44 protein-coding genes and 3 pseudogenes (2 of these 47 running past the window's edge) are annotated in these 57,671 nt (G+C 56.2%); 19 read left to right on the top strand and 28 right to left on the bottom strand.

All coding sequences use genetic code 11. The features are described from left to right. The 6 genes from G6L01_RS18965 to G6L01_RS18940 form a co-directional block, all read right to left on the bottom strand. Nucleotides 1-799, bottom strand: the 5' portion of a protein-coding gene (locus tag G6L01_RS18965) for a metallophosphoesterase family protein (protein ID WP_081344295.1). The gene continues 758 nt to the left of window position 1, outside the view; the window shows 799 of its 1,557 coding nt (coding positions 1-799); it begins with the start codon at nt 797-799; its stop codon lies beyond the left edge, outside the window. After that, complete coding sequence (gene ugpQ / locus G6L01_RS18960; RefSeq protein WP_070167959.1) at nt 799-1,521, bottom strand: glycerophosphodiester phosphodiesterase; 723 nt, start codon at nt 1,519-1,521, stop codon at nt 799-801. The genes G6L01_RS18965 and ugpQ overlap by 1 nt, the downstream gene beginning before the upstream one ends. 12 nt (nt 1,522-1,533) lie before the next feature. Continuing rightward, entirely contained in the window at nt 1,534-2,646 is a 1,113-nt protein-coding gene (locus tag G6L01_RS18955; RefSeq protein ID WP_070167957.1) for an ABC transporter ATP-binding protein, read from the bottom strand. A 5-nt stretch (nt 2,647-2,651) separates the two neighbouring features. After that, nucleotides 2,652-3,716: a carbohydrate ABC transporter permease gene (locus tag G6L01_RS18950; RefSeq protein WP_070167956.1), complete on the bottom strand. Its 1,065-nt coding sequence runs from the start codon at nt 3,714-3,716 to the stop codon at nt 2,652-2,654. Then, nucleotides 3,716-4,627 carry a carbohydrate ABC transporter permease gene (locus tag G6L01_RS18945; protein WP_070167954.1) on the bottom strand — a complete coding sequence of 304 codons (912 nt, stop codon included), beginning with the start codon at nt 4,625-4,627 and terminating at the stop codon, nt 3,716-3,718. Before G6L01_RS18945 ends, G6L01_RS18950 begins: the two co-directional genes overlap by 1 nt. 69 nt (nt 4,628-4,696) lie before the next feature. Beyond that, nucleotides 4,697-6,070 carry an ABC transporter substrate-binding protein gene (locus tag G6L01_RS18940; RefSeq protein WP_070167953.1) on the bottom strand — a complete coding sequence of 458 codons (1,374 nt, stop codon included), beginning with the start codon at nt 6,068-6,070 and terminating at the stop codon, nt 4,697-4,699. Between the two features lie 96 nt (nt 6,071-6,166). Here G6L01_RS18940 and G6L01_RS18935 point away from each other — a divergent pair, with 96 nt between their 5' ends. Next, entirely contained in the window at nt 6,167-7,309 is a 1,143-nt protein-coding gene (locus G6L01_RS18935) for an ROK family transcriptional regulator (RefSeq protein ID WP_070167952.1), read from the top strand. Nucleotides 7,310-7,417: 108 nt separating this feature from the next. Here the strand turns inward: G6L01_RS18935 and G6L01_RS18930 are convergent, their stop codons facing one another. Beyond that, a complete protein-coding gene (locus G6L01_RS18930) occupies nt 7,418-9,847 on the bottom strand; it encodes a glucose/quinate/shikimate family membrane-bound PQQ-dependent dehydrogenase (protein ID WP_070167951.1) in 2,430 nt (809 codons plus the stop codon). Between the two features lie 335 nt (nt 9,848-10,182). Between G6L01_RS18930 and G6L01_RS18925 the strand changes: the two genes are divergently transcribed. Beyond that, on the top strand, nt 10,183-10,485 hold the full coding sequence (locus G6L01_RS18925) for an alkylphosphonate utilization protein (protein WP_070167949.1): 303 nt from the start codon (nt 10,183-10,185) through the stop codon (nt 10,483-10,485). On the opposite strand, the gene G6L01_RS18920 is transcribed toward G6L01_RS18925, so the two are convergent. Next, nucleotides 10,472-10,699 carry a hypothetical protein gene (locus tag G6L01_RS18920; RefSeq protein WP_139190102.1) on the bottom strand — a complete coding sequence of 76 codons (228 nt, stop codon included), beginning with the start codon at nt 10,697-10,699 and terminating at the stop codon, nt 10,472-10,474. The two genes, G6L01_RS18925 and G6L01_RS18920, sit on opposite strands and share 14 nt — an antisense overlap. Nucleotides 10,700-10,782: 83 nt before the next feature. Here G6L01_RS18920 and G6L01_RS18915 point away from each other — a divergent pair, with 83 nt between their 5' ends. From G6L01_RS18915 to G6L01_RS18895, 5 genes are all read left to right on the top strand, one after another. Then, the gene (locus G6L01_RS18915; RefSeq protein ID WP_070167946.1) at nt 10,783-11,346 is read left to right on the top strand and encodes an RNA polymerase sigma factor; all 564 of its coding nucleotides are present in this window, start codon (nt 10,783-10,785) and stop codon (nt 11,344-11,346) included. Further along, entirely contained in the window at nt 11,339-11,776 is a 438-nt protein-coding gene (locus tag G6L01_RS18910; protein WP_070167944.1) for a hypothetical protein, read from the top strand. The genes G6L01_RS18915 and G6L01_RS18910 overlap by 8 nt, the downstream gene beginning before the upstream one ends. Continuing rightward, the gene (locus tag G6L01_RS18905; RefSeq protein ID WP_070167943.1) at nt 11,773-12,222 is read left to right on the top strand and encodes a periplasmic heavy metal sensor; all 450 of its coding nucleotides are present in this window, start codon (nt 11,773-11,775) and stop codon (nt 12,220-12,222) included. The genes G6L01_RS18910 and G6L01_RS18905 overlap by 4 nt, the downstream gene beginning before the upstream one ends. A 76-nt stretch (nt 12,223-12,298) precedes the next feature. Further along, nucleotides 12,299-13,810 (top strand): DUF1800 domain-containing protein, encoded by a 1,512-nt coding sequence (locus G6L01_RS18900; RefSeq protein ID WP_071205676.1) that lies wholly within the window; start codon nt 12,299-12,301, stop codon nt 13,808-13,810. 3 nt (nt 13,811-13,813) lie between these two features. Then, complete coding sequence (locus tag G6L01_RS18895; protein ID WP_071205674.1) at nt 13,814-15,037, top strand: DUF1501 domain-containing protein; 1,224 nt, start codon at nt 13,814-13,816, stop codon at nt 15,035-15,037. Nucleotides 15,038-15,147: 110 nt separating this feature from the next. On the opposite strand, the gene G6L01_RS18890 is transcribed toward G6L01_RS18895, so the two are convergent. From G6L01_RS18890 to G6L01_RS18850, 9 genes are all read right to left on the bottom strand, one after another. Then, a complete protein-coding gene (locus tag G6L01_RS18890) occupies nt 15,148-15,810 on the bottom strand; it encodes an HAD family hydrolase (protein ID WP_070167938.1) in 663 nt (220 codons plus the stop codon). Between the two features lie 86 nt (nt 15,811-15,896). Then, nucleotides 15,897-16,697 (bottom strand): SDR family NAD(P)-dependent oxidoreductase, encoded by an 801-nt coding sequence (locus tag G6L01_RS18885; protein WP_234891885.1) that lies wholly within the window; start codon nt 16,695-16,697, stop codon nt 15,897-15,899. 57 nt (nt 16,698-16,754) lie between these two features. Next, entirely contained in the window at nt 16,755-17,804 is a 1,050-nt protein-coding gene (locus G6L01_RS18880) for an NAD-dependent epimerase/dehydratase family protein (RefSeq protein WP_070167937.1), read from the bottom strand. A 184-nt stretch (nt 17,805-17,988) separates the two neighbouring features. Next, nucleotides 17,989-19,155 carry an alpha-hydroxy-acid oxidizing protein gene (locus tag G6L01_RS18875; RefSeq protein ID WP_337692729.1) on the bottom strand — a complete coding sequence of 389 codons (1,167 nt, stop codon included), beginning with the start codon at nt 19,153-19,155 and terminating at the stop codon, nt 17,989-17,991. A 102-nt stretch (nt 19,156-19,257) separates the two neighbouring features. Continuing rightward, complete coding sequence (locus G6L01_RS18870; protein WP_070168046.1) at nt 19,258-19,923, bottom strand: hypothetical protein; 666 nt, start codon at nt 19,921-19,923, stop codon at nt 19,258-19,260. Nucleotides 19,924-19,930: 7 nt separating this feature from the next. Further along, nucleotides 19,931-21,391 (bottom strand): aspartate aminotransferase family protein, encoded by a 1,461-nt coding sequence (locus G6L01_RS18865; RefSeq protein ID WP_070167936.1) that lies wholly within the window; start codon nt 21,389-21,391, stop codon nt 19,931-19,933. A 1-nt stretch (nt 21,392) separates the two neighbouring features. Further along, nucleotides 21,393-22,046 carry a class II aldolase/adducin family protein gene (locus G6L01_RS18860; protein WP_070167934.1) on the bottom strand — a complete coding sequence of 218 codons (654 nt, stop codon included), beginning with the start codon at nt 22,044-22,046 and terminating at the stop codon, nt 21,393-21,395. After that, on the bottom strand, nt 22,039-23,637 hold the full coding sequence (locus G6L01_RS18855) for a xylulokinase (RefSeq protein WP_070167933.1): 1,599 nt from the start codon (nt 23,635-23,637) through the stop codon (nt 22,039-22,041). Before G6L01_RS18855 ends, G6L01_RS18860 begins: the two co-directional genes overlap by 8 nt. Nucleotides 23,638-23,767: 130 nt before the next feature. Then, a complete protein-coding gene (locus tag G6L01_RS18850; RefSeq protein WP_070167932.1) occupies nt 23,768-24,799 on the bottom strand; it encodes an AraC family transcriptional regulator in 1,032 nt (343 codons plus the stop codon). 436 nt (nt 24,800-25,235) lie between these two features. Here G6L01_RS18850 and G6L01_RS18845 point away from each other — a divergent pair, with 436 nt between their 5' ends. The 3 genes from G6L01_RS18845 (at nt 25,236) to G6L01_RS18835 (ending at nt 29,546) form a co-directional block, all read left to right on the top strand. Next, nucleotides 25,236-26,378, top strand: a complete 1,143-nt coding sequence (locus G6L01_RS18845) for an MFS transporter (protein ID WP_070167931.1) — start codon at nt 25,236-25,238, stop codon at nt 26,376-26,378. A 20-nt stretch (nt 26,379-26,398) separates the two neighbouring features. Then, nucleotides 26,399-27,829, top strand: coding sequence for a coniferyl aldehyde dehydrogenase (locus G6L01_RS18840; RefSeq protein ID WP_070167930.1), 1,431 nt, complete (start codon nt 26,399-26,401; stop codon nt 27,827-27,829). A 535-nt stretch (nt 27,830-28,364) separates the two neighbouring features. Next, on the top strand, nt 28,365-29,546 hold the full coding sequence (locus G6L01_RS18835; RefSeq protein ID WP_070167929.1) for an OmpP1/FadL family transporter: 1,182 nt from the start codon (nt 28,365-28,367) through the stop codon (nt 29,544-29,546). A gap of 119 nt (nt 29,547-29,665) precedes the next feature. Here G6L01_RS18835 and G6L01_RS18830 read toward each other — a convergent pair whose 3' ends face one another. Further along, entirely contained in the window at nt 29,666-30,832 is a 1,167-nt protein-coding gene (locus G6L01_RS18830; RefSeq protein ID WP_070167928.1) for an alanine racemase, read from the bottom strand. Next, the gene (locus tag G6L01_RS18825; RefSeq protein ID WP_070167927.1) at nt 30,832-32,121 is read right to left on the bottom strand and encodes a D-arabinono-1,4-lactone oxidase; all 1,290 of its coding nucleotides are present in this window, start codon (nt 32,119-32,121) and stop codon (nt 30,832-30,834) included. The genes G6L01_RS18830 and G6L01_RS18825 overlap by 1 nt, the downstream gene beginning before the upstream one ends. Nucleotides 32,122-32,326: 205 nt before the next feature. On the opposite strand from G6L01_RS18825, the gene G6L01_RS18820 reads away from it, so the two are divergent. The 4 genes from G6L01_RS18820 (at nt 32,327) to G6L01_RS18805 (ending at nt 37,289) form a co-directional block, all read left to right on the top strand. Then, the gene (locus tag G6L01_RS18820; protein ID WP_070167926.1) at nt 32,327-32,950 is read left to right on the top strand and encodes a TetR/AcrR family transcriptional regulator; all 624 of its coding nucleotides are present in this window, start codon (nt 32,327-32,329) and stop codon (nt 32,948-32,950) included. 589 nt (nt 32,951-33,539) lie between these two features. Continuing rightward, complete coding sequence (locus G6L01_RS18815) at nt 33,540-34,061, top strand: hypothetical protein (RefSeq protein ID WP_070168045.1); 522 nt, start codon at nt 33,540-33,542, stop codon at nt 34,059-34,061. Nucleotides 34,062-34,249: 188 nt separating this feature from the next. Beyond that, entirely contained in the window at nt 34,250-35,713 is a 1,464-nt protein-coding gene (locus G6L01_RS18810; protein ID WP_234891886.1) for an acyl-CoA dehydrogenase family protein, read from the top strand. Between the two features lie 85 nt (nt 35,714-35,798). Further along, nucleotides 35,799-37,289 carry an MFS transporter gene (locus G6L01_RS18805; protein WP_070167924.1) on the top strand — a complete coding sequence of 497 codons (1,491 nt, stop codon included), beginning with the start codon at nt 35,799-35,801 and terminating at the stop codon, nt 37,287-37,289. Nucleotides 37,290-37,515: 226 nt separating this feature from the next. Here G6L01_RS18805 and G6L01_RS18800 read toward each other — a convergent pair whose 3' ends face one another. Continuing rightward, complete coding sequence (locus G6L01_RS18800; RefSeq protein WP_234891887.1) at nt 37,516-38,025, bottom strand: flavin reductase family protein; 510 nt, start codon at nt 38,023-38,025, stop codon at nt 37,516-37,518. 58 nt (nt 38,026-38,083) lie between these two features. Further along, nucleotides 38,084-39,469: an NtaA/DmoA family FMN-dependent monooxygenase gene (locus tag G6L01_RS18795; protein WP_070167923.1), complete on the bottom strand. Its 1,386-nt coding sequence runs from the start codon at nt 39,467-39,469 to the stop codon at nt 38,084-38,086. Nucleotides 39,470-39,687: 218 nt separating this feature from the next. Here G6L01_RS18795 and G6L01_RS18790 point away from each other — a divergent pair, with 218 nt between their 5' ends. After that, entirely contained in the window at nt 39,688-40,623 is a 936-nt protein-coding gene (locus G6L01_RS18790) for a helix-turn-helix domain-containing protein (RefSeq protein ID WP_070167922.1), read from the top strand. Nucleotides 40,624-40,721: 98 nt separating this feature from the next. On the opposite strand, the gene G6L01_RS18785 is transcribed toward G6L01_RS18790, so the two are convergent. From G6L01_RS18785 to G6L01_RS18775, 3 genes are all read right to left on the bottom strand, one after another. Then, nucleotides 40,722-41,498, bottom strand: coding sequence for a DUF3313 domain-containing protein (locus G6L01_RS18785; RefSeq protein ID WP_174089306.1), 777 nt, complete (start codon nt 41,496-41,498; stop codon nt 40,722-40,724). Between the two features lie 176 nt (nt 41,499-41,674). Next, nucleotides 41,675-44,779, bottom strand: coding sequence for an efflux RND transporter permease subunit (locus G6L01_RS18780; protein WP_070167921.1), 3,105 nt, complete (start codon nt 44,777-44,779; stop codon nt 41,675-41,677). Beyond that, entirely contained in the window at nt 44,776-45,852 is a 1,077-nt protein-coding gene (locus G6L01_RS18775) for an efflux RND transporter periplasmic adaptor subunit (protein ID WP_070167920.1), read from the bottom strand. The genes G6L01_RS18780 and G6L01_RS18775 overlap by 4 nt, the downstream gene beginning before the upstream one ends. Nucleotides 45,853-46,094: 242 nt before the next feature. Between G6L01_RS18775 and G6L01_RS18770 the strand changes: the two genes are divergently transcribed. From G6L01_RS18770 to G6L01_RS18760, 3 genes and pseudogenes are all read left to right on the top strand, one after another. After that, nucleotides 46,095-46,820 (top strand): response regulator transcription factor, encoded by a 726-nt coding sequence (locus G6L01_RS18770; protein WP_070167919.1) that lies wholly within the window; start codon nt 46,095-46,097, stop codon nt 46,818-46,820. After that, entirely contained in the window at nt 46,813-48,135 is a 1,323-nt protein-coding gene (locus G6L01_RS18765) for an ATP-binding protein (protein ID WP_070167918.1), read from the top strand. The genes G6L01_RS18770 and G6L01_RS18765 overlap by 8 nt, the downstream gene beginning before the upstream one ends. A 143-nt stretch (nt 48,136-48,278) precedes the next feature. Continuing rightward, nucleotides 48,279-49,215, top strand: a pseudogene (locus tag G6L01_RS18760) (IS3 family transposase); the annotation flags it as partial. Nucleotides 49,216-49,317: 102 nt separating this feature from the next. Here the strand turns inward: G6L01_RS18760 and G6L01_RS18755 are convergent. The 4 genes and pseudogenes from G6L01_RS18755 to G6L01_RS18740 all read right to left on the bottom strand — a co-directional run bounded on the left by G6L01_RS18755 (nt 49,318) and on the right by G6L01_RS18740 (nt 57,166). Continuing rightward, a pseudogene (locus G6L01_RS18755) lies at nt 49,318-50,445 on the bottom strand (IS3 family transposase). A gap of 136 nt (nt 50,446-50,581) precedes the next feature. Further along, nucleotides 50,582-51,253: an Imm26 family immunity protein gene (locus G6L01_RS18750; protein ID WP_197432609.1), complete on the bottom strand. Its 672-nt coding sequence runs from the start codon at nt 51,251-51,253 to the stop codon at nt 50,582-50,584. A 587-nt stretch (nt 51,254-51,840) separates the two neighbouring features. Next, entirely contained in the window at nt 51,841-51,987 is a 147-nt protein-coding gene (locus tag G6L01_RS18745; protein WP_156584138.1) for a hypothetical protein, read from the bottom strand. Further along, on the bottom strand, nt 51,977-57,166 hold the full coding sequence (locus G6L01_RS18740; RefSeq protein WP_345799432.1) for a toxin TcdB middle/N-terminal domain-containing protein: 5,190 nt from the start codon (nt 57,164-57,166) through the stop codon (nt 51,977-51,979). The genes G6L01_RS18745 and G6L01_RS18740 overlap by 11 nt, the downstream gene beginning before the upstream one ends. Before the next feature lie 336 nt (nt 57,167-57,502). On the opposite strand from G6L01_RS18740, the pseudogene G6L01_RS18735 reads away from it, so the two are divergent. Continuing rightward, nucleotides 57,503-57,671, top strand: a pseudogene (locus G6L01_RS18735) (IS6 family transposase); it runs 584 nt beyond the window's last position.

The following is a 57,671-nucleotide window of genomic DNA, read 5'->3' as shown; positions in this document are numbered from 1 at the left end:
GGTAATGGGAAAAAGCCAGCAAGGTCTTAGCCAAACGGCTGGCACGTTCAGCTACATCCTCTATCCATGTCAGGAGAGAGGGCCGTTCCGCCAGAACATGATCCCATGCGGCATCCGCCCTCACCTGCCAGGTATCGCCAATTTTGTGAAAAACATTGGCGTCCAGCATCAAAAGCCAGAGCCCTTCCTGCGGCTCGACAAGATAAGATGCGTCAAGATGCAAGCGTTCGTCGGTTGGTAAGTGTCGGGGCGCACCGCCCTCCAGGGTTTCATGAGGAGACTCCCAATGAAGGATGCTGGCGGGACGCGCGACACCGTAGGGTGCCATGGCCTCCACGGCCTCAGCTGTCGACATGCCACGCATTCCCGGGCAGACGATTGCGGGTGCAGGCGCACGATCATCACTCGTCACCAACAGTGGTTCCAGCCCATCGGCCTGCGTCAGCACCTTGGCCAGATGATGCGGCGCCGGTCCGTAACAATCATGATTGCCGAAGGTTGCAAAAAACCGCAGGCCGTATCTGTCTTCGTAGTCGGAAAGAAGGCGTTTGACGGCTGCAACCGCGTCGACCTGGCCGTCATCGGAATAATCGCCGAGAAGCACGACATCGCGGATACCGCGCCGAACGATATCGTCAAGCACGGCACGGAAGGCAGCATGGCTCTCGTTGAACACGCGGGTTGACGCCATGGTGTCCGCCAGCGTGCGAAGGGCAAGTCCACCACTCCCCTCCTCCACCATGCCATACCCGCCGTACAAATCATGCAGATGGACATCGGCGACAACTGCGATCTGCATCAGGCGGCAGCTTCCTGACGTTCGCAACGGGCCGCCTCAAACAGGTCCGGACGGTCGAGATTGATGTAATCGACACCGGCTTTGGCGATTTCGCGGTGAATGGCCATGTCGTCCCCTCCGTAATAGATCATCACTTCAAGCCCAGCTTTGCGGCACGCTTCGAGTAAACCTGGCCGACGCATTTGTTCAACAGTCATCTCGATGATCGCAGCATGATGCACGGCACCGACCAGAGACGGCGACTTGGCAATATTGAGCGTCATCATCTTACGGAATTCAGGCGCGATCAATTGCAGATCGCGGCGCATGTCTTCGGAAAACGAAAAATAGAATGTATCGCCCACCATGCCCAAGCTTCGCACCAGTGCAACAACCTTGGCCGGATCGCAATATTTCAGCTCGACATAGACCCCAGCACGGCCACGCAGGTGCTGGAGATAGGCATCAAGCCGGGGTACAGCCGCACCTTTAAACGCAGGGGAGAACCAGCTTCCGGCATCCAGAGCATCAATTTCGTCCGACGTCGCATGGCCGATGGGGCCAGTGCCATTGGTGGTTCGGTCCAGCGTTTCGTCATGGAAAACATAGAGCACGCCGTCAGCGCTCTCGCGCACATCAAGCTCGATGTAGTCTGCCCCCTGCTGAAGGGCGAGGTCGGCGGCCGCAAAGGTATTTTCCGGCGCAAATTGATTGGCCCCACGATGGGATACGATCTTGGTCATTGAAAAATCCTGTCAGTTTGCCGGCTCTAACGCTTTCGCGTGCCTATCGGAATGTTGCAAAAGCTTGGCGTGGAGATCAACGATGCGATTGCCGGAGGCATCGAACAACAGCGTGTGTTCCGGCTTGCAGGCAATGCCAACCCTGGCACCGGGTGCATGGCGCACGGCTTCACCATATTCCAGCGCATGGATGACGCCTGCGGGCGTGTCGATCATATAGAACACTTCACGGCCCATCGGCTCCACGCTGATAATCTCTCCACTGAGCGGTGCATCCGCATGCGAAACAAGTGTGATGTCTTCGGGTCGCAGGCCGAGCGTCGCTTCTCCTTCGCACGCGTCCGTAAGGGCGACGGATGCCGCGCCGATCCGCACTTGACATCCATTGGCATGTCCCTTGAGAAGGTTCATCGGCGGCGTGCCGATAAAGCCTGCCACGAACAGATTGCTGGGACGGCGATAGAGATCGTCAGGCGTGCCAACCTGGGCGATCTCGCCATTGTTCATGCAGATGATCCGATCCGCCATGGTGATCGCCTCGATCTGGTCATGGGTGACGATCAGCGTGGTAAAGCCAAGCCGCTTCTGTATGCTTTTCAACTCAGCCCGCATGGTGATGCGCAGGGTGGCGTCAAGATTGGAAAGCGGCTCATCGAGCAAAAGGATATTCGGCTCCTTCACCAACGCCCGCGCCAAGGCGACACGCTGCTGCTGACCGCCGGAAAGCTGCGAGGGACGGCGGTCAAGCAGCGCGCTGATCTGCACCAGGTTTGCTGCCTCTTCGACACGTCTGGCGACCTCGTCCTTGCGCATGGTTTTGAAGCGAAGCGGAAAGGCGATGTTGTCGCGCACCGTCAGGTTCGGGTAAAGCGCATAGGACTGAAAGACAATACCGACATTGCGGTCGCGCGCGTCGACGCGGTTGACATTATGTCCGTCGAAAGCGATCTGCCCAGACGTCGGCGCATAGAGACCGGCGAGCAGAAACAGCGTTGTCGATTTTCCGCAGCCAGACGGGCCGAGAATGGCGACGAGTTCGCCATCCTCAATCGTCAAGCTCATCGGTTTCAGGACCTGGGTTTCGCCCCAGCTTTTGGTGATATTGTCGAGAGTGATCTTGGCCATTTCGGTTATCCTTTGATCCCGCCGAAGCTCATTTGCGTGATGTACTTCTGCGTGAAAATGTAGAGGACCAGGACAGGCAGAAGATAGACGATGCCGACGGCGGCGATCATGCCGTAATCCGCCCCCATATGGTCCTGGGCGACGAAGAACAGGTAGAGGCTCATCGTCATCTGGCTCTTCTCGATCAGCAGGGTCTGGACGAAGACATATTCCTCCCAGCCTCTGAGAAATGTGAAGGTGGCAACAGCAATCAGGCCGCCGCGGATCTGTGGCAGGATCACCATGCGAAAGGCCTGGAAGCGCGTTGCACCATCCGTCACCGCGCTCATCTCGATGTCCCATGGCACGCCGTCGAAAAACCCTTTGAGGACGAAAATCGCAAAGGGCAGTTCCAGCGCACTCAACACCAGCACGACGCCCACCAAATTGTTGAGCAGGCCCATATAGTAAAGCTGGATGAAGATCGCGACAGTGAGCGCCAGCGCCGGAAAGGCATGCAGCAGAAGCAGGCCACGCAGAATATTTTCACGGCCTGCAAAAGCAAACCGCGACAGCGCATAGGCAGCGGGCGTGGCGACCAGTGTGACGATTGCCGTCTGGGAAATCGCAAATACCAGCGACGTACCGAGCGCCGACCAGATCGATGGCATCAGGTCCATGCGATTGGTGCCGATTTTGGCAATGTCAGGGTTCCACAGAAAGCGGTAGTTGTCGAAACTCAGATGCGGGACGAGGAAAATAGCCGACAGAATGACGATCACCATGGCAAGCACGGCCCAGCTGACGGCAGGCTTGCGCAACCGATCCGCCAGCAGCGCCAGCGCAATCGCGCCGAGATAACCGACGCCAGCAATGGCCGTACTGTGCCACAGAACAAGCCGGCTGACAGCGCCGTCGGATGAGGTGAGCGATTTCACCAAAAGCCAGAGATAGGGCAGCAAAATCGGGATGGAGACAATCGTCAGGAAGAGGATGAGCGCCGACAGGAAACCAGCGCGATGAGCGACTCCCCGACGTTCGAGGCGGGCCCAATCGGTGGACGGCATGGTATCGGCCTGGATCAGCGACATCACAAGACCTCGATCTTTGGAGCGGCAAAGGTGGAACGCATATTGGAGACACGCCATTGCACCAGGGTCACGGCAATGCCGATGACCATCAGGCCCAGCGCCAGCGCCGCACCATAGGCATAGGCGCCGCTTTCGAACGCGCGCCGGTAGATATAAAGCGCGTAGGGGGTGGAATCGTAGAGCGGGCCGCCGCCGGTGATCAGGAGGATATATTCATAGGTCGTCATCAGGGAGAGTGCCTGGTAGATGGTGATGAAACGGATCGGCTGCGACAGCGCTGGCACCACGACATGACGCAGAACGCCCCATTCGCTGGCGCCATCGACACGTGCCGCATGGGCGAGATGCGAGGGGATCGAGCGGATCGACGAGGTCAGGATGACCATCGCAAAAGAAGCCCCGACAACGCCGTTCGCCAGAATGACCAGTAGCAGCGGAAAATCATTGCGCAGGTTGACCGGGGGCAGGCCAAATGCGCCCGTCACCTGGTTGAGCAATCCCAAGGGCGTAGGATCGGCGATCCAGATCCACAAGATCCCATAGAGCACAGCCGGGCTCATGCGCGGCAAAAGCCATAGCCCGCGAAAGAAATTACCCAGCCGATCGGGGATCGCGGTCGAGGTCATCGCCAAAAGTGCGCCAAGGCCGACATTGAAGATGAAAAGGGTCGCGGTAACGTAGATCAGCGTCGTCAACAACACCATCGGGATCCGCGCGTCACGCTGCACGATCCGCTCGAAGTTCTGCAGCGTGAAATGGCCAACCCGAAGGTTCGACCCCATGTCGGTAAAGGCGATCACCGCATTGACCACGATCGGCGCCAGAAAGAACACGGTAAGCAGCGCGATTGCTGGCGCAAGGTAAAGAATTGGCCGGGCCGGTCGATGAACGCGAAGCTGGAATTGGGACATTCTGGACTACCAATGAGAACAAAAGGTGCCGCCCGACCAAGAGGCGGGCGGCACGCAGCAGGGCTGAGCTTAGTTGCTGGCGGTATCGCGGATTTCGACGTCAGAACCGAATTGCGTCTCAAGTTCGTCGGCGATGAATTCAACGGCATCAGCCGCCTTCATCTTTCCGGTTTCCACGGCCTGCAAGCCGCTGAACAGGATCTTGTTGTAGCTGCCGAATTGGGTGTGGTTCGGCACGAACCCGGCATGAGCCATCATCGGCGATGCCGCCGACAGAACCCAATTGTCCTTGTATTTCGGCATCGCTGTTTGGGCATTGCTGATGGCCGTATGATAAGACGTAACCGCATGCTGGTTGTTGAAATACGGCAATGTCGCAAGTGCTACGAGATCAGCGGCAATGTCGGCATTCTTGCTTTTGGCATTGACGGTATAAAGCAGCGGATGGGACAGGTTGGCGGGTTTGCCGCCTTTTTCGGCGGCTGGCGCCGGAATCCAGCCGATCTTGTGGAAATAGCCGTCACGATCCGTCGGCCAGGTGGCACCGTTCATCTCGCCGAGCTGCCAGGCAACAGCCCAGACGCCCTGATGGAAGATGAATGCCTTTTCCTGCTTGAAGGCGCCCTGGATTGCATCCCAGCTCATGGCCGTGTTGTCGACAGGGGTGACGCCTTGCTTGGCGTTACGCTCGTACCAGCCGAGTGCCTTGGTCATTTCCGCTTTCGGAAACACCAGCTTGCCGGTTTTCTCATCCAGGAATTTGACACCATAGGACTGGAAGACCATCAGATAATCGATGCCGACATTGGGGCGATGCAACATGCCGTATTGGGCTGCCTTGGCATCGACCACTTCCTTGGAGAGCGCCGTCAGATCATCGAGCGTGAATTCGCCTGCTTCGACTTTGGCGGGCAAGCCTTCGATAAAGGCTTCATCCTTGCCGATCTTGCGCAGCATGTCCTTGTTATAGAAGAACATACGGATCTCGGCATCCTGCGGTATGCCATAGATCTTGCCATCATTGCCCTTGGCGGCCTTCCACAGCACCGGCAGGATGTCGCCATAGACCCAAGGGGCAGCGGCAATCCGCTCGTCCATCGGCAGCGCGTCGCCATCCTCGGCGAATTTGCTGATCCATTCATGCGGCACGACATAGATATCAGGCCCCTGACCGACTGCAAATGCCTTCAGCGTATCGAGCGCCAGATCGTCCCAGCCTTTGACCGTGCTGTTATTGGCTTCGATGACAATATGCTTATCGACGCCAGCCGCCTTGAACTGCCGGTTCATAATGTCGGCTGCGGCTTCGATATTGGTGATGCGCGCCGGAGCCGTCTTATCGGCCAGCGTCGAAAGCTTGATCTTGATGTCTTCTGCATGCGCCCATCCGGTGGCAAGCGCAGAAATCGCCACGGTGGCGAGAAGGGCGAGGCATTTGGTCATGACGGTCGATCCAGTTGATGATGATTATTTAATTAACTTGCTTAAGTAACTGATTTATGACATCGCCGGATCAGTGAGGTGGAGAAACGAAAGCCTGTGCTGAACAAACGAGGGCCTTTGGACGGCATCGGCCATACGCAAGCGGCGGTGCTGAAGCACTTGCGGCGAAAAGGCATCGCATCCCGTGCAGAGCTCGCGGATTTATGCGGCGTCACCCAGGCCGCCGTCAGCATGATGACCCGTGACCTGATAGAGCGCGGTATCATCATGCAGGGAGCCAGACGGCAAAGTCAGCGCGGCGCACCGCACATCGATCTCATGCTCTGCGAAACCATCGGATATGCGCTTGGTGTGCATGCCAACAGCTACTCCCTGACACTGACGCTGCTCGATTTTTGCGGCAATCGAATTGGCGAACAGCAGGTTGAAGGGCCTTACGCCACATTTTCCGACGTTCAAACGACCATCAAAACGCTCAAGGCCGAGTTGCTGGCATCGAACGGTATTGATGACCACCTGCTGATCGGCGCCGGTGTGGCCATGCCGACCCGTTTTCGCCACGGCACAGCCTTCCTCGATCTCGCAGAGGAAGTCGTCGCCTGGGCAGGCTCTGATCTTGCCTCGACCCTGCGCGAGACACTTGACTGCCCTGTAATGATTGAAAACGACGCCAATGCTGCGGCTATGGGCGAACTTGCCTTGGGCAATACCACCGAACACGACAATTTTGCGTATCTGTACCTGTCCGAGGGCATTGGCAGCGGCATCATTATTGGCAAGGAACTTTATCGCGGCAATCTTGGAAATGCTGGCGAAATCGGCGCGCTTCGCGCGCGCGGATTATCGCGCCCCTCTTTTGACGATCTTGCGGCCTGGTGCAAAGAACATCACGGAAACATCCCGAAAGGCCGGTCTTCCGACCAATGGACGGCATATCTGCAAGCAAACCCGACAGTTCTTGATGCATGGCTGAGGAAAGCCGGGCCGGAATTAGCCACGCTCGCCTTTGTGGTGACAGCTGTTCTTGCACCATCCGCGATCTATATCGGCGGAACACTGCCTAGACTGGTAAGGGAAAAGCTTGCACCCTGGCTTGATTTCTCGACATCGAATCCGTTCGATGGAGCACGGGTCATTCAACCGGATATCCGTCTGCCACAAATCTCAGCTGTCGATGCCGTCGCTTTTGGCGCTGCGGCGATGATCCTTCACAGCGTGCCGGGCAATTCGGGTCTCTGATCTCTCTCCAGATTTGGGCAGGGGCCAGAAGGCATCAAGACGCAAGGCGATGGGACGATAAAAACGCCCGGAGTTGCCTCCGGGCGTTTTGCTGTTATCGCGTTATTTTCAGTTCGGCAAAGCGTAGGCGATGACGTAGTCACCACGATCCGTTGACTGGCGTGCACCGCCTGCTGAAATCACCACATATTGCTTGCCGGTCTTGGGCGACTTGAAGGTCATCGGACCACCTTGGCTACCGACCGGCAACCGGGCTTTCCAGACTTCCTCGCCTGTCGCTGCACTATAGGCACGCAGATAATAGTCCTGAGTGCCAGCAATGAACACCAGACCACCCTGCGTGGCAAGCGTGCCACCAAGTGTCGGCATGCCGATCGGAATGGGCAGGCCCATCTTGATGCCAAGCGGTCCTTGATCCATCACAGTGCCAACCGGCACCTGCCAGACGATCTTCTGAGTTTTCATATCCACCGCTGTCAGCGTACCGAACGGCGGCTTCTGGCAGGGGATGCCTGCGGCGGACAGGAAGCGATCCTTGAGAACCGCATAGGGTGTTCCCTTCATCGGCACGAGGCCCATGCCGGTATTGACGCTTTCGCCGCCATTTGACGTCTTGGTCGTGGGTGCCGCTTCCTGCATCTTCACCCAAAGACCAACACGCATGTCGTTGACGAAAATCAGGTTATGGACCGGATCGGTGGAAAGACCGCCCCAGTTCATGCCACCGAGCGAGCCAGGGAAGGCCAGCGAGGTATCGGTGCCGGGCGCGGTATAGAGGCCTTCATAGCGCATGGATTTGAAGGCGATACGGCACATCAGCTGGTCAAATGGCGTGGCACCCCACATGTCAGACTCGGTAAAGGGACCGGTACCGATTTGCGGCATGCCGACCGAAAGCGGCTGGGTGAGAGAGTAAGGCTCGTTCGGAATATTGGCCGGCTTGACCGGGATATCCTTGACTTCCGTCAACGGCTGGCCGGTTTGCCGGTCGAGAACGTAAAGCTGACCGGCCTTGGTGCCGAAAACCAGGGCCGGGACCTTGGAGCCATCCGCCTTCGGGAAATCGATGAAGGACGGCTGCATCGGCACGTCGAAATCCCAGAGATCGTTATGAACCGTCTGGTAGACCCATTTTTCACGACCCGTGGTGGCATCAAGCGCCAGCATGGATGCGCCGTATTTATGATCGAGTGCTGTGCGTGTCTTGCCGTAAAGGTCAACCGAGGGGCTACCAACTGGCATGAACACCGTGTTGGAGGCCGGATCGTAGGACATCGCAGCCCAGACATTCGGCGTCGAGCGCGTATAGGTCTGGCCCGGAGGCGGCAGCTTGGTGATGTCAGGATTGCCGGGATCAAATGCCCAGCGCAATTCACCGGTCACCGCATCGAAACCACGCATGACACCACCAGGCATATCGACCTGGACGTTATCGGCAATACGGCCACCGACCACGACAGTGGTACCGGCAAGCGTGGGTGCCGATGTCAGCACATATTGCGGATCGGGCGCATCGCCCATGCCGATCTTCAGATCGACGCGGCCATTGGTGCCGAAATCCGGGCAAAACGCACCGGTATCCGCATCGAGTGCAATCAATTGAGCCTGAATCGTGTTCATCAGGATACGGCGTTCGCAAAGCGCACCCGGTGCAACAGTCACCGCGGAGACCGGCGTCGAGCCGGGAACCGTTGGCTGATCCAGCGGACGGGTCGCGTCGAAATAGGCAAGACCGCGGCACCGCATCCACACCGACGACTTGGCGTTGATTTCAGCCTTCCAAAGCTGCTTGCCGCTGTCGATATCGACGGCGATGACGTTGTTATGGGGCGTGCAGAGGAACAGCTTTTCGCCGACCTGCAACGGAGTTTCCTGATCTTCCGCGCCGTTATTGCCGGGGCTGATCGGGGTGTCGCCGGTATGATAGGTCCAGGCGACCGTCAGAGCTTTGACATTATCGACATTGATCTGGTCGAGCGCCGCAAAGCGGCTACCGCCTGATGTATTGCCGTAATGTTCCCAGTTCTTCTGTTCGCTTGTCGGATCGACCGGCACACGGGCAATCGGAGTGCCGGTAAACGGCACGGAAGGATGGGGCATGAACATGCCGGCCACACCGCCTGCGGAGGCCAAGGCCAGAACTGCCGCAAATGTGAAAGAACCGGCGTAGCCGGGTGCCAGGCCCCGCGCCTTGCGCAGAAGCGGCAGCGACAGCAGCACAACGGTGGAGCCTATGCCGAAGGCCAATAGGCGCGAGATCAGCGGCCAGAAATCAAGACCGGCATCCCAGATAGCCCAGACGGCGGTCAACAGCGTGATGATGACAAACAGCACCGCGCCGAGCGGGCGCCGCATCAAAACAAGCAGGCCGGACAGGACCACGGCAATACCGGTGATGATGAAATACCAGCTACCGCCGAGCGTGATCAGTCGGTAGCCGCCGATGGCAAGAAATAAACCGGCGAGAACGAGCACCGTACCCAGCAGGATCAGCCAGAGTTTGGCAACCGCCGAGAGGGCGCCTTTTTGTTGGACCATCGTATTTTAGCTCCTTGAAAGGTTGATCGGATCGACAGTCAACGGATCGCATGAGGTTTCGCCAGATCGACACGAGCCCGAACGCCTTCTATGGTTGGATTTCCGGGGACACTGCCCTCCCGTCACAGGGTTCGCCGGAGGCATGTCTGCCTGCCTCGCTTATCCTTCGTCCGCGCCTTTTTGACAAGAGACAACAAACTCGCATGGAAAAGTCATCGCTGTAGCGGACGAAACCGCTCGTCATGTTCGAATTAACGGATGTTCTCGTTGCAACACCGGGCCTTGCTCCTGTAAGCGACGGAGATCAGATAACATTCACTTCAGGAGCAGGGTCCGTGGCTGGCGATAACGACGATTACATTTATGATGAAGCGACCGGCGAATGGCGCCCCGCCTCCGAAGTGGCAGCTGCTGCCGCTCAGGCATCGGAGGTCCGTGATGCTTCGGGCAATATTTTGCAGGATGGCGATTCCGTCACCCTCATCAAGGATCTGAAGGTCAAGGGCGCTGGCCAGACGCTGAAACAGGGCACCATCATCAAGTCGATCCGCCTCACGGATAACCCGGAAGAGATCGATTGCCGTCACGACGCGATCAAGGGACTGGTGCTGCGGACGGAATTCGTCAAGAAGCGTTGATGATCGGCGGGCCGGGCGAAAACCCGGCCTGCATTCCCGGGGCGGCAGCCCTGGACGCCGGGCCAAGCACCGGATATTCACCAAAAAAATCTCTGAATGAGCGACGGAATTGCGTTTCTCCCGCGTTGAAGATCCATCGACTGAGCTGTCCTATCTCATCTTCGGGAGAAAATTTGATCCGCCTCACCTTGATGCTTCCCAGGTCCTTGCGCATTTTGACCTCCAATGAGGCAAAACAGAGCAGCCGTGTCCGCGAAGCTGCCCGGGTTGCGGTGGATGGGTTGCGGTGAAGAGGATATGACCGACGATCCCGATGAAGAGTTGGTCAGACAAGTTGCGGCGGGCGATCAGGCTGCGATGCGGACCATGGTGGCGCGCAAGCTGCCGCGCTTTCTGGCGCTTGCCAATCGCATGCTCGCTGACCCGGCGGAGGCAGAGGATGTGGCGCAGGAAACCTTTCTGCGCATCTGGAAACATGCCGGAGGCTGGCGGCAGGGCCGTGCCCGCTTCGATACCTGGGCGCACCGCGTGGCAATCAACCTTTGCTACGACCGGCTGCGCAAGCGGCGTGACGTGCTGATGGCCGACCCCCCGGACCGGATGGACGAAGCGCCTCTGCCCGATGCCGGGCTGACGGGACATGAAGCAGACAGCCAGCGGGTCAATGCGGCCTTGCAGGCGCTCGCCCCCCGGCAACGGGAAGCAATCGTCCTGGTTTACTACCAGGACATGTCGAACCTGGAGGCAGCCAGCGTGATGCAGATCAGCGTCGATGCACTGGAAAGCCTTTTGGCGCGTGGGCGGCGTTCGTTGCAGAAGACTCTGACCGGAGATGGCCTGAACGGAGATGGGAATGAGTGACGACAGCAAGCAAGGCATGGATGCAGAGCGGTTTCGCGTGCTCGTTGAAGCCTATGGCGGCGACCGCAAACGCTGGCCCGAAGACCGGCGCGATGCGGCTGACATCTTTGCCGCAACCGAAGCCGGTCGCGCCATGTTGGAGGAGGCGTCCCGCCTGGATGCGTTTCTCGCCCTGTCAGCCCCATCCTCTGCGTCCGCTGCCCTGACAGGCCGCATCCTGCAATCGGCAGACAAGCGCGTCACACTGCGCCGTAGGCTGCATCGCTGGCTGGTCGGCGCGGGGCTTCTCGGCGTCGGCCTTGCGGGTGGCCTTACCGGTGCGCTGGCGGTTGCAATAGTTGCGCCGCCCACCCAAATCCCGATGACCGATACCGCGACGGCGTTTGGCAATATCATGACCGAAGGCGAGATTGCCCAGGAGATACGATGACGGAACACGGTTTCAAGCGGCTGGCCATCGGCCTTCTGGTGCTCAACACCTTCCTGATCTGCGCCCTTGCCGGGGCCGGTTTTTTCTATCTCTATGACAATGCAGCGGTGCCGCCCTCGCGTCTGCCGCTGGCTGGCGAACAACTGCCTTCAAAATTGCGCGGTGAGTTTCAGAAGGCCCTGAACGATGCGCGCCGTGACGTGCGCTCCACCGGGCTTGAAGCGCGCCAAGCGCGCGTCGAAGCCGCAGCCCTGATGGGCAAGCCGGATCTGGACGGTGAGGCGCTGGCCGATGCCCTGAAACGCGCCCGCGAGGCTGAATATGCGGTACGGGCCGCCACCGAGCAGAAGGCAATCGATTTCGTAGCCACCCTGTCAGTCGATGAACGCCGCCGTCTGGCGGACGGATTGATCCAGCGAGAGGCACCACGGCCTGCCACGAAATGATCATATTTCAAAAGCGACGGATTTGAACCTATAGCGACGTTGAAAGGCCGATGATGAAACGGAGTTCATATCGGCCATGTCCAATTCCAACGATGTCGATGCCGCATTGGCGCTCTGGCGCTTCGGCCTTGGCGCTGCGGATGGCGGGATCACCGCCATCAAGGATGCCCCCCGCGATCTCTTAAAGGAAGAGATCACGGAGCGTGCTGTGCCAACACCAGTCGGGGCGCAATTGCGCTCCAGTTCCGATCTGCTGGTAGCGCTTTACGACTACCAAAAGCAGGTCAAAGCCGAGCGCGACAAACAACCCGCAGCCGGTGCCATGGCGGGTGCTGCCATGGCTGGCGCGAATGCGATGCAGGGCGCGGGCGGCACGTCCCAAGCTGCTGGCATGCAAGGCAATGCTATGCAGGCGGGGGCCATGCCACCCCAGTCCATGGACAAAAAGCCGGATATGCCGGTTTCCAAGCGTCCCTATTTTCCGCAGCAGATCCTGCTTGCGGAAGCTGATGCCCGTTTCAATGGAACGATCCACCAACCGTTGATCGGCTTTGGAGAACGGCTGGCGATGTTCTGGGCCAACCATTTTTCGGTGGCGATCAGCAAGGGTGGCGAAGTGCATATTCTGGCTGGCGCGTTCGAGCGGGAAGCCATCCGTCCCCATGTCTTTGGGAGGTTCGAAGACATGCTGCTGGCGGTCGAAACCCACCCGGCCATGCTGGTTTTCCTCGATAACCAGCAATCCATCGGCCCGACCTCGCCCGCCAACAAGAACGGCAAGCGGGGCCTCAATGAAAATCTGGCCCGTGAGATCATGGAACTGCACACGCTCGGCGTCGATGGTGGCTATAGCCAGGCAGATGTGACGTCGCTGGCGCGGATTATTACCGGCTGGACCTTCTACCGCGATGAAAAGCGCCCAGGCCCACAAGGCAAATTCATCTTCAACGCCAATGCCCATGAACCGGGCGACCACACGGTGATGGGCATGACCTATGCCGAGGGCAATGTGGAACAGGGCCGCACCGCCTTGCGCGACCTCGCCCGCCACCCGGCAACGGCCAGACATATCGCAATGAAACTTGTCCGCTATTTCGTCGCCGACCAGCCGCCACCGGCCCTGGTGACGAAACTGGCCGCCGCCTATACCAAGTCGCAGGGCGATCTTTCGGCTGTCTACACAGCCCTTGTCGAGGCCGACGAAGCCTGGAACCCGACATTGACGAAAATGCGCATGCCACAGGATTATGTGGCGGCGATGCTGCGCACCAGCGGGATCAGGCCGAAGCCGGAGCAGATCATTTCCATGCTGAATGCGCTTGGTCAGCCGCTGTGGAACCCCGCCGGTCCGAACGGTTTTTCCGACGTCACCGATGCCTGGGCCTCGTCGGAATCTCTGGCGACCCGTATCGATGCGGCCAACCTGTTTGCCCATCAGATCCAGGGTCAGATCGACCCCCGTGCCTTTGCCGGTGACCGGCTGGGGCCGCTTCTCACCGCCGATACCTTGCAGGCGATTTCCCGGGCGGAAACCCGACCGCAGGGCCTGTCGATTGCTTTCCTTTCCCCCGAATTTCAGAGGCGCTGAACCATGCTGTGCGAAAACCTCTCCCCCACCCGCCGCGCCGTTCTCGGCACATCCGGCGCCTTGTTTGCCTGGGCCTTCATGCCGCGCTTTGCCCATGCGGCTGGCGGGCGCGATCCCCGCTTCGTCACCATCATCCTGCGCGGCGCGCTGGATGGGCTGACCGCCGTACCGCCCATCGGCGATCCCGATTATGAAGGCCTGCGCCAGTCGATTGCGCTGCGGCTCGATGGAGACAAGCCAGTGCTGCCGCTTGATGGCTTTTTCGGATTGCATCCCTCGATGCCGAATTTCCAACGCCTGTTCCGCGCCAATCATGCCGCCGTGGTGCATGCCAGTGCCACCGCCTATCGTGAGCGCTCGCATTTCGACGGACAGGATGTGCTTGAGTCCGGTTTTCCGACGCCCGGACATGTCGAAACCGGCTGGATGAACCGCCTGCTTGAAGGACTGCCAGCCGGCGACAAGATCGCTCCCGGTGCGGCAGAACGCGTGCAGGGGCTTTCCGTTGGGGCAACCGCACCGCTTGTCATTCGCGGCAAGGCACCCGTACTCGGCTGGGCACCATCAGTGCTCAGACCCGCCGACGGCGACCTTGCGCCGCGCCTGATGGATCTTTATGGCCGCACGGACCCGATGCTCTCGAAACTTTTGATCGAAGGCATCCAGACCGGCAAGATCGCATCCGGCCTCGACATGAAATCAAAGGGCGGCCCCGGCGATCCGAACGGCATGGAGCAGATGGCCCGCGGCGCTGCCCGGTTGCTGGCTCAACAGGATGGCCCGCGTGTCGCAGCACTCGCCTTCGAGGGGTGGGATACCCACGCACAGGAAATCGACCGGCTGGCAAAGCTTCTGGCTGGCCTCGACAAGTCTATTGCCGCCTTCGAACAGGAACTTGGACCCGCATGGAAGGATACGGCGATCATCGTTGCAACGGAGTTCGGTCGCACGGCACGGATCAACGGCACTGATGGAACCGATCACGGCACCGGCACGACTGCCTTCCTCGCTGGCGGTGCCGTGCGGGGTGGCCGCGTCATCACCGACTGGCCGGGGCTGAAGCAGAACCAACTGTTCGAAGGCCGGGATCTGGCCGCCACCACCGACATCCGCGCCGTCATCAAAGGCATGGCGGTCGATCTGCTCGGCGCCAGTGCCGGTCATCTGGCCAGTGTTGTGTTTCCAGGCTCGGACAGTGTTCAGCCGATGAAGGGCTTAATCGTCTAACGCCAGAGATGTCAGGCACGAGAGTGTGGCAGGAACCCCTTGACGTTTTGATAGGAGGATTCATTTTCAATGAATCCTCCTATCCCTCATTCCGTCATCAACACAACGGCTCACCAGTTCAAATACTGAATATTCAATCCGTTGGCGTCGAATTTCTTTCTTTTCCTGGAGGAACTATTAATGGCAAACGCCCGTGTCGCCCGTATTAAAATCGGTAGATCATCTAAGCTGTCCGTGTAGGCCACAGTCCATCTCCCCTGAAATCCAATACCGCCAAGCGCTATGCATTTTCTTTCATGGCGACAATGATCGCTGAGAACCCAGCCACCGAGAACGTGGTGTAATCCCGATCCAACCACCTGAATACGACTGTCGATGCACGCTGCAAGCGGCGCAGCTATCCACAGCGGCGCTCCGGTTGCGACGGCCACCCGACTGCCTTGGTTCAAATAATGCCGAAGCTCGGCCAGGCCTTTATCATGCCAGGCTAGCCTTGGCTGTTTGCCTGCGTTAACCCTGTCGGCAAAACGGGCGAAAGAGGCCTTCAAGGCATGTTCGGAAAGTCCGAACGTGGTGATCCAGAGAAAGACCGAGGTTCCCCAACGCCGCAGCGGCGGAAACACAATCAATGGACCGGCGAAAGGCAATGCCAATGCCGCCAGCACAAAGCGCCAGCCAGATCCCCGCACCCGCTCCAAAATCCAGGCGGCGGTTGAATCCCAGTTGAGCAATGTTTCATCAAGATCGAAAACCGCGGACTCGATGTCTTGCATCAGGATGCATTACCTCATTGTTGATGTGTCGGCCTTGATGGCCGATGCAGTATTCGTCCCGTGGTAAGGCTCTCGAAAACCACCGGTCAGGTCGATATCGGTTGTGTATGTCCGATCTCGGGTAGCGCTGGCATCGACTTGCCCAAAATCCACAGCGTTAGTGGCTTGGGCAGAATATGGGCCAGCCGGATTAACCAGCGCATCGTGAAAGGGAACAGATAATCCGCCTTCTCATTCCTTAGCGCATACAGGATGTGGTCAACGGCCTTGTCCGCCGAAATCTCAAGGGGCGCTGGCATCCCATCAGCAGCTGTTGCCTCAGTGGCGACAAACCCCGGATAAACGGTGGTGAACTTAATGCCATAGCGGGCAAATTCGATGCGGCAGGTGTCAATGAGCAGCATCGCCGCTCCCTTGGCTGCTGAATAAGGGCCTTGAAGCGGCACGCCGAGAAACCCGGCTAACGAATTGGTATGGGCGACATAGCCGCCGCCCTGTTTCATCATCTGCTTCAAAACCGGGAAGAGGTAGTTGACCACGACATCGTAATTCAAACGCATGCAGGCATTGACGTCACTGGCGCTCATCAGCCGCATATCCAGGGCCGGAGCACCACCAGCATTCAGATAGATCATGTCGATCCGGCCATAGTGATCGATCACGGTTTTCACCACATCGGCGGCGGCCGCCGCATCGGTTGCATCAGCCGCGATGGCGAGGCAATCGCCACCGGCGCTACGGATATCCTCGGCCAGTTCGATGAGCATCGGCTCGCGCCGCGCCGTAACGATCACCTTGGCACCCTCGCCTGCAAGCCGCAGGGCAAGCAGCCGCCCCATGCCGGAGGAAGCGCCGACGATCAAAATAATTTTTCCTGAAAAATGCATGATTAATCTCCTGCCTGATGACTGCATCATTCCTTAAATCGGCTTCAGCTTGGGAAATTACGCCATCGCGCGACGCTGTTGCGCCCAACCGCGATAGTGATCCGCCATCGTCTGCTCGAATGGCCGGTAGGCGATGCCCAACTCAGACTGGCTGCGCCTGTTATCGAGAGCAAAGCGAATGCCGAGATGGTTCGTCATATATGCCTGCGTCAGGCCAAACAGCGGTCCGATCAACCGAACCACCAGATTGGGGATCTGCCAGGAGGGCAAAAGATAGGGCTTCGGATGAACCCGGCGTGCGTATCCGGCGATTTCCAGGAAGGTCCGGGTATGGTTTTCCGCGAGAATATAACGCCCCTTTGCGTCAGGGTTCAGCGCCGCCCGGATGTGCGCCTGCGCCACGTCGCGAACATCCACACATGCGAGACTGAGGTCCGGCATGCCGTAGAAAAAATATCCCTTGAACATCTCGTCCAGCAGAAAGAGCGAGCCGGATTCGGAGGCGGGCGTCAAGGAAGGGCCGAGGACCATGCCGGGATTGATGGTCGTCAGGCTCCATCGGTTTTGCTCCCTCTGGATTTTCCAGGCTTCCTTTTCCGCCAGAACCTTGGAAAAATGGTATGGATTGTTTTGAACATTGCTCGACGTATTGAAATATTCCTCGGCAACCGTGTTATTCTTCATCGACCGGACGTCGATATAATCGCCAAAAATCGCGCCAATCGTCGATGTCATCACCACGCGCCGGACACTTTCAGTCCTGTTGACGCTGCCAAGAACATTGCGGGTGCCTTGAAGGGCAGGTTCCACCATTTCACGCTGTCCGTCCTTGATTTTTTCCGGCAGCTTGAAAGGCGATGCGACGTGAAAAACAATCGAGCAGCCAGCCATTGCGGCATCGAAAGAACCAGGGGTCAGAAGATCAGCCTCATAGAGCTTCAACTTCCCCGGAAAGCGGGCCTGCATATCGGTCAACGGCCTGGTCTTGGCCACATTGCGCAGGCTTCTGACCGTGGTATGCACAGTGGCATCCATTTCAAGAAGTTGAAGAATGAGATGGCTGGCAACGAATCCGCTCCCGCCCGTGACGAGCATGGTCTCTTGCATTCTGAACCCCTGTTTTTCTTATGGGTATGATCGTAACAGATAGAAGAAACGGTTCGAAATATGCTGATTCCGGCTTGGCCTGAGCTGATCAAAAAATGACCGCAAAAGACCCGGCTCAGATCGTGCTTTGTCACAAAGAAAACAGGCAGCGCCACGTGGACGCCGTGTTTAGGATCGAAGCGGTTTAACGCGTCTGACGGACCCCTGCATTTCTGAGGTCGGCAATCGCAGGATAACCATTGACAGCCATGAGAAGATCGGATTCCGCCAGCATGCATCGTAAATGGTGCACGACGCCTTCGGTGCCGCCAGCCGCCAGCGCATAAGCGTAGGAACGGCCAATACCCACGGCCGCCGCCCCCATCGCCAGCGCTTTGGCAACATCGGTACCGCTTCGGACCCCCGAATCGAACAGGACGGGGATATCCGGGACTGCCCGAATAACATCGTTCAGCATGGAAATCGCCGCGATCCCGCCATTGGCCTGCCGCCCGCCATGGTTGGAACATTGGATTGCGTCAATGCCGGTATCGGCTGCGCGGCGCGCATCATCCGGGTGGCAAATTCCCTTCAGGACGATGGGCAGACGTGTTGCCTCCCGGATCCATTTCAGATCCTCCCATGTCATGATGTGGCCGAATATATTCACCCACTCGAAGATCGCCGCAGCCGGATCCTCCGCAACGGGCTTCTTCAGCCGTTTGGTAAAATAGGGATCACTGACATAATTGGCAAGGCAAAGCCCCCGCAGCTGCGGAAAGTTGGCGGAGTTCAGGTCACGCGGTCGCCAGCCTGTCACCCAGGTATCCAGTGTCACGACCAAGGCTTCAAATCCGGCGTTTTCCGCCCGCGAAATGAAGCTCAAGGCAAGATCACGGTCACGGGGCGTATAGAGTTGGAAGTAACCGGGCGCATCACCGAGCGCTTTGGCAACGTCTTCCATCGGATCCTGCGATAGCGTCGAAGCCATCATCGGCACGCCGGTTTTCGCGGCCGCTTCGGCCACACGCAGATCACCATGATTGTCGGCGGAGCAAAGGCCAATCACACCGATCGGGCTCAGAAAGACCGGAGCTGGCAATGTCCTGCCGAACAGAGGAACGCTCAGGTCACGCTTTGCCGCGCCGTTGCACATGCGCGGAACGATACCATAACCGTTGAATGCCTCCACATTGTTGCGCTGGGTGAACTCATCGCCACAGCCACCGGAGACATAACTCCAGACGGAGGGCGACATCGCCTCTCTCGCCTGTGTCTCCAAACCGGCGAAATCCACGGGCAAGAGTGGCATCTTGCCACTCAACCCGGCAAGATAGATCTCATTTTGAAAGTCTCCAAAATTTTGCTGCACCAATTTCTCCTCCCATTGGTACTGGTATTGGGGCAATGGTATCGGGGCGCGACATGACAGCAGCTTATACGCCTGATGATGACTGCTTCTGTCGCGCTTTAGTCAGTATCCAGCCTTCATGATTGATCGTTCCCCACGAAGATGCCGGGCTGCGGCTTCTTTCTGATCTTTCTTCAACCGGCCATTGGCAACGAACCTGATCAGCCACGGGATCTGCTTGACCTTGACCGTGGCACTGTGCGCAAGAATGAAGCATTCCGCACATTTTTCCAGAATTTCGATATTCAGCAGCAGGCGCTCAAGCCCCATGCCGAAGCACAGCGCCATGTCATCAAGGCAATAGGCGTTGGCGCCGTTCGACAAGGCCTTCGTCGGGTCATCGGTCGAACACATGCCTAAACGTTTTGCCTCGAGGCCGAGGTGACGGATCTGCTCATCGAACACCGCCGGTAGGGAAAGATCGAGGCGCGCCAGTGCTGATGTCCAGGTCAAGCCGCCGGAGGCTATGGCTCCCACATCCGGCCGTGCCTGATAGACGCGGTGATGCAAGTCCCGCGGCGGCGCGGAAAGGCCCGGTGTCGCGGAAAGGCTTGTCCATTCGAATTCATCGGGCACGTCCTGTCCGGAGTTGATCCGGACAGCCACAAAGGCATTTTGTTCGGGAATCCGCTGCGACAGCAAATCGCCCGGTTTGAGAAGCCCTTTTCCCGCAAGACGGGCCGCCGCCCGGCCCAGAGCCGTCTCGATATATGCAGTGTTGACTTTCATAAGCATGTCACACCAAACGGAAAACGGTTTCAAAACGCTCAAGGGCATCGTCGATCACCTCATCGGTGTCCGCCATACTGGTATAGATGCGGCTACCCGCCAGGGTCAGGATGCCGTGGGCCATATAGGCTGCCCCCATCTCTTCCATCAGGTGTTTACGGGGATTGGCCTCGCGCATCAGCTTGATCGGGTTGCGCATGCTCATCAACAGCACAGCGGACGTTTGGAGATGAACGATGGAGCCCATATTGTAGACCACATAGGGAAGGCCGAGCCGGTTGAGAATTTCCTTCAAGCCCTTGGCCAGCCGGTCGCCAGCTCGTCCGGCAACAACCGGCGCATTGGTGCGCGCCATTTCCTCGATCGCATAATAACCAGCAACGCAAGACAGCGGATTGGCCGAAAGCGTGCCGCCGACGAAGGCGCGCTTGCTCGAGGTGCCGATACCCCCGACCAACGTCATCATGATGTCCTTGCGACCGCCAATACCGCCTGCCATCAGATAGCCACCGGTGAGGCACTTGCCGAACACGGTAATATCAGGCTTCACGTTGAAATAGCCTTGTGCGCCACCCATGCCGACACGAAAACCGGTAACGACCTCATCGAAAATCAGCAAGGCGCCAAATTCGTCGCAGAGTTTGCGAACTTCGCGGTTGTATTCGGGCGTCACAGGCCGCGTGCCGCTTTCTGGCCCCAGAGGTTCAAGAATAACCGCTGCCGTGCCGCCGCGAATACGGTTCAGCAACAGCTTGCGCCGGAGCGTACCAATCTCATTGGGGAAGACTTCCTGAGTATAACCCGTGACACCTTTCGGAATGCCCGTTGCTTCGCGCCGACCGGTGCCTGGAACACGCATGCCATAGACCATCTGGTCGCTCCAGCCATGATAGTCGCCGCCAACCTTGATCACCCATTTTTTGCCGGTATGGGCGCGGGCTAAGCGGATAGCACCCATGCAGGCTTCCGTGCCGGAACCGAGCATGCGGAACATTTCAATGCCCGGCATAAATTTGCGGATGATCTCGGCGAGCTTGAATTCGTATTCGTGAAGGAGGCCCGTCACCGGACCGCATTCATCGATCAGTTGATGCACTTTTTCGCGCACCGGCAGATAGTTGGAGCCAAGCAATGTCGGTCCGCCCGCCTGCAGAAAATCGGTATAGCGATTGCCGTCCGCATCCCACATATAGGCGCCATCGACTTTGGTGGCCGCAATGGGAAACGGATAATTGAAGGCGAGGTTATGCTGGACACCACCCGGAATAACCTCAGCCGCCCGTGCAGCCCAGGCCTTGGATGTCTGACATTTCTGTTCGAAATAATCGAGCACCTTGGGCATGTTGGCCTTGGAAATGCCCTTTGGCGGCTGCTTGAGCAGGGCATTCAGCCGGTCCATGAGATCTTTGTTATCCGGCCAGGCACTAATGCTGTAGGAAAGTTCCGAGTTACGAGCTGCCATGTTCATTTCAAGCTCCCTTGGTCTCAGCCTTGTCCAGAACGTTCAGAATGAACGCCTGGAGTTGCCGATCCAGATTGACGTGTTTGTTGATGCGTTCGCGCAGATGGGCGGCGGCAGCGGCTTCGATTTTGCGGATCATGCCCGCAGCGGTTTTGAGATCGGCCCCCGCACAGATGACGCCGTGACTGGCCAGAAGATACGCAAAGATGTCGGGCCGCAGAGATTTCGCAAAAATTTTAGCCAGCATTCCCGTGCCCGACGGTCTGTAGGGAATAAGCGCGACGTGGGGACCAAGCTCGTTGAGATCGCTGCCCCTTGGCCAGGGCAGTTTTTCATGTAGCAGCGCGACGGCGCTTGCGATGGGCTGGTGTGTATGAACACTGGCATGACGGTTAGGATGCATAAGGAGCATCCTGGCATGCAGTCCTTTTTCAATGGTCGGTGTCTTGTCGCCCTCGACAATGTCGAGGGTCTCGATATCGAGGATCACCACGTCTTTCGCCTCGACCGTGTAGTAGTCGGAGGCCGAGGGAGTAACCGCCATCAATTTTCTGTCGACGCGGACGCCGATATTGCCGCCGGTTCCAGCAAAATAGCCATTATCCGCGAAATAGCGGCTCATATCGGCAATTTCCTGCCGCTGGGCCATGAATTTAGCCATGAATCTTGCCCTTTGATCCGTTTAGACGTTTGTAAAGCGGCGCTAGGCGCCGATGGAGTTCCGTGAAGATACCGAAGCGCTCGTCATAGAGCCGCTGCGTTGCCGGATCGGGATCGTAAATCCTGTCGATCACCACATGCCGCGCGACCTCGTCGAACTGTATGAGGCCGAGACCCACAGCCCCGATGAAGGCCGCACCGCGTGCATTGGCCTTCATCGGATCATGCGGCTGGCGGATCTGGACGCCCAGAACATCCGCGAAGATCTGGCACCAGGCAGGCGACATCGCGCCACCGCCGATCATGGTGATTGCCTCAGGCCTGCGACCGAGAAAACGCGAGACCGGCTTCATCATCCAGCGTGTATTGAGCGCCACGCCTTCGAAGACGGCCCTGACAAGGGTCTCGCGGTTATGCTCCATGCTCATGTTGAAGATCCCGGCACGAAGGGTCGGATCATCTACAGGGCAGCGTTCGCCGAAAAGCCAGGGCAGGTACATCATGCCGGCGGCTCCCGCAGGGGTGCGGGCGGCAATCTCATCGAGAAGCCTGTAGGTATCAGGCGTCGGTTCGGAATCGATCAGGCCATCGTCATGGAAGACAATGCGGTCCTTCAGGAAGGCGATATTGCTCGCCCCGCTCGATTGCATGGCGATCATCAGGTATTTCGACGGCACCGGACAAGGAACCGACGTGATCTGGTCCATGACACTGGTTTTCTTGAAAGGCACATGCGCCGAGATCCAGGACGATGAACCCATGTAGAGATGGGCGTCATAATCGGCCAGCGTTCCAGCGCCGATCGCGGCGGCTGAATTGTCGATGGCACCGGCAACGACCGGTGTTTTTGGCGACAGGCCCAACAGATCGGCAACGGAAGGCAACAGGGTTCCAACGATATCCGTACACCTGACGAGATCGGGGAATTTCGCCTTGTCGATGCCGCTGGCACCGATCAACCCGTCGTCATAGCGGATATGGTTGACATCGCGGTTGTCTGTCACCCAGGAGGTGAGAATGGAATCCTGCGTGGCGCAAAACCGGCCCGTCAGACGCAGATTGAAGAAATCGAGAACATTGAGAAACTTGTAGGTCTTCTCGTAAATATCAGGGAAAGCATCGCGGATCAGCAGCATGTGACCCGCAGGGTCCTTGCCGGACAAAGCCGGAGCGCCGCCACACAGCCTCAACCATTTCTGCAACTTGATCGCGTCATAGCCCGCGACCTTCATTGCCCCCCGCATTTCCTTCTTCAGATATCGGGCGCCGCGCATATCGAGCCAGATAATCGCATTCATCAGCACATTGCCGTCACGGTCAACGGCAACGGTTCCCTCACCTTGGGTGGATGAACAGATCGCAACAATATTCTGGCGCAATGCCGCACTCTGGCGGAGCACATCCTGGCTTGCCTCGATGAAGGCGTTCCACCACTGCGAGGGGTCCTGCTCTGCCCCGATCGTATCGATGACCTGGAGCGGAACCGGCCGAAATGCCCAGGCAACTACGTGTCCGGTAATCGACACCAATCCGACCTTGCAGCCACTGGTGCCAAGATCGATCGATAAAATATATTGGTCAGACTTGGCCATCTCTTGCCGTGCATGCAGCCTGGATATAATCCAGGTCGCTCCCCATTTTTATTGGATATTGCACCTATAATAGAGGAAAAAACCGCAATTTGCGTAGCGGTGAAGCTGTCCTTTGAGGGGTCTTTACCGGTCAAATAGGCGATAGATCCGCACGAAGCGCACCGGGCGTGGTGCCGGTCCAACGTCGGAAGGCGCGCCGGAAATTATGAGGGTCCGAAAATCCGACCGCAAATGCGATCTGCTCGACAGACATGTTCCTGTTGCCCAACAGTTCGAGCGTGCGGTTCTTGCGAAGATCATCCAGAAGCGATTGGAAGGAAACCCCGCTCTCGGCAAGTCTGCGACGCAAGGTGCGCTCGCTCATACCAAGCGCACGCGCCACCTTGGAAATATGCGTGCGACTATGCAGTTTCTGCCGGAGAACCCTTTCGACGGATTCGATAATTTCGGCTGCCTCGCGGCTTCGGGCCCGGTTATAGGCCATGAATTCAAGAAGCTGGCGGTGGCTAAGAGGATCGGACGTCAGCAGCGGTTGCTTGTACCAGGCGGCATCATAGATGAACGCGTTTTCCATCTGGCCAAATCGAATAGGACAGCCGAAGACCCGTTGATAGGCTTCCGTATGCGCTGGCGCCGGATAAGCAAAATCGACCCGGACCGGCTTGAAGCCCTCCCCGACAAGACCGTGTGCGACCCCCATGAAGCTGGCAAAAGCCTCTTCCACCAGGAAAACATAGATGTCGGGATCGTGAAAACGGCTTGCCGCCGTGACGACGACACCCTCCGGGCTTTCCCTGGTGTCGAATTCCAGCATGCTGCCGGTATCTTTTTGCAGGTCGAGACCAAGCTTAACCGCATCACCCACAGTCGCTGCCGTTATCATCACATAACCGACAAGGCCGACAGAGGTAATCTTTTCGCGAATCCCGGTCTCCAATCCAAGCGCCTTGCCCCTGGTCATTTTCATGGCGCGCAGGATCGCCTCACGTCCCTGGCGAAAAGAAACCCGACAGGCTGGGTCGGCGAGATCCTCCATGGGAATGCCGAGGCCAGCCGTTAATCGCGAGGCGTCGAGGCCAAAATCCGTGAGCGTCATCACGAGGCTACGAATGAGAAACGCCGGGATATTGGCAGTCACGTAACGCGCATCGACTGTCTTCATCAGACCCCCCTTATGACTTATCCTCCACGTTCATTCCCCCCGCGCCAGCCATGCCGGCTTCCTGCTCAATTCTCCTTCAACAGAGCCGGTTATGACCGGAAATAGCAGGTATCATGCGGCATTTACCCCAACTGTACAATATACCTCCGCATACTGTTGTCCATTCGGGCCGAGTATATCCGCTGCGCGGAGCATGAAATACAAAGACACCTCCATGACGACAGTCAATGCCGGGGATGTCCTGGGAGATAGATTGGCCGGATATGATACCACAGTGTCCCCGAACTCCCTTGTGATGCGGTGTCGTCCTCCTATTCTGAATTTCACCGCGCTCTTCAAGGGCCGGACAATAATAACAGGCGGAACATTGGGTAAGCGAAAAGCGACCCGGCCTCTCTAGGGACCAACCTCTCTGAGGGGCAAGCTCTCTGGGAGAATGACGATGCTTTTATGGATACTCGGCTTGAGTGCCGCCTATGCGGTAGCACTGAATGGGACAATGGTCATGCCCGTCGTCGTTCTGTCGATGAGCAAACTGACCGGCTATAGCGAAGCAATGGCGACAATCGTCGCCAGCGCGGAACTCGCAGGCATTGCGTTTTACGGGATATTCCTAGCCAAATTGGCACTTAGATCATGGAAAGCAGTAGCGATTGGCGGCATTGTCGCGGTCATAGCCGGAGAAGCACTGAGTTTCTGGCTTCAAAACCCTTACAGTCTTGCCACTGCAAGATTTGCAACCGGCCTGGGGGAAGGCGCCTTGTTCAGCCTCGTTTCGATGAGCCTCGCCTCGCTTGCCAATGCCGAGAGATACTGGGGCGCGCTTAGCCTGATTGGCGGAACTGCCATGGGGCTGCTGCTTTTTGTGGTATCATTGATGCCACCGGCCGACGCCGGAGCGCCTGTCTTTCTCATGCTGGGGGCGTTTACCGTCATCTTGGCACCACTTGTTTTTTTCGTCGCCAGGCGCTCTTCCCGACTTCCTGTGGCAAGTCGTCATACCAAACTCAACAATGGGAAAATGCTGCTTGCAATGATGGTTGTATTTCTCGTTTATGGGGTGCAGGCGGCGCAATGGGCAGTCTGCGGTTATGTGGGGGAAAAAGTGGGGCTGAGCAATGGTGAAGTTGGCTTCTATCTTGCCCTATCATCGCTGGTAGGCTTCCTGGGAGCGATCATTCCTTCCTTCACCCATGACAAGGCCAAAAGACTGCCAGCCGTGCTACTGGGTTTCCTGATCATGGCGATGTCGATCTATTTCCTGTTCACCATGCTAACACCCCTGATTTTCGTCATGACACAGGTTCTGGTTAATATCGGTTTCTATATCGTGACCCCGTTTATCACAGGTATACTGACCGAAAACGACCCCGACGGGTCGGTGATGTCACGAACGTTAGTGGTCGCCGTCTTGGGGGGCACGATGGGAACCGCAATTGCCGGGCCAATCTTTGAAGGCTACGATCCAAGCCTTTTCGCCTGGTCCTGTCTCTTGCCACTGGCAATCGCGGCGATCTTTGCAGCAATCATCTTTGGCCATCTCCACCGTAGCTTTCCAGCGACCGTCGTCAATAAATAGCGGAGTGAAACTTGTTCGATATGGCCATTGAAACTCTCCAGTCTATTCTGGAACGCCAGCGTCAATCCTTCCAGCATGACAGTTATCCGTCACTATCCTTGCGTCGGGACCGCCTTAACCGGATCGGCCGATTGCTGAAGGAGAACCGGCAAGCGCTGTGCGATGTGGTTTCGCGGGATTTTGGTCATAGGTCCGATCATGAAACGGTGCAGTTGGAGATTGCTCCGCTCATGGGCGCGCTTCGCCATACACGGTCTCATCTACGCCGATGGATGAAACGCGAACGCCGTGGACGCTCTATTGAGTTTCTGCAGCTTTCAAACTGGGTTCAATACCAGCCGCTCGGGGTGATTGGTATTATGGTGCCGTGGAACTATCCGCTTCTGCTGGCCCTTGGACCGCTGATTGACATTTTGGCCGCCGGAAACCGGGCGATCATCAAGCCTTCGGAATTGCTGCCGGAAACATCGGCTCTTCTTTCAAAGCTCGTCGAAGCTTATTTCTCCCCGGAGGAGGTTGCCGTTATCCAAGGAGGGGTGGAGATTGCCGCAGCCTTTTCTGCCCTGCCGTTCGATCATCTGATTTTCACCGGCTCAACGGCGGTGGGTCGCAAGGTTATGGCGTCAGCAGCTGCTAACCTGACACCGCTCACCCTGGAACTTGGTGGCAAGTCGCCCGCACTCATCGCCCCGGATTATCCTATTGCCGATGCAGCCCGTGACATCGCCTTTGGAAAGCTGATGAATGCGGGCCAGACTTGCATTGCACCGGACTATGTTCTGGTCGAAAAATCAAAACTTGGAGACCTTGCATCCGCGCTGATCTCTCAGGCAGAGGCTTTTTATCCACGACAGGCGGGGACACAACACGCGGGGCCACAAGACGCAGGGCAAGAACAGTATTCAAGCCTTGTCGGGGCTCGAGCGCATGAACGGTTGCTCAAGGGCATTGAGGAATGCCGCGCCCGTGGGGCCAAACTCATCACTGCTGATATCGCCATGCCCTCTCAAGGGCGCGTGATCGCACCCACGCTGGTGATCGATCCGCCTGCCAACTGCTTGCTGATGGAGGAGGAAATCTTCGGACCAATCCTGCCCCTTATTCCCTATGAGGATTTTGACACAGCGTTGAAATTTGTCCGCGAGCGCCCGCGCCCTCTGGCGCTCTATATCTTCACTGGAAACCGGGCGACCGAGAAAAAAACACTGTTGAACACGATTTCCGGCAATGTCACCATCAATGGCACGCTGCTGCATATCACGCAAAATGATCTGCCCTTTGGCGGCATCGGACCAAGCGGCATGGGGGCCTATCACGGCCATGAGGGCTTCAAGCGTTTTTCCCATGCCCGAGGCATTGCAAAAGTCCGTATTTTCAACCCCGCACGCCTCGCTATGCCTCCTTTCGGGCGCTTGGCGCAATTGCTGGCCAGGTTCATGATACGCGACTAATATGAAGCGTCATTTTCTATAATTTTTCGTGTCATGCCGGTGAATATAGGATCCACTGCGGCAGACTTCTGCGTAAGCTATCGGTTTCCTTGAGGACTGATTATGGCCTTGCCGCGTCATTGGTTGGAGCAAGCGTCTGAACCCAATACCAGACAAGCAGCATCGTCCTGTCCGTTAGGTAAGACTTGGCCTCATATGACACCAATATGACCAGGTTTTCCCTTGATGGAAACGCGGTCCAATTTATCGTCATCAAATTGGGGATCCGCCATATGCTGAGCAATTTCAGTTCGCTTTGACGAGGGAGAAAGCAACAAATTACCGGTCTTTGATATGTTGCAGTTCGGCCATCCCTCCGCTGGAGGAAGCGACCTGTTTAAAGACATGAATCGAGACAGGCACCGAATGAATAGCACCCTAAACAATACCGGGGGTGATCGATACTGAGAATGCAGGAAAGCATCAAACCGAAAACTGGGAAATAATAATTTCGGGAACTCGATGTCGTCGATGCTACATAAAAAAAGGGAACGAAATGAGCAGTCAATATTCTTGGCGAGCGCCTCAATTTGCGCTGGCAATATGGGTGGGTGCAATATCGTTTGTGCCTTACGTTGCAGTCGCGGGCGGCTTTAGCCGCGGCGAGGCCGACACTGATATTCTCTTTACGGATGGAAACTATAGTTTACGGAGCGGAGCTATATATGTCTCACCAAGCCGCTCATTTTCAACCCTGAACGGCGCACGTGCCTCTGATAAAGCCTATTCGGATGAGTTTTGGATACCAAGCGCCGCCGTCAAGGCAACGCTTGGTTCCGGTATTGCCTGCGCTTTGACGTATACGCAACCATTTGGCGCCTCTGCAACGTATGGAAGTGAGGCGCAGAACGCCGAATATACCACAGCTGTGAGTCAGGGATTGGCACTCGTCAATCCCACCTCAAAAATGCAGTTTTCGACGGATGAATATGGTGCGACCTGCGATGTGCGGGTGGACGCAGGGCCGGGCCGCTTTTACATGATCGGCGGCGTCTTTCTGGAAAGTTTCGAGTACAAGGAAAATACCCTTTACGGTAACATTCGACTGAAGGATGACGGTGCTTTAGGCTACCGAGTGGGCGCCGCTTACGACATTCCCGAATATGCCATGCGTTTTCAGATCATGTACCGGTCGCAGGTGTCGCACGATGCGGAAGGGACATTTACGCCCTCAGCGCTTGCCGCCGCCGCCGGTGTGACAGACACGGCGCCGGCTGATGGAACCGGAACCCTGCCTCAGTCGATCAAGCTGTCTGCCCAGACCGGCGTAGCGCCGGGTTGGCTGGTTTACGGTTCCTTGACCTGGACAGACTGGAGCGTTCTTCAAAACTTCAGATATGACGTCACCGGGCTTGGCACAAGCAACAAGGCCTTCAACTACAAGGACGGCTATACGGTGCAGATTGGTGTAGGTCATGAATTTACAGAAAAACTCTCTGGAACCATCAACGTGACCTGGGATGAAGGCGTCGGAACCGGAGCAGATATCACCACCGACACGTGGTCCCTCGGATTAGGCGCAGAGTACAAAACCAAATTCGGTAAATTCGATCTCGGAACCTCCGTGTCTTACCTCACTGCCGGTTCACAAAGCGTCAGCGCCGGAGCGACCTATGATGCTACCGCCAAGCATGATTGGGCCGTCGCGGTAGGGTTGGGTTATCTGATCGAATTCTGAGTATGCCAATGGCAATTTTGAATGAGATTTATAAGACACGAGACTAAAAAGGCACCGGAACTGAAATGGAACCGGTGCCTGAAAACATCAAAAGCCTACCATGTCAACCGGGCGCACTGTCAACCGGGCGGAAGAGTGGGCCAGGTTTCTATTATCTGGCCTTTTGAAAGAACATGAATTCCATCGAAATGTTGCAGCACCGCTTCGCTCTGGGTTGGGCGAAAGAAAGCAAAGTCGTCGGGCTTTAAAGTACTGTCGTAAGGGAGAGCCATTAACTGCTGATTGGATGAAAGCCCCCAGATCCTGTTTTCCCGCATGCCTTTGGGAAAAACCGGCTTGGCCATCCACTTGCCGCCATAGAGAAAACACCCCTTGCGCGGGAAAAGGCCGATAGCCTGCATCAGGCTTGTCAGCAGCGGAGGCCCCGGCAGGCGAACCTCCTCCACTTTCAACACAGGCGTCGCAATAAACACGGCAGGCTGCACGGCCTGAAGAGAGGGCATGTCGAAATCCGTCGGTTTCAGAAAAGCCGAGCCCACGGAGACTTCATTCGCGGCACCGGCATCATGATAGGAGAGCGCGGTTTTACTGCCTCCCGTATTGGCGATGGCACATGCGCCTTCCGGAAAAACCGAAACAAAGGCCTTGATACGCGAGACAACTTTCTCCTGCTCCGCAGCGCCTCCGATGAGACGAGCAACCTCCGGGATATGCGCCTCATAGCCGACAAGCCCCTCTATTCTCAATTCCTTTTGCTGAACGGCACGGGCGCAGATGGCAGCCAGCGCATCAGGTGTTTCGAACCCACCGCGATGCATGCCGGTATCCGTCTCAAAGGCTATTCTGATTGTTTGCCCCGCTTCGCGCGCCAGTGCCGCATATTGATCGAGCCGGTCCGGGCTATCGATCAGAAACACGGTGCGGCGCAGAAGATCCGCGACCAGATGCGGAGAAGCGAGCCGCATCCACGCCGCAAGCGCTCTTGTGGGAAGCGGTTTCCCGTACAGGATTTCTGCCTTCGGGAACGCCTCCAATACGGCGCAGGTCATCGGCAGATGGAAGCTCATCAGGCGCATCGTTCCGGCTTGTGTCAGAATGCGCTCAAGCAATGGGATCGATGACAGAGACTTATCGACGACCCTTAAGCCAAGACCCGGCGCAAGACCGCGTGCAATCGTGGCAATATTTGCATCGAGCCTATCTCGATCGACAACAAGCACGGGACGAAACAGGTCGGCCTGGGAAAGTGCTTCGGAGAGCATCCGGAAATAGTCGGCTTCAGCCATTATCGCACCCCAAGCAGCGTCGCCATGTAAGGCGAGATAAAGCGATTTTCGGGATCTATTTCGGATCTGATCTCCATTGCATCCTTAAATCGCGGATAGATGCCGACCAGATCGGCAGCCCTCAGGTTATGCAATTTACCCCAATGCGGTCGCCCACCCCGCTTACGGAACACGGCTTCCGCAGCAAGGAAGAACGCTGCCGGATTTTCACCGATGCCGTGATGAATGGCTATGGAACACGTGTCACGCTTGTAGAAGGGGCTGAGCCAGAATTCGTCCCCTTTGACGGTGCGGACTTCAATGGGAAAGTAGATTTCCGGAAAGCGCTTCTCAATCAGTTCGATGATCTCTGCCAGAGCCCCGGCTCCCTCTTCAAACGGTAGATGATATTCCATTTCATTGAACTTGGTCTGGCGGTCGGTGACATAGACCTTCATCCATTCACCCACGGCCTCCTCGTCGGACAGCTTCGCCATGGCATTGCCGATCAATTTGCGTCGCAAGCCGGGAAACCATCGCAGAAAGGTTCTGAGTTTCTTCAGCGTCGCAAGACCGTTTTCGTCCTCCGAGGTCACTTGAAAATCACCCGGTTCGTCAGTGATATCCAGAGTCTGAAAAAGCGCATGATTGGCAAAGGGAACAAAGAAAATCTCCGCCGATCGATGAGCTGCCATCAGGCTTTCGAAGTTTTCAAGCGTATCGCCAATCGGCATCATTGTCCGCTTGCGGCGCAGATTATAAGCCGGGACATTCTGAAAGGTAACGGCAGTCAAGGCTCCGAAACTACCGAGCGTCACGCCGGTCGCATGGATCATCTCGTCATCGCGTCCGGCTATAAATTCCCGGTGCGTGCCGCGACCATCGATGAATTGCATGCCTTTCAACAGAGTGTGATAAGCGCCCAGGCTAAGGCCCGAACCATGCGTTGCGGTGCCAAGCGCGCCGGCGACAGACTGCTTGTCGATATCGCCCATGTTGGGCAGCGCTTGACCGATCCCGGCGAGCAATTCCGCCAGATCGCTCAGCTTGGTACCCGCTCCAATCGTTGCGGTCAGGGCGTCACTGTCATAATCGATCAAACCGGACAAAGCCGACAGATCGACGATCGTTCCAGGGGTCGAGACAAGCGGCGTAAATGAATGGCCCGAGCCAACGAGGCGGAGCGGTCCTGGCGCCGAGCGGATGGTATTCTTCAACTCTTCATTCGTGCTGGGACGAAGAATTGCTTTCAGCTGGGTCTCAACGGTGCCTGACCAATTGCTCCACGATACATTTTCGCCTGAAACCATCGTAACTTCCTCTGTTTATAGGAGGCTTGTTCGGCCACACCGACCGGCGGGCCTTAAGGCCATTTTTATGTAACCCCAATCATTTCTGCTTTCTCACTGTGCGCCAGCATGCCCATTTGCTATGGTAATTGAGAAAAGCTGACACTGTGTCAATTTTTACTTTGGCGTATGTCACAAATTTGTCAACTCGAAAGCGGAGCACGCTATGACGAGCGACCAAAAGACATTGCGGAGACAGCCCCGCCAGGAGCGCAGCAGAGACCGTATTGACGATATCCTTTCGGCAGCAATGGAGCTGATTGGTCAAAAAGGCAGCGCTGCTGTCACCATGCGCGGCATTGCCACTGCAAGCGACATGTCTCTGGCGACCGTCTACCATTACTTTCCAAACAGAACCGCAGTCATCGCTACGCTTTTTGAACGATATTCCGAGGGAACGCGCGAAGTCATAGATACGGCTCTTCAGGACATTGAGGATGCCTCTGGTATTGGCGATGCGGCGGAAATGATCGTTGATTTCTATTATAATCGCGTCCGGAGCGACCCTGCTGTGCAGGACCTGCTCGATGCCGTCCATGCCGACAAGGCGCTGCATGACCTCGACATCCAGGAAACCCTCCGGCAGGCCGACCAGTTCAGTCGGAGTACACAGGGCTTTCTGGCGGAAAGTTGCAGGCAGGAATATGCGCGCGCCGTCTATTTGCTATTCCAGCTCGCCAGCGCTGCAATTCGTCTGGCCTTGCATGAGAATGAAGAAAAAGGCGCCGTGATCATTGATGATTATCGACGTCTTATTCGTGGCCGGTTCAACCAATTCGAACAGCTATAACAACTGGAATCGGTCAGCCATTCTGTGATTCGACAGTAAGCTGACGGACACCAGAGGGTGGACAATGTCTATGTCGCAACACCCATCGCCTCACCAGTAGACGCTCGGCTCGGCGGTGTTTTCGCAAGGGGCAAGGCCGGCAAAAAGCGCTTGACATTTCTGTACTGTACCGTTTAGATCAGTTTCGGAGGGATTGATCTAAAAGCACCTTTGGGTTGCGATCAATCAAAGGAGGAGTTCACATGTCCACACAGTCGCGCGATATGCGCCCTATGCTTGGTAAGCCGTCCGTTGTCCGGCGGTGCCTTTCAGCTGAAATGCCAGTCAACATAATTGACCGGATTGAATCGCGACGTCCGCGAAAGGCCTAGTACAAATCATTACTCTATATGCCGACGCCGTGTCACGGTGATCGGATTGGTGCGCCGACTTAAGTGTCGTGATGGCGCTTTAGCGTTTGTCAGGGAACATTGGAACCCGGTTTTCCCGAAAAGACAAACGAAAACAAGAGAGGCGAGAGTCTGTCTGGTTCAATCTGAACCTGAGAGACTCTGACCCCATACAATACCAGAAAAAAGGACCCCAGACAGTGAGTGGATTCACAATTGTCAACGGCATCGCTGAGATCAGCGATCCTGCTATCTACACGAACTGGCTTGATAACGAAGAGTTCAAAGCCGCGGTCGCGGCGGATCCATCGCCAGAGCGCACAGCGATGAAGCGATTACTGATCGAGTTCGAAGCCGACCTCTCCAGGATCGTCCGTGACAATGTCGTAAAAGAGCGGGTCGTTGAGGTGATGACGAAGTACATCGCCGAGGACTACATCCAGCACGACCCGAATGCATTCGGCCATGGCCGCGAAAAACTCATAGAGCAGTTCCGACTGGTGCCGATAGCTGGCTCGACGCCGCCGCCCGTGGTGAGCGTCATTCTCGACGGAGAGGTCGGTTGCCTGATGATGCGCGAACTCGCGCCGGATCCGGTCGTGCCGGGTGCGGTTTACGAATGGAACATCCTGACTGTCTTCCGGGTCCACAACGGCAAGATCGCGGAACATTGGAGCACCTTCCGCAAGGTCGTCCCCGGTCAGAATCCGATGGGGAATTGAGAAGACCGAACCCGTTCGCAGCCCGGCTCCAAGGACGCATTGGGGCCGGCTTCGCCGACATCGCCGATTAGAGTTTGTCAGGGAAAAGTGGAGCCCGATTTTCCCAAAGAGACAAACGAAACCAAGAGAACCGAGAGTTTGTCCTGTTCAATATGACCTTGGCCGACTCTCGTAACGTGGAGCAACCGATGACCTTGCAAAACAAACCGCCTGTAGGGGGTCTTCCTCCGGAGTTTCCACCGCTGGCAGGGGGCCTTCCTCACCAGCCGAAATTTCCAGACTCGCCGTATCTCAGTGAGGTTGGGCGTCGGATACGCGACGACATCCTCGAGATGCTGCCGCTGTTGCGCAAACATGCGGCTGAGAGCGAACAGCTCGGTGCGCTTGCGCCAGAGACGCTAGCGGCCGTCGATCGCTCCGGTGCCTTCAAGATCACCATCCCGACCGAGCTTGGAGGCTATGCACTGGGCGCGCGCGATTCTGCGGAAATCGTCAAAGCGCTTGGCCAGGGCGATGCTTCCGCTGGCTGGCTGGTGATCGTCTCGAGCGCCGCCAGAAATGCCCTGGGCTTCGATCCAAAGGCCCGCGACGAAGTCTTCGCCGGCATCCAGGACTGGGTTGGGCCAATCATGTTTGGTGCCACCGTCTTCGCGCCAAAGGTTGGTGATGGCCGCAAGGTCGACGGAGGCTACATGGTGAAGGGGAAATGGTCCTTCGGCAGCGGTTGCAAACATGCTGCCTGGGGAGCCGTCGGGTTCGAATATGACGACCCGACAAGCGGCGCGCGGTTGCGCGCCATGGGTATCCTGTCACGCGACCAATATGAAATCGTCGATGACTGGCATGTCATGGGCCTGCAAGCGACAAATTCAAACAGCGTCCGGGCCGACCAGGAAATTTTTGTTCCCGACTACCGCGTCGTTCACACCAATGATCTGCCGCGGGTGATGGACTCATTGAAGGGCAAATATTCCGGGCTAGCCTTCAAACACAGCCCGATTGGCGGCATGGTCGCCATGACATGCACCTTCGCGGCCCTGGCGATCGGTATAGCGCAAGGTGCCCTCGACTCTTTCCTCGAACAGGCAAAGAAGCGACCACCCTTCAACCTTCCCTATAAGACGATGTCGGAAATGGCCTCCATCCAAATGGTTGCCGGTAAGGCGCGCGCCGTTGTCAACGGAGCGAATGCCGTGCTCTGGCGCCACGCCGACGAAATCGACCGGCGTGCGATTGCAGGGGAAGACTTTTTCCCCTGGAACGAACCCGAGATCACCATGGACCTCGTCCACCAGATCCATGAATGCCTGCGCGTGGTCGACGGGCTCCTACTCGCACTTGGCTCGTCCGCTGTCGTCCTCAGCAATCCGTTGCAACGCGCCTTGCGCGATATCCATGTGCTGGCGACGCATGGTGCGTTCCGGATCGATCCAATGGCCGAAATCAACGGACGCGACATGTTCGGTCTCGAACCTTTCCCGATGATTGCCGCCCTGAGTTCACCTCCTCCAGGCTCACCTCCTACTGGTAAGGGTCCATCGCATATGCCTCCACCGGGCATGACACCTCCACCGGGCATGACACCTCCAGCAGGCATGGCCCCACCACCAGGCATGACGCCCCCACCAGGTACAACACCCGCGCGAGGTTAAGCCTCCTTACCGATCGCCATCATCAACTTCGGATAGCGCGGTCATCACCGTCGGCGTCCGCCTTCACTGAGTTCAAGGAGTTCCGATGTCTCAAACGGATCTATCTATGGCGAAGGGGCTTCCCGCTACGCCCTATTCAAGTGGAACAATGCCGGCGCGCGATAGCGCTCCGCCGAAAGTCAGCTGGAAACAGTATATCGCCGACTTCGTAAAGGCCCCCAGCAAGGCAAAGGCCGCACTTATCGGCAGTCTTCTTCTTGTGGCCATGGGGCCGGCTGGCCTCTCGGCACTCACTCCGTTCGTGGTGCCCGCATTCGCGATGAAAACCGGGACACCGCTGCCGGAAGCTATGCTGATGTTTGTCGCTTTGCCGCTGATTATCGGTCCGCTCGTCCTGCCTTTCGCCGGACAATGGGTTGATCGGTTGGGTGCCCGACGTGTCGCTCTTCCCGGGATCATCCTCTACGCACTTGTCACGGCGATCATACCACTTGCTGCGGGCAAGCTCTGGCTGATGGGAATACTTCTCGTTCTCGCGTCGATTTTTGGATTCGGGTCCAGTCTGGGTATAGCGTTCAAGGTGATTTCCGAGTGGTTCCCCAAGCATCGGGGCGTCGGTTTCGGCCTTATCGGGGTCGCATCCAGCCTGTTCAGCGCAATTTTTTCTCCCCTGTTCCAATGGCTTGTAAACGGCAATGCGCCGGTGTCACTACCAATGATGCCGGGCATGGGCACTGAAGACCCATCCAAATCCGCAGCAGTGGTTGCGGCCATCGACCCCAGCATATATGCCGGGCTTGGCTGGAACGGTGCCTATTACGTGATCGCAATCGCGATCGCCGTCATCGGTATCCCCGCTGCCTTTTGGCTTATCTCCGAACCGAAGGTGAGTACGGCTGCGGAAGTGCCGAAGACCGTGGATGTCAATCTGCCCGGCGTCCCGTTCAAGGAGGCAATTCCGACACGCGCCTGGATCTCGATCACGCTGTTCATCGCATTCGCCGCCGCAGGGCCGATTGCCATGCGCCAGAACGCAGTGGACTTCTACGGCCAGACAGGCATCGATCCGGCGACCGTCTCTCTTGCGCTGTCCATGTGCTTCAGCACCTCGGTTATCGGGCTGCTTGCCGCCGGAGCCGTCCTGGATCGGGCAAACCATCCATGGGTGGTCGCGGTTCTCCTGGCGACGGTTCCGATCGGTCTGGCACTTGCCCTCGTCAATAGCGGCAATCCTGCGCTTCTCTACCTGTCCATGGCGCTTCTTGGCTTCGCAACCGGCGCAGAATCCACTCTCGGTCCGACACTGATCGCCAGGTATTTCGGACTGAAATCCTTCGCCGCCCTGCAAGGTCTCAGCCTCGCAATCACCTCCCCGGCCCTGGCATTGGCTCCATTCCTCGTCAGTGTGGTCAAGACAAGTTCGGGCAGCTACGTTGGTCCACTGCTGATGCTGACTGCAATCGCCCTGGTCGCAGTCATTCTCGCCGCCATGCTTCCGAGATATCCGAAACCATGGGTGCTCCATCAGCCCTCGGTAGACACAGCTCCCGATCGGGCAACAGCGACGACCTCATGACCCTAGCCATGTCTGGTAGGTCCCGAGAGGACGTTGTTGATACCGGATGGGTGCCTGGATTTGCCTGAAGAACGGCTGTCTTTGTCCCGCACCAGTCCCTAGATCGGGCCACCCCAGCAGCACGGCTTATTACATAATACCAGGAGCCATTGAAAATGACTCCTGGTATTCCTTTGAAAAGATCTCAAACCTCTGATAAAATTGAGCTATTTTCAAGGCTTTGATACTACGCCACTTTTGCAAGCGGCATCATGTTGCGGTCGAAATAGATCAGTGGCAGCTTGTCCTTGTCACCGGATGCGACATGGACATTGCAGATGAAGATCGTGTGCGTGCCTGACTGCATCGTTTCATGCACAGAACAGGTGAAGCGCGCGCATGCACCTTGAAGCGATGGCTGCCCAAGGTCGTCCTCAGTCCACTCACCAAGATCAAACCGCTTTTCCTGCGCAACCTTGCCGCCAAAAGCCATTGCGACATCCTGCTGGTCGGCGGCAAGGATGTTCAGCGTTAGCCTGCCATTCTGCTGCAAGAACGGATGCGCCGAAGCTGTCACGTTCACGCAGACCAGCAGTCGTGGCGGCTCCTGGCACACCGAGCAGGCAGCGGTTACGGTCAGACCCGCCCGCCCGGCGGGACCATCGGTTGTCACCACTTTCACGGCTGCGGCCATCATAGCCATTGCGTCCTTGAACTGCACGTCATCCGCAGCCCCCATATGGATTATTTCAGACATTCCATCCCTCCAGAGTTGATAGGCGGGGAGCCCAGCATCGGCAGGCTCCCCTGCGAAATTATTCAGCAGCAGCCTGAGCGGATTGGGAAAACGCACCGCGATGTGCTGCCCCGGGATGGTTATCTGGAAGACGCGGGCCGTGACCGAACAGTTTTTGTCGCAAAGGGCCTTCGGCATAGTCACGCTGGGCAAGGCCACGATCCTGCAAGACCGGCGTGACGTGATCGATGAAGTCGATATAGGTGTCGGGGTGCAATTGGCAGATCATGTTGATGCCATCAATGCCCGCATCCTGCCAAAGCGCCAATTCGTCGGCGATACTTTCCGGCGTGCCGACAATGCGGCAATTGTAGGAAAGCGCGTTTGCGACCTCCTTGACGGTGGCCTTTTCGCCATTTAGCTTGCCCATCTCGATCATGCGTGCGTAACCTTGCAGGCCATCGAGACCGGACTCATCGACCGGCTTGTCAGGGTCGAGATTGGAGAGATCGACACCCATGTCGCGGCTGACATGCGCGGCAAGGCCTTCATAGCTGACCCATTCGTCGATCTCCGCAGCCTTCCGCTCCGCCTCTTCCATCGTGCTGCCGACGACGAAGGACAGGCCCTGAATGAACTTAAGGTCTTCGGCTCCGCGCCCCATCTGCGCCGCCACCGCCTTGGTGCCGGCAATCCCGATCCGGGCACCGCCGACATTCGGATAGAGAACGAAAGTTCCCTCCGCGTGCTGCGCCGCGAACTGGCTGCCACGCTTGGAGGCCCCTGCTTGGTAGAGCATTGGCGTCCGTTGCGGAGAAGGGCTGACCAGATGCGGCCCCTGCACCTTGTAACGCTCTCCGACATGATTGATCCGATGCACTTTGGTATGATCGCTGAACACGCCGCTCTCACGGTCCGCGATCAACGCGCCGTCCTCCCAGGACCCTTCCCAGAGCTTGTAGAGAACGGACATATATTCGTCCGCCCAGTCATAGCGCTGGTCATGCGGGACAATCTTGTCATAGCCGAAGTTGCGGGCGGCATTGTCCGTCACGCTTGTGACGATATTCCAGCCGATACGGCCGCCGCTGATATGGTCGAGGGTCGAGGCCTTCTTTGCAAACGCGAAAGGATGCTCGGACAGGATCGAGCTGGTGAAAACCAGACCAAGGTTTTTCGTCACCCCCGCAAGAGCCGCGCACAAGGTGAAGGTGTCGTTGCAAGGCATATGAAGACCTTGCTGGAAATAAGCATCCCACTTGCCATCATAGGCCGGATCGATGCCAAGAATGTCCGCGAAGAACATCGCGTCGAACCGCCCCTCTTCCAGTTTTGTCGCCAGCTTTGACCAGGTCTCGAACTCATTGAAGCTGGCGAGCTGATTTTTCGGATGCCGCCATGTCCCGTGGTAGATGTGCGAGGGAACGTTCATCGTGAAGCAATTGAATATAAGCCGTTTGCGCATGTCTGCTGCTCCTGTTGATCTTTGTTGCTCCTCCCAGGACAAAGACTATGAGACAGGTTGGCTTGCGTCTTGGCTGACAGTGAACACCGACTATGCTGACCGTGCAGGAAGGCCGTCAGCCTTTCGAATTCGCGGCACTGCCGTTTGCGGGCCCGATGAGATGACTGGCATGATAATTGCTTCTAAACTTGCGAATAGTGCCCCCTGGAGGCGATGGCATGGCAGTCTGGAACGCGAACGAAATGCCGGAGCGGGACCGCTTTCCCTATTGGAGGGAGGTTCTGTGCGAAGCCTATATTGCCCTCAATCCCATTCTTGAGGGCGAGCAGCGCTTCAAGGGAGAGGTAAAGGCCAATCTTCTCGATTGCATCAACGTCACAACCATTTCCTCGAGCCGGCAGAAGATCCATCGCAGACGCCTGGATATCAGCCGTATGCCGCACGAAGTCTACTTCCTCAATCTTCAGGTCAAGGGACAGTGCCGGATGATGCAAGGCTCCCGGGAAGCACTGCTGGAACCAGGTGATTTTTCGCTTGTGGACTCAACCGAGCCTTATCTCAACGATTACTGTAGCGATGACTGGACCCAATATTCCTTCCGCATCCCGCGAGCCATGCTCAAACCATTGCTGAAACAGGCAGACAAGCAGACGGCAATCCGCTTTACCAGTGCGCATCCCATAGCGTCCGTCGCCATCGACTATCTGAAATCCGTTGCGCAGAATGCCGAACACATTGGATCTGCCTCGACGCCGATTGCAAATCACATCGTTGATCTCATCGCCATGACGGCAGGCGTGTCCACAAGCGAAGAAGACCGCGCCCGGGGGACACTCAGATCGCAACTTTCACGGTCGGTTATTCAGTTTATCGGCGCGCATGCCGCAGACCCCACACTGACCCCCGCCAAAGCGGCGCAGCACTTCAAAATATCGGTCCGCTACGTCCACCGTCTTCTGGAGGAGAGCGGCGAGACCTTCAGCCGCCTGCTGCTCAAGCGGCGTCTGGAGCGATGCGCCAACGACCTTCGTGCTGAGGCCGCTATCTCAATCAGTGAAATCGCGTTCCGTTGGGGCTTCAACGACCTTTCGCACTTCAGTAAAACCTTCAGGCACCATTTCGGAGTGGCTCCTCGCGACTATAGGGGACAGTAGGCGGCGCTTGTGGCGCCGTCTATGTGGTGTGATCTGCCGCTTCTGTCGGAAGCTACGAACAAGACGCCCGCCCGTCTCACTCAACCGCAGGGACAACATCACTTGGTTGGGCGATCGGTCCAGGACGGTGGTGCGCCAACGGCTCCGGCCAGAACATCGCGAAGACCCGGTGCCCGCCCAAACACTTCACACGCCGCATTTTTGGGCTTTCCACCCAGTTGCGACTTCAATTTTTGGCCTGAGGGCAAGGAAAGGTCCAAACCGGAGGATTGACGGCCTTTTACCAGTATCTCTGAGAACTGGCTGGCAAATGACGATGCGAGGCCATAGGCGTCACCGACTTCTGAAACACGCGCAGTATTGGTGATGGAATTTGCACCGCGGGACCAGACGATGGCCGCTCGTTGAGCACCTTTTGCGTCAACCGCCTCCGCCTCGACAGCAAGACCTCCCAGGCCGATTGGCAGACGTGGGACACCCACAGGAAGAACGAAGGAGGTTCCCAATGTGACTGCGGTCGACAGGCCCGCCACGGCTTTGCTGGTCGGTACTATGTCGGTTATTACGGCGTGAACGGTGAGATCAGCCGCCTCTCCGGGAGCAACAACCCGGTATTTATCACTGAGATCGATACACATTGCGCGATCCAGAGCATTGGAGACCAGCCTGTCATTCCCGGCGTCATGGAGCCTCGAAGAGGCCAGCGGCGACAAACGTGTGGGAGAAATGGAAACCGTTTGCGCCGCCACTATAGCCGGGGTGTCAGCAAAACTGCGCGATTTGCTGACGTGACCTTCAACAGGACCCAAGCCTTTATAGGAGGACAGCGTACCGGACTGAGTGAGCGGAACGGAGCTACACCCAGCCAATACCATCACAAGAAGGAGACCCGCCACCTTCCCCTTGGCGGAATGAACATGGCAAACGGGTGAGTTGGGAGCTTTGCTATCGGCAAGATGCGTCTTCATTTTCGTGACTTTCATGGAATGGATAGCAGGGGAATGGATGGTTTTTCGAAATTGCGTTTCCGGCAGATATCGAGCGATCATCTTCACGGTTGAGCCTCCGCTTTGCCGTTCGGATCATCGTTCGATCGCGACTTTTGTTCGGCATTCAGCAGCAACGACATCGCACAAGGCAGTAGCGTCAGGGTCAGCACGGTTGCCACGGCAAGCCCGCCAATGATGGCAAAGGCCATGGGGCCCCAGAAAATCTCGGCGGCAATTGGGATCATCCCGAGAATCGCGGCACAGGCGGTCAGAACGATCGGACGGGCGCGATGGATCGCGGCCGCGATGATGGCGTCTTTGGGCGCTTGCCCAAGTGCGACGTTCTGGTCGATCTCCTGAATGAGAATGACGGCATTGCGAATGATCATCCCGCACAAGGCGATGACACCAAGTTGCGCGACAAAACCCATGGGCGTACCAGTCGGCCACATGGCTGCGACCACGCCGATGAGGCCGAATGGCGCCATGAACAGAGCCAAGGCCATTCTGGAAAAGCTCTGCATCTGGACCATCAACAGAACTGCAATGGCAAACAGCATCACAGGAATAACGGCGTAGATCGACGAATTGCCTTTCTCGGATTCTTCCGTGATGCCGCCTGCAATAATAGAGTAACCCATGGGAAGCTCCGCGCGCAGAGCATTGAGCTGGGCATCGGCTTGCTCGGCGACCATGGCGGCCAACGCATTCTTTTCAACGTCAGCCTGAACAGTGATCATCGGCTTTCCTTGCTGGCGCCAGATGATCGGGTCTTCCATCCCGTAGGCAACCGAAGCGACTTGCCGAAGCGGCACATAGTTTCCATCGCCGGTGCGCAGTTCGAGATTGCCGATGGTCGAGACCGAGTTACGGTCGGCTTCAACGCCCTTGACCATGACATCAACGAGTTTGTCCTTGTCGCGAACCGTGGTGACTTTCGATCCCGAAAAGACGGCCGCGATCTCACTGGCGATGGATTCCGAACTCATACCCAATGTGCGCGCTTCGATCTGGTTGACCTTGATCGTCACGCTTTTCTGCGGTTCGCCAGCCGTGAGATTGACGTCGCGGGTATCTGGATTTTGACCGATGATCGCAGCCACTTTTGTCGACAGGGCACGAACCTGCTGATAATCCGGCCCGGAAACCCGGAACTTCAGCGGCCATCCGACGGGAGGACCGAGTTCAAGAGGCGAAACACGCGTGACGATATCCGAAAAACGCTCATTGAGCACAGCTTCGATCTTGCGGCGGACACTCTCCCGTTTTTCAACACTTTTGGCGACGACGACTGTTTCCGTGACATTGTCGTTGTCGAGTTGCAGATCCATCGGCAGATAAAAGCGAATGGAGCCTGAACCGACATAGGTGATGAAATGATCGATGTCGCGGTCGGTTCGCAAGATCGCTTCCAATTCGCGCGCACGAATGTCTGTCGCGGCCCGCGATGCATTTTGAGGAAGCGTGAGACTGACCAGCAGTTCCGGTCTGTCGGACGCCGGAAAGAACTGCTGTTTCAATTGCCCGAGCCCACCAAGGGACAAGGCAAAAGCGGCAGTCGCCAACAGGATCGTCAGCCACCGATGCTTGAGGTTCCAGCCCAGTATTTTGCGATAGGTAGCCATGACGATACCCGTCTTCTTATGGGTATGTGCAAGGCTGCGGGGCAATATCCAGGTGCCAAGGATCGGCGAAAACAGTACCGCAACGATCCAGGAGGACGACAGAGCAATCAGGATCACCATGAACAGGGAGAGGGTATATTCTCCCGCACTTGAGGCGGCAAAACCCACTGGAATGAAGCCTGCGATCATCACCAATGTGCCGGTCAGCATCGGAAATGCGGTGGTCTCATAGGCATGGGTTGCCGCAACCAGACGCGACTTGCCTTTTTCAAGGCAGGAGACCATGCTTTCGACGGTGATCATCGCATCATCCACCAGCAGGCCCAATGCGATAATCAAGGCGCCCAGCGAAATTCTCTGAAGTCCGACGCCGGTCAATTCCATACCCAGGAATGTCAGGGCAAGAACGATGGGAATGGAGGCGGTGATAACCAACCCGGCCCTTGCCCCCAGGGAGACAAAAGAGACGGCCAGCACGATGACGATCGCCTCCACCAGAACCTTCATGAAGCCGTTGACGGCATCCTTGACGACTGCCGACTGATCCGCGACTTGGATCATCTCGATCCCGTAGGGAAGATTGGAGGCAATCGCGTGCATGCGATCTTTCAGGGCCTCGCCGAAAGAGAGAAGGTTTCCATCCTTTGCCATCGAAACGGCCAGACCAATGACCTCCTTTCCGTTTACCCGCACCGAGGCGGCAGGCGGATCGGTGATCGTGCGGGAGATCGTCGCGATGGAGTCGAGCCGAAAATATCGGCTGCCAAGCTTTAAGGTTATATCTTTCAGGCTGTCTTCGGAGGCAAAGGCTCCGGTGACACGAACCGAAATCTTTTCCTCGCTGGTCCGGACGGTTCCAATCGGATTGACGGAATTCTGGGCTCTGATGGCTTCGATTGCGGCAGACGGATCGATACCCAGGCTGGCAAGCTTGCTCTGCGCGAATTCGATGACGATCTGCTCGTCCTGGGTGCCGAGAATGTTGACCTTGCCGATATCTGGCAAGGACAGGATTTCACCACGGATTGCCTCCACGCGGTCGCGCAGTTCACGTTGGTTGATCCCCTCTGCCCGGAAAGCATAAATGCTTCCATAGGTGTCACCGAATTCATCGTCGAAGAATGGCCCCTCGACCCCTTCGGGCAATGTCGAGGTGATATCCGAGATCTTCTTGCGAACCGTGTACCAGATACCATCGACTTCAGCGGGCGGCGTGTCGTCACGCAGGTTCACCATGATGACCGACTGGCCGGGCCGCGTGTAGCTTTGGGTATAATCGAGATGCGGCGTCTCGGAGAGCTTCTTTTCGAGTTTGTCGGTCAACAAGTTCACAGTGTCTGTCGCACTGGCACCCGGCCAACGCGCCCCGACGACCATCGTTTTGATGGTGAATGGTGGATCTTCATTACGCGAGAGCTTTTGATAGCTCAGGATGCCACTGATGATCGCGGCAAACATCAGGAAGATAACAAATGACTGATGGCCAAGAGCCCATTTCGATAAATTGAACCGGGCACGCGACTGGGGTGATTGTTCGCTCACGATTGCGCCCCCTTCTCAACAGTAACCGCCTCGCCATCGCGCAATTTGCTCACCCCGGCCGTGGCGACGATGTCGCCATCGGCCAGTCCTTCTGAAATGAGCATGTCGTTTTCGCCATATCGTTCGATCTTGACCGAGCGAACCTGGAGTGTCCTGGTTTCCGGCAGGTAGACGAAAACCGCCTGGTCCTGCCCCCGGCTGGTCAGTGCAGATGCCGGAACCTTGAAAAGACGTTTTGGCGAAAGGGTTACTTTGCCGGCAACCGCAGCGCCCAGAGGCGCGCTGCCCAAGGCACCATCCAGCGTGACTTTGACCCGGTAGGTGCGCGTCGCCGCGTCAGCGGAAGGCGTGACTTCACGAACCTTTCCTTTGGCGGTCAGGGTCGGATTGGACAGCAGGCTGACCTCCACGTCGCTTTCGTTCAGGTTTTCAATCAACATCTGTTCAGGCACGTCGAAGACCGCGTCGAGTTCGGTGTCGGAGCTGAGGGTCAGAACCGTTTGCCCTGTGGTCACGACCTGGCCCACATTGATGGAGACGCCTGAAACGACACCGTCTCGTCCCGCTTTCAGATCCGTATAGGAGAGGTTCTGTTGCGCGCTCGCCAAAGTCGCGGCGGCGACTTCGAGCTTTGACTTCGCCGCTTGCAGATTGGCATCGCTCTGCTGGACCTGAGCTCGCGATACCGCATTCTTGCCAATGAGTTCCCAGTTCCGGGCTGCGGTCAAATCCGCCAGTGCCAGATCCGATTTTGCCTCATCGACTTGCGCGGATGCGGACGCGACGTTGATCAAGGCTGGCGTCTTTTCTACTGTTGCAAGCACATCCCCCTTTTTCACGGATGATCCCGTCTCGACGCGAAAAGCCACCAGTCCGTCGATCCTGAAGCTCATCGGCGTTTCATAACGCGGACGGATCTCGCCGGTCTGGCGAAAGACCTCCCCGACAAGCTCCGATTTGACTGTGACCGCCTTAATGGCGCGAGGTGTCTTTTGCGTGCTGGCTTCATCCGAACAGGCGCTTAGAAGCACGGCAAAAACGCCTGTGGTACATAGGATCATTCGTCTCAGCATGTGCACTCCAGTGTTTGCTGGCGTGCCTCCGGTAAAAGAGGCAGCAGATTGACTGCCGTTCTCTCCCACATGGATGATCGGTTGGGTGTTTCATTCTGTTAAGTTTTGTTAAAGGCCTGTCGTCTGGTCCGATCGAGTACAACAAATCTTAATATATAAGACGTCCGAAGCCTGAAACGATTATGGTAAGAGAATGTTTTGAAGGGGAAGCGACCCTTTTTACAAGCAACAATGGATAAGCGATGTCGGAAGCGCCCAAGATCCTGATTGTAGAAGATGACGAGCAGATTGCCGGCATGGTCCGCGATAGCCTCAACGAGCAAGGAATGCTCGTCGAGGTCGCAGCGGATGGCGCCGACATGGACGCCAAGATGCGTGCACTGGAGTTCGATCTCGTCGTCCTCGATGTGATGCTGCCCGGAGAGGACGGATTTAGCATCTGCAGGCGGCTTCGAGGCAGCGGCGATATTCCCATCCTGATGCTGACCTCGGTGAGCAGCGATATCGACCGTGTCGTCGGTCTGGAAATCGGCGCTGACGACTATGTCACAAAGCCTTTCGTTCTCAGGGAATTGACGGCACGGATCAAAGGTCTTCTCAGGCGCTCCAGAGTGACATCTCAACGGCCAGACAGTTTACGGAAAAGCTTTTTCCGCTTCGATGGATGGCAGGTTGATCCTGCCCGGCGGCAGATCCACGATCCAAGCCACGCTCGCGTTGCAATGACCACCCATGAGTTCGATTTGCTGCTGGCCTTCTGCCAAAACCCTGGACGCGTGCTGACCAGGGAGCAATTGCTGAGCGCGACCCATGCGGGCCTGGCAGGCCCGATCGAACGCAGCATTGATGTCCATATCAGCCGGTTGCGACAGAAGATCGAAAAAGACCCGCGAGACCCGGCGCTTTTGAAAACGGTTCGCTTGGGTGGCTATGTCTTCACTGCCGTCGTGGAAGAGGTTCATGTCTAGGAATTTTCGTGCGTTACCAAGAACCCTTCGCGGCCAAATCACCGTCATCATTCTCCTGGCATTGGTCACCGTCATCTTAACAGGCAGGACATTGGAAAATGTCGCGAAAAATGATTACGCCATCCCCAATCTGGAAAGCACCGCCACACAGGTCAGGACCCTCGCGCTTGTTTTGGCACAGGCCTCTCCTGACGAACGCACCTCCATTCTAACCAACGCGCAACGCGCAGGCTTGGAGGTCTCGCTTGCACCGATATCGCTGTCTGACAAGTTCAAGACCTCCCCCGAGTTCCAGGGTTTTGCCGAGACATTTGTCGATTTTCTGTTTCCGCCTGACGGGGAACCGCCCCTTGGCGGCTGGCGCGCGTTTCTGGATGGCCGTCGTGTGTTTGCCGAGAAAGTGGATGACCAGACAATGGTTATATTTTTCGGTCTTCCCGATACGATTCTGACGACTTCGTTTCTCAGCCAAACGACCTATTACTTTATCGCGGTGGTCGTCTTGATGGCTTTTTTCTTCGCCTTTGCGATCAGGGCGGTGACCGAACCGATAAAGAGAATATCCGAGGCAGCGATAAAGTCGGATATCAACAATAGCTCCCAGATTTTCGAGGAGCGCGGCACGATTGAGATCCTACTGCTTGCCCGTGCGCTGAACGGCATGCGAAATCGTATTCGCATCATGGTGGATGGCCGGACCCGAATGCTGAGGGGGATTAGTCATGACGTTCGCACTCCCTTGACGCGGCTCAGATTGCGCTCGGAGCGCATGGAGGCCGGTGCCTTACGGGAAGCCCTGCTGACGGATATTGATCATATCGATGATCTTCTGACCGAAAGCCTGAACTATCTCCGTGATGATTTTGCAACCGAAGGTATTGAACGCGTTGATGTTGCGAGCATCCTGCAAACCGTTTGCAGTGATTTTTCAGACATAGGCTTCGATGTCGAATATCAGGGGCCGAACAAGCTGATCGCCAACTGCCGACCGCTCTCGATCATGCGGGCAGTCACCAATCTTTGCGACAATGCAACCAAGTTTGGAAAAACCATCCTCGTCAAACTCCAGGTCAATGGCCCAGTTTTTTCGATCCTGGTGATCGATGACGGACCAGGCATTCCCAAAGATCTCAGAGAAAAGGTTTTCGAACCGTTTTTCAAAGGAGACGCTTCGCGTAGCAAACGCGCTGGTTTTGGCCTCGGTCTGTCGATTGTCGCAGATATAGCACATGCCCATCAGAGCAAAATTACCCTACTGTCCAATCACCCGACGGGCCTTATTGTACGGATCGACATACCCCAGCTCGCGCTTTAGAGCATCGGAACGATGCTCTAATATCAAGTCTCGAAGATGCTGACGCATCCTCAGCTTGAAAAATTGAATACCTCAAATTGGACTTGTAACGGATTTGTGCCGGTCACCTGAGCGTTTTAAGCTTGGATCAGGAGACCGGCGAGATGATTAAACATACTGAAGATTTTAAGCGAGAGGCTGTTCGGATTGCGCTGACCAGCGGGCTGTCACGGGAACGGATTGCAGCGGATTTGGGGGTGGGCAAGTCGACGCTTGGCAAGTGGATTTCTCACTATCGCCCGACAGATCTGGTAACGGAGCCACAGGCCGATCTGGCCCGTGAGAATGAGCGGCTGCGCCTGGAAAACCGTATCCTCAAGGAGGAGAGGGACATTCTAAAAAAGCTACGCAGTTCGTCGCGAGCCAAAAATCGTGAGATTTGCCTTCATTCATGAGCACCGCGATCGCTGGCCTGTCGAAGGACTATGCCGCGTCTTGCAGGTGTCCACGTGCGGCTATCGGGCCTGGGCGTCGCGCCCCACCTGCCAGCGTGCTCGCACAGATCTGAAGCTGCTGGCGCACATCCGCGAGCAATATACCTTGAGCCGTGGCACCTATGGCAGGCCTCGGATGACAATGGAGCTCAAAGAGGTGGGGCTTGAAGTGAGCGAGCGTCGTGTGGGACGGCTGATGAAGATCAATGGGATACGGCCTATTCGCACCCACCGCCACAAGGTCACCACCGATAGCCAGCACCACCTTGGCGTTGCTCCCAATCTGCTGGACGGGGATTTTCTGGCTGCTGCGCCCAACCAGAAATGGGCGGGCGACATCAGCTATATCTGGACCACTGAGGGCTGGCTCTACCTTGCGGTCGTCATCGATCTGTTCAGTCGGCGCGTGGTTGGTTGGGCTGTCAGCGACCGGATGAAGAAGGACCTGGCGACCCGAGCCTTGGAAATGGCCATAAACCTGCGCCAGCCACCCAAAGGATGTATTTTCCATTCCGGTCGCGGCAGCCAATATTGCTCCTACGACTTCCAGAAAAAGCTGCAGGTCCACGGCGTGCGGCCATCGATGTCAGGCAAGGGCAACTGCTATTGACGTGCCCCCCGATTTTGGTCCAGCGGGAGCTGGAATTTTCCGGGGTTTGCTCTGGGACCAAACCTTGGACCGCCGGGAATTAGAGTTTTCCGGCTCTGATCACGATGGCTGACTGGTTGCGCCACCGGGATTATGCAGGGCAATGGGGACGTTATATCCGATCGCCGAGTGAGGACGTTCCTCGTTGTAGTACTTACGCCAAGTCTCCAACTTTTCGCGGGAATCTGCAAGGGTTAGGAACCAATGGGCGTTCAGGCACTCCGACCTCAGCTTGCTGTTGAACGCCTCGATGAAGCCGTTGTCTGTCGGCTTGCCTGGCCGCGAGAAGTCCAGGGTGACGTTGTTCGCATAGGCCCAGAGGTCGAGATCACGGGAGATGAATTCGCTGCCATTGTCCACCCTGATCGTCTTGGGATATCCCGTCTTCCGGCAGATGACTTCCAGGGTCTGGACAACATCCTCGCCCCGGTAAGTGAAGCGGGCGTCGGCGGCCGGGCAGTAGCGCGAGTGGGTATCGACCACGTCAGCGCAAACGCAAAGCGTTTGTCGCGAGGATACGCAGCTTCTTGCCGGTCGCGAGCTGGTCGTGAACGAAGTCCATCGCCCAGACGTCGTTCGGCCCGACAGCCTCCTTGCGATCATCTCTGAGCTTTGCCTTTACCCGGCGCTTCGGATGCTTGTTGCGCAGTTGGAGTCCTAACTCTCTGTAAATCCTGCGTATCTTCTTCATATTGATCTTCCAGCCTTCGCGGCGCAAGTGAACATGAACACGCCGGTAGCCATACCGCACGCGTGTCTCACAAATCTCCTTGATGCGTCGTTCGAGTGGGGCCTGTCCGGTGCGGCGGGACTTGTAGTGGTATGTCGAGGTGTCGAACCTCAGGACCTTGCAGGCCCGTCGGATCGATATGCCCCAATCCACCAGCATCCCGTCGATCAGCTTGCGCTGCCGGGCAGGCCTCAGAGCTTTCGGCGGATGCCTTCCTGGAGCATTTCCCGGTCGAGCGTCAGATCAGCGACAATCTTCTTGAGCCTGGAATTCTCATCCTCCAGAGCCTTCAATCGGCGCATCTCGTCGGGCAGCAGGCCTCCATACTTCTTGCGCCAATTGAAATACGTCGCCTGGCTGATCCCCGCCTTCCGGCAGATCTCGGCCACCGGCACACCATCCTCGCCCTGCTTCAAAATGAACGCCTTCTGGGCGTCCGAAAACTTCGATGCCTTCATACTTCCGCTCCTTTTCCCAGCCGGGAAATTACCGCGGAAAACTCCAGTTATGAACGGTCCAGTTTCTGGGGATCAGAGCAAAAGATTTCCGAGCCGATTCTAGCGGTTGTCGAGGTTTTTACTTTCGTAAGGCTAGCTATTTTTTATCGGGAGAAAGGCTTATTTCCCACTTGTTCGGAACTCCTCGTGAATGGTCTCTTATTCTGTCTTCAATATGGTTTGCGTCCCACACCGCCGCCGCCTCTAGTCCTCTAATATCGTCATAAGTAGCAGGGCTGATGGCTCCGTTAGAGCTATTGTAAATCGAAAATGCGCCGGTAATTATGTCTTTTATAAAATAAAAGAATGGCCGATCAAGTCTACTTGGTATATTTGAATGTCCTATGATTGGCCATCTATCTGATTTAATTGATCTATCCATGACAGATACAATGAATATGCAGTCATCGGTGTCGATATTATTTTTAACAATTGAATCTCTATCTACATCATGATTATAAACAGCAATCTGATTGTTTCTTAATATTTGACATAAAAAAGATAAATTTTCATCAATTTTTATTTCAAGTATACTTCCAGCCTTTGGTTTTCTTCTATTATTCATTGGGAAGTTCCTTTCGTTTTGCATCCGTATAATCTCCTTTACGTGGGTTTTATCAGAGATTCCGTTAATTTTATTTCCGGATGTACCACGAATGGATTGCGTGACACCATTTTCTTCTATTAGTTGCTGCTCGCGGCCTCTTATCGCATCTTTATTAGGGGAGCTTTTGTCTAAGCGGGCTGGCGCATAACCTTCGGTATTCATGTGGTGGTTAGCGTCTCGCTTACCAATATTTTCGGCAGGAGTGCCGGCTCCACTTGTCCGCCCTGAGTAAACTTTGTTGGTTTCGGGGTTTGTTTTCGTATATGTTTGATATGTTTTTGTCACTCCAAATAAGGATGATAATAATCGACTCGCCACCCTTCAATTAGACATTTCTTCTATTTTTAGTTTCGCATATTCCCCCTCGGAAATATTTGCCTTTGAACGTGCATCATCACGTTGATTTTCAAGGTAGCTAAGGCCGTCGGCGGCTTCATTCCTTGTAACTTCGCCTCGCTCTATTTGTCCGTTGGTTGATTTAACTGAGATTCATAGTGGTTTGCTTCATCGGACCATCCACTACGATATGAGTCGTAGTCACATAGAGAGTTCGTACAATGCCCATTGGCATCACGCCTATTGACGGGATCATTCCCGGCATAAGCATACCTATTTGTGCCGACGCCCGGCTTCGTCGGGTCCCAATCGTCCGGGGAGATAAAGTGGGCATTAGCGGTGGCGGCGAATGACGTGGCGACGAGACTTGCAATTAGCAGCAGGCTCATCAACCTATTGAGCAGACGCTGTGGCTAGGATTTGGGCTGTGCCGCAGCGAACCAAGTTTTGATGTGGTGCATGGTGATCGATCCCGGTGCGACGGTAGCAATGGTGTTGGTTGCCTCGGACGTCGCCGCTAGCATGGCGGATGCCACTTGCGAGAACTGATTACTGCGCATGACGCACCTCCTCGGCTTCGGCGGATGGCTCGATTACTGCCCCGTCATCAGCAGGCACATATCTACCAAACCGTGGATCCATATATCTTGCATTGAGATACATGAGGCCAGTTTCGGGATCGAAGCGCTCGCCGATATAGTTTTTCTGGGTGGTCATCGCCTTGTTGGTGGTCTCACCATAGGCGGCATAATCGGTGCTTTCGACGATCTGGCCAGCCATGTTGGTCACGAAGCGGACCGAAGACAGATGGTCACGATGCAGGAAGTAGACATTATTGCCGACAAGCTTGATGTCCATATGCGGATACCGCGTGAAGGCGTTCGCGGCCATGTCGAACTCGACATCCGCACTGTAGTATAAGGTCGTGCCGTTGCTGCCAATCTTCTTGGCGCGCGCTCCGTCGGGACCATAAGCAAAGCTGATCGTGGAGCCGTTGGCTGTGACCGAGGCGACACGATTGGCGAGGTCGTAGTTCAGCTGGCGGCTGCCGTCATTGATCATATTGCCATTCGGATCATAGCTAAAGGCGACACCGTTGAGCGATGTCGGCGCATGCGGGCGCGAGGAACCGGCTGACGGATAGACAAAACTGCCGGCCAGACGTGAGCGGCTGATCAGATTGTCATTGTCAGCGTAGATGAAGGTTTCGCTATAGGCGGGATTGTCGACCCTGATCGCTGTAGCGACCCGACCGAAACGGTCGTAGCTGTAAGTCCAGTCATTGGCCGTGCCGTCTTCATCAATGCTCGTGATACGACCGGCTGCATCGCGGCTGTAGCTCGCGCCCAACAGCCGGGTGCCGGCGGAATTCTGGGTGACGATACCCGTCAGCCAGCCACGCTCAGGCGAATAGCTGAAGGTGGTCTTCACGCCATTGGCATAGGTGATCGAGGCCGTTTGCCCATCGGGCATATAGGTCGTGCTGTTAATGTAGCCGGGGATTGTCAGCAACTGGCCCTTGCGGTCGTAGGTCCAGTGGGAAGAAGACGAGCCAATGGCCACCTGCTGACCGCCATTATAGGTCAGAAAAATCGGCTTCTTACCTTGGTCGTAGATCGTCGTTTCGTTGTGTACAACGCTATCAACCGTGACTGTTTTATCGGTCGGCAACCCATCGCCGTTGTACTGAATTGACTGCTGAACGGAACCAGCCTGCGTGCTCGTCATTTGGCCGCCGTTATAAAAACCATCGCGCAACTCATCGTAACGATTAGCCGCAAGCAATATTCCGTTTGTTGCACTGTTTGCATCATTTTCATTGGAGAAGGCCATTTTTTGAATGACGCGACCCGCCGCATCATACGTTATGGCCATGACATACCCTCGCGCATCCCTTTGACGCTTCAGGCGATTGGCATTGTCATAGGTGTAGTTCCATACTCCCATATCTGGATCACTCGCCGAGAGGCGATTTCCAACGAGGTCATAAGAGTAGTTCCATGTTGCTCCGTCATTATCCTGAACCTGGATCATGCGGCGAGCGCCGTCGAACGTAGCGGCATGAATCCAACGAGCAATGCTGCTGCCGTCCGCTGCATTCGCAGAACGTTGAATAGCGCCCACCACATCACCACTTGTGGAAAATATAGTTCTCGTCCTTATGCCGACCTCGTCGGTCAACAATGTTGATAACAATGTTACATTGGAAGAGCGTGCTGCATTATCAACTAGGCTATACTCATAGGCCTTGAACGTAAGATCAGAATTGGTCGATTTTAAAGGACGACCATTCCAGTCAAATGTTGTTATGGTTGAATAAACCGTATTCCCATAAATATACGGAGCGGTTGTTCGCATGACATTGCCACGAGCATCGTAATCTACGTCCGCATAAGAAGTGGTGTTGGCACTTTCTCCGGTCGCTGACGTCTGCCTAATACGACCTAGGCCGTCAAAGTATTCAACTTTCTCTATCGAGCTACCATTCGGTGCGCTCGTTGACGTGGCAATATTCTGAGCTGAGGGGTTACCCCACGCATTATATGACTTACGTGTGTAAAAACCTGTAGCGCTGTTAATCACCTCGGTTTGGCGGCATAGCAAGTCGTAATTAAAATGACTGACGACACCGTTAACATCCCGCAAGTTACTGACCGCAGAACATAAAGGTGCGTAATCGGCCAGTTTGAATAATCCTGTTGGATACGTCGTCTTTACCGGGAATTGGTGATAATCAGAATCGTACTCAAACGTTGTTGTCTCATTTTCCCCATTGGTTTCCGTCAGTCGATTACCATATGCGTCGTAAGTAAATCTCTTCGACTGATAAAAACCTGCGTCATTAGCGTAATCGCGCTGAGCAGTCATATCCCCTTTTGTAGGAGAGGTTCCTAACTCCAGACCGTCATAGGCAAAGGTCTGTCGACTTAGCAAAGGCGCGTTGTCGACTACCCCTTCGTAACTCGACTTATCACTGATCGTGGAGACGATGTAATTCGGGATATTATAAACCCGTTTGTAAACGGTCGTTGCTTCGTCACCACCTGTATCTGTTCTGCCGAAGCTAGTTTCTTGGAAGATGTTACCATAGGTATCATAGGCCCATTCGCTACGCACGGAACGAGAGGCACCACTTTCCAGATACTGCGTTTCAGTTGCCTGTTTCAGCGCGGTGTAGGGAATGGAAGCGTTATTGGCGATGTATGTATTGGTGGCAACTTTGCCGGAGTTGGTCGTATCACCTGCATATCGCGTGACAGCCGGCAGCCCGATGGTTGCCATATCCTGCAGGTAAGTTGTTGTAACGGTGTTGCGGACACTCTGACCATTGGCAAGCGGCAGGGTCTTGGTGACCTCGCCAAAGCCCATGAACTTGCGCTTTGACGGCACGTAAAGACCTTTGGCATAAGAATAGTCGGTGGTTGCCACCGTGCCACGACCATCATCAAGAGCAATGGAACTGACCGCCTGCAGCGCGAAGGGCAGATAGGTGTTCTGCCACTTCGTCGAGGGCGCATACCGCACGGCCACCTTCGCGCCCTCGGGCGTCGTCATCCCTGTCATCAGATTGGGGAAATCACCCGTCGAACGGCCGTAGCGGATCGTGTATGGCTTGTTATCGAAGGCCTTGTCGCAGTTGGGGCCATAGGTATAAGATTGTTTATTATTATTATATGTCCGTCCACCACAGGTCACTGCGGGCGCCGTCAACATATCGGACAAGCCATCGCCGTCAAAGTCCCCGGCCGTCGCAAAACTACTGCTCAAGTTCAGGTTTTCAAAGACAAAAGAAGCTTTGTTGGACTGGTTGCGCATCCGCATGAGCATCCACGATCGATTGCCATAGATATCATAGTCTTCGGTGCCTTTTACGCCGACACCAATTTCGGATTTCTGATCGCCGTCCACATCGGATGCAAAGATCGTCACAGCGCCGTAATAGGTCGCGTCCGGGCTCTGGAGATTGTACTCTTTGCTATAGCTCCCAGACCAGGCTTGATAGGTCATGCCGTTGAACAAGTAAGCAGAGACCGTGACAGAGTACGATGGCTCTCTGTAATTGTTGTCGCTTGTATTACCCGGATCGTAATTGACTTCGTATTGAACCAGATCATCCAACCCGTCGCCGTTGAGGTCGGTAAATAAGCAGTTTTTTGTGCACGTGTAACCAGCAAGTTTGCGCTTGACCCAAGCGCCATTCTCATAGGAAGCGGCGCGTAGGGAGGTTTCACCGTAATAGATCCTCTGGATACGGCCGTCGCCGAACAGTTCGGCCATGCCGACAGTCTGGTCAGATACCGTCACTAATTTGTCCGTGCCGCTGGCGTCATAATCGACCGGGGTTTTGAAGTCAGCGCCAAGACCGCACATTGCCTTGGTTGCACTGTTGGTGATCATAGCGTCGCCGGACGTCGCACTGCAGGTGTTCACCTCAACGCTGAAGCCAGTCCCATTCCTCGTCAGCAGCACCTCATCGCGGATTTTAGAATCCTTGCCGCGGATCAACATCTGCTTGCCGGTTTCCCCAGCATGAAACCGTCCAACATGGAATCTGGGTGCGACATCTTGGGAGCATTTCACAGCGGACATGTCGGCAATATCAAATCGCGTCGCACCCGGTTGCCCAAACAGCATTCCGCAGCCACTCGTCAGGATTTCGGAAAGCCCGTCATCGTCGACATCGACTGGAATGTAATTTGGAGTAAGATCTGTCCACATCGGCCTGCCCATGATCGCGCTTGTTGACACGGTCTGGCTGAAGTCGGTTCCGTTTGCATAAGAGAATGTTGTTGCGGGCAGAGAGGTGCCGCCGGTAATGGCATTGACATTGCTGAGCGTCAGGTCGGAGCCGTACTTCTGTACTGAAACGAGACGTGAGGCATCGTTCTCCGGCGCCTGATCGTAATTGAGAGCGTAGCCGCTGATGGTGCTGCTACCAGTCTTGACGACGATGGTCTTCAGGCGACGCGTCGTCTGCGACAACGAGTTGCCGTTTGCCATGATCAGCGGATCGGGCCGCGCCTCGTAGAAGAAGTTGACTGTCCGGTTGTTGTAGCTGATCACCGACGGATAGCAGACAGGAAGCGTATCGCAGGTGTAGCTGTAACTGGCCGTGTTGCCATGGGTATCGGTAACGCTTTTGACCAGCCAGCGGTAATTGGTCGCCTCGACAGCTGTGCTGGTCGAACCCACCAACGATGCGGTGGAGGCCAGTACCGTCTTGGTGCCGTCGCGTGCCGTGATCTCCCAAGTGTTGGAGGAGGATACGTAAAGGATCCGCAGATAGTTCTCGGTCTCGCCAACCCAGTTGCCGCCAACCTGGCAGGAGACACCGGCATTGTTGGTCGAGGTGCAGCTGGCCAGCGGCTCACCGTTGAGCATGTAGACGTCGTTGGCATCATAGGCAGGGATACCGCGTGCAGGTCTTGCACGCTCGATAACGGCCACGCCTTCCAGACCCCAGCCATAGCCAAGCCAGCCTTGATAAAGGCCACTAACCTTGGTGCGGCGGGAGCTATCGTACTTGAAGGACAGTTTAGGCTCTACACCAAAACTCTTGGGCACATCGATCGGATATTCCTGGACGAAGGCACCGGAACTGGAGACATCGCTAGCCTTGGGGGCGACAGCAACCTGCTGTGGATCTCCAAGCGCTGTATCGGCATATGCAACTTTACTTATAAATAAAAAAAGGCATGCAGAAGCCACGGCCAAAGCAACGGTCCGTCCGATCATCATGTAAGCGTCCCCACGCTAAAATAGAAATATATAAAATCTCAAATATCACTGCTATCCCCAGCAATGACAGTCGGACCGTATTCAGGATTTTGGAGATGTAAAGAGGGAAGGAAAAATATTATTTACAAAACGACATATAGTTATAAACTATAACAATTTTTACCGGGAAATTCCAAAATTAAACTGTGGACCAAATGCACGGCAGCCAGGATTCAGACTCCTTATTCCACAATCATAACGATAGGGTTGCAGGGGCGTTGTCGCAAATTTTCGGGCTTAACGCGTCGTTGACCATCATCAGAGAGATTCACGCTCCCAATGTTATGGAGCGAGCCCATGATTCTGAATGCCATTGCCGAAAAGCTGAAGCGCCAGTCGAAGGATGATTTCAAAGGCAGGCATTTCGAGGCATGGCTCATCGTGCAGGCAGTAGCCTGGTATCTGCGCTATCCGCTCAGCTACCGAGACCTCGAGGAAATGTTCCGGGAACGTGGTTTCGAGGTCG

This window comes from Agrobacterium vitis (assembly GCF_013337045.2).
Classification (GTDB): domain Bacteria; phylum Pseudomonadota; class Alphaproteobacteria; order Rhizobiales; family Rhizobiaceae; genus Allorhizobium; species Allorhizobium vitis_B.
The sequence above is the reverse complement of the archived record's forward strand: the minus strand, read 5'-3'. Positions and strand labels throughout refer to the sequence as shown.

Bases quoted from the DNA above. Each gene is read 5' to 3' on its own strand.
- G6L01_RS18920 (WP_139190102.1), bottom strand. From the start codon at position 10,699: ATGCGCAAGGACCTGGGAAGCATCAAGGTGAGGCGGATCAAATTTTCT.
- G6L01_RS18940 (WP_070167953.1), bottom strand. From the start codon at position 6,070: ATGACCAAATGCCTCGCCCTTCTCGCCACCGTGGCGATTTCTGCGCTT.
- G6L01_RS18930 (WP_070167951.1), bottom strand. From the start codon at position 9,847: ATGGTCCAACAAAAAGGCGCCCTCTCGGCGGTTGCCAAACTCTGGCTG.
- G6L01_RS18800 (WP_234891887.1), bottom strand. From the start codon at position 38,025: ATGTCTGAAATAATCCATATGGGGGCTGCGGATGACGTGCAGTTCAAG.
- G6L01_RS18795 (WP_070167923.1), bottom strand. From the start codon at position 39,469: ATGCGCAAACGGCTTATATTCAATTGCTTCACGATGAACGTTCCCTCG.
- G6L01_RS18915 (WP_070167946.1), top strand. From the start codon at position 10,783: ATGACCGACGATCCCGATGAAGAGTTGGTCAGACAAGTTGCGGCGGGC.
- G6L01_RS18775 (WP_070167920.1), bottom strand. From the start codon at position 45,852: ATGCTGAGACGAATGATCCTATGTACCACAGGCGTTTTTGCCGTGCTT.
- G6L01_RS18825 (WP_070167927.1), bottom strand. From the start codon at position 32,121: ATGGTTTCAGGCGAAAATGTATCGTGGAGCAATTGGTCAGGCACCGTT.
- G6L01_RS18805 (WP_070167924.1), top strand. From the start codon at position 35,799: ATGTCTCAAACGGATCTATCTATGGCGAAGGGGCTTCCCGCTACGCCC.
- G6L01_RS18835 (WP_070167929.1), top strand. From the start codon at position 28,365: ATGAGCAGTCAATATTCTTGGCGAGCGCCTCAATTTGCGCTGGCAATA.
- G6L01_RS18885 (WP_234891885.1), bottom strand. From the start codon at position 16,697: ATGCATTTTTCAGGAAAAATTATTTTGATCGTCGGCGCTTCCTCCGGC.
- G6L01_RS18830 (WP_070167928.1), bottom strand. From the start codon at position 30,832: ATGGCTGAAGCCGACTATTTCCGGATGCTCTCCGAAGCACTTTCCCAG.
- G6L01_RS18855 (WP_070167933.1), bottom strand. From the start codon at position 23,637: ATGGCCAAGTCTGACCAATATATTTTATCGATCGATCTTGGCACCAGT.
- G6L01_RS18765 (WP_070167918.1), top strand. From the start codon at position 46,813: ATGTCTAGGAATTTTCGTGCGTTACCAAGAACCCTTCGCGGCCAAATC.
- G6L01_RS18900 (WP_071205676.1), top strand. From the start codon at position 12,299: ATGTCCAATTCCAACGATGTCGATGCCGCATTGGCGCTCTGGCGCTTC.
- G6L01_RS18770 (WP_070167919.1), top strand. From the start codon at position 46,095: ATGTCGGAAGCGCCCAAGATCCTGATTGTAGAAGATGACGAGCAGATT.
- G6L01_RS18910 (WP_070167944.1), top strand. From the start codon at position 11,339: ATGAGTGACGACAGCAAGCAAGGCATGGATGCAGAGCGGTTTCGCGTG.
- G6L01_RS18880 (WP_070167937.1), bottom strand. From the start codon at position 17,804: ATGCAAGAGACCATGCTCGTCACGGGCGGGAGCGGATTCGTTGCCAGC.
- G6L01_RS18860 (WP_070167934.1), bottom strand. From the start codon at position 22,046: ATGGCTAAATTCATGGCCCAGCGGCAGGAAATTGCCGATATGAGCCGC.
- G6L01_RS18945 (WP_070167954.1), bottom strand. From the start codon at position 4,627: ATGTCCCAATTCCAGCTTCGCGTTCATCGACCGGCCCGGCCAATTCTT.
- G6L01_RS18905 (WP_070167943.1), top strand. From the start codon at position 11,773: ATGACGGAACACGGTTTCAAGCGGCTGGCCATCGGCCTTCTGGTGCTC.
- G6L01_RS18950 (WP_070167956.1), bottom strand. From the start codon at position 3,716: ATGTCGCTGATCCAGGCCGATACCATGCCGTCCACCGATTGGGCCCGC.
- G6L01_RS18790 (WP_070167922.1), top strand. From the start codon at position 39,688: ATGGCAGTCTGGAACGCGAACGAAATGCCGGAGCGGGACCGCTTTCCC.
- G6L01_RS18820 (WP_070167926.1), top strand. From the start codon at position 32,327: ATGACGAGCGACCAAAAGACATTGCGGAGACAGCCCCGCCAGGAGCGC.
- G6L01_RS18750 (WP_197432609.1), bottom strand. From the start codon at position 51,253: ATGAATACCGAAGGTTATGCGCCAGCCCGCTTAGACAAAAGCTCCCCT.
- G6L01_RS18740 (WP_345799432.1), bottom strand. From the start codon at position 57,166: ATGATGATCGGACGGACCGTTGCTTTGGCCGTGGCTTCTGCATGCCTT.
- G6L01_RS18870 (WP_070168046.1), bottom strand. From the start codon at position 19,923: ATGAAAGTCAACACTGCATATATCGAGACGGCTCTGGGCCGGGCGGCG.
- G6L01_RS18845 (WP_070167931.1), top strand. From the start codon at position 25,236: ATGACGATGCTTTTATGGATACTCGGCTTGAGTGCCGCCTATGCGGTA.
- G6L01_RS18895 (WP_071205674.1), top strand. From the start codon at position 13,814: ATGCTGTGCGAAAACCTCTCCCCCACCCGCCGCGCCGTTCTCGGCACA.
- G6L01_RS18745 (WP_156584138.1), bottom strand. From the start codon at position 51,987: ATGCGCAGTAATCAGTTCTCGCAAGTGGCATCCGCCATGCTAGCGGCG.
- G6L01_RS18840 (WP_070167930.1), top strand. From the start codon at position 26,399: ATGGCCATTGAAACTCTCCAGTCTATTCTGGAACGCCAGCGTCAATCC.
- G6L01_RS18785 (WP_174089306.1), bottom strand. From the start codon at position 41,498: ATGGTATTGGCTGGGTGTAGCTCCGTTCCGCTCACTCAGTCCGGTACG.
- G6L01_RS18890 (WP_070167938.1), bottom strand. From the start codon at position 15,810: ATGCAAGACATCGAGTCCGCGGTTTTCGATCTTGATGAAACATTGCTC.
- ugpQ (WP_070167959.1), bottom strand. From the start codon at position 1,521: ATGACCAAGATCGTATCCCATCGTGGGGCCAATCAATTTGCGCCGGAA.
- G6L01_RS18850 (WP_070167932.1), bottom strand. From the start codon at position 24,799: ATGAAGACAGTCGATGCGCGTTACGTGACTGCCAATATCCCGGCGTTT.
- G6L01_RS18865 (WP_070167936.1), bottom strand. From the start codon at position 21,391: ATGAACATGGCAGCTCGTAACTCGGAACTTTCCTACAGCATTAGTGCC.
- G6L01_RS18955 (WP_070167957.1), bottom strand. From the start codon at position 2,646: ATGGCCAAGATCACTCTCGACAATATCACCAAAAGCTGGGGCGAAACC.
- G6L01_RS18810 (WP_234891886.1), top strand. From the start codon at position 34,250: ATGACCTTGCAAAACAAACCGCCTGTAGGGGGTCTTCCTCCGGAGTTT.